This window comes from Streptomyces sp. NPDC051172, from assembly GCF_040682555.1.
Classification (GTDB): Bacteria; Actinomycetota; Actinomycetes; order Streptomycetales; family Streptomycetaceae; genus Streptomyces.
This window is the reverse complement of the sequence record NZ_JBFBBE010000009.1, coordinates 114,496-166,553: the sequence shown is the minus strand read 5'-3', so window position 1 is coordinate 166,553 and position 52,058 is coordinate 114,496. Positions and strand designations below refer to the sequence as shown.

At 71.1% G+C, this 52,058-nt stretch carries 42 protein-coding genes and 3 pseudogenes (1 of these 45 running past the window's edge); 22 read left to right on the top strand and 23 right to left on the bottom strand.

Annotated features, from left to right (window positions below; genetic code table 11):
* The first annotated feature begins 109 nt into the window (after window positions 1–109).
* The 3 genes from AB0N07_RS07930 to AB0N07_RS07920 all read left to right on the top strand — a co-directional run bounded on the left by AB0N07_RS07930 (window position 110) and on the right by AB0N07_RS07920 (window position 4,015).
* Window positions 110–856, top strand: a complete 747-nt coding sequence (locus AB0N07_RS07930) for a L,D-transpeptidase family protein (RefSeq protein ID WP_365833237.1) — start codon at window positions 110–112, stop codon at window positions 854–856.
* 48 nt (window positions 857–904) lie between these two features.
* A complete protein-coding gene (locus AB0N07_RS07925; protein WP_365833235.1) occupies window positions 905–2,500 on the top strand; it encodes a peptide-N4-asparagine amidase in 1,596 nt (531 codons plus the stop codon).
* A gap of 168 nt (window positions 2,501–2,668) precedes the next feature.
* Entirely contained in the window at window positions 2,669–4,015 is a 1,347-nt protein-coding gene (locus AB0N07_RS07920; protein ID WP_365833232.1) for a cation:dicarboxylase symporter family transporter, read from the top strand.
* Between the two features lie 90 nt (window positions 4,016–4,105).
* Here AB0N07_RS07920 and AB0N07_RS07915 read toward each other — a convergent pair whose 3' ends face one another.
* Window positions 4,106–4,558, bottom strand: a complete 453-nt coding sequence (locus tag AB0N07_RS07915) for a MarR family transcriptional regulator (protein WP_365833230.1) — start codon at window positions 4,556–4,558, stop codon at window positions 4,106–4,108.
* A gap of 93 nt (window positions 4,559–4,651) precedes the next feature.
* Between AB0N07_RS07915 and AB0N07_RS07910 the strand changes: the two genes are divergently transcribed.
* Complete coding sequence (locus tag AB0N07_RS07910; RefSeq protein ID WP_365833228.1) at window positions 4,652–6,463, top strand: ABC transporter ATP-binding protein; 1,812 nt, start codon at window positions 4,652–4,654, stop codon at window positions 6,461–6,463.
* A gap of 43 nt (window positions 6,464–6,506) precedes the next feature.
* Entirely contained in the window at window positions 6,507–7,442 is a 936-nt protein-coding gene (gene mltG, locus AB0N07_RS07905) for an endolytic transglycosylase MltG (protein ID WP_365833226.1), read from the top strand.
* A 15-nt stretch (window positions 7,443–7,457) separates the two neighbouring features.
* On the opposite strand, the gene AB0N07_RS07900 is transcribed toward mltG, so the two are convergent.
* The 5 genes from AB0N07_RS07900 to AB0N07_RS07880 all read right to left on the bottom strand — a co-directional run bounded on the left by AB0N07_RS07900 (window position 7,458) and on the right by AB0N07_RS07880 (window position 11,486).
* Window positions 7,458–8,543 (bottom strand): NAD(P)-binding domain-containing protein, encoded by a 1,086-nt coding sequence (locus tag AB0N07_RS07900; protein WP_365833224.1) that lies wholly within the window; start codon window positions 8,541–8,543, stop codon window positions 7,458–7,460.
* Window positions 8,544–8,608: 65 nt separating this feature from the next.
* Entirely contained in the window at window positions 8,609–9,631 is a 1,023-nt protein-coding gene (locus tag AB0N07_RS07895) for an ABC transporter substrate-binding protein (protein ID WP_365833222.1), read from the bottom strand.
* A 41-nt stretch (window positions 9,632–9,672) separates the two neighbouring features.
* Entirely contained in the window at window positions 9,673–10,413 is a 741-nt protein-coding gene (locus AB0N07_RS07890) for an ABC transporter ATP-binding protein (protein WP_365833220.1), read from the bottom strand.
* Window positions 10,386–11,288: an ABC transporter permease gene (locus AB0N07_RS07885; protein ID WP_365833218.1), complete on the bottom strand. Its 903-nt coding sequence runs from the start codon at window positions 11,286–11,288 to the stop codon at window positions 10,386–10,388. The genes AB0N07_RS07890 and AB0N07_RS07885 overlap by 28 nt, the downstream gene beginning before the upstream one ends.
* A gap of 129 nt (window positions 11,289–11,417) precedes the next feature.
* On the bottom strand, window positions 11,418–11,486 hold the full coding sequence (locus tag AB0N07_RS07880; protein ID WP_351286961.1) for a putative leader peptide: 69 nt from the start codon (window positions 11,484–11,486) through the stop codon (window positions 11,418–11,420).
* A gap of 136 nt (window positions 11,487–11,622) precedes the next feature.
* Here AB0N07_RS07880 and AB0N07_RS07875 point away from each other — a divergent pair, with 136 nt between their 5' ends.
* On the top strand, window positions 11,623–12,045 hold the full coding sequence (locus AB0N07_RS07875) for a secondary thiamine-phosphate synthase enzyme YjbQ (protein ID WP_365833216.1): 423 nt from the start codon (window positions 11,623–11,625) through the stop codon (window positions 12,043–12,045).
* Between the two features lie 184 nt (window positions 12,046–12,229).
* Here the strand turns inward: AB0N07_RS07875 and AB0N07_RS07870 are convergent.
* Both AB0N07_RS07870 and AB0N07_RS07865 read right to left on the bottom strand, forming a co-directional pair.
* Window positions 12,230–12,890 (bottom strand): annotated as a pseudogene (locus AB0N07_RS07870) (response regulator transcription factor).
* Window positions 12,887–13,597 carry a sensor histidine kinase gene (locus tag AB0N07_RS07865; protein ID WP_365833214.1) on the bottom strand — a complete coding sequence of 237 codons (711 nt, stop codon included), beginning with the start codon at window positions 13,595–13,597 and terminating at the stop codon, window positions 12,887–12,889. Before AB0N07_RS07865 ends, AB0N07_RS07870 begins: the two are co-directional and overlap by 4 nt.
* Window positions 13,598–13,895: 298 nt before the next feature.
* On the opposite strand from AB0N07_RS07865, the gene AB0N07_RS07860 reads away from it, so the two are divergent.
* The 5 genes from AB0N07_RS07860 (at window position 13,896) to AB0N07_RS07840 (ending at window position 21,881) form a co-directional block, all read left to right on the top strand.
* Complete coding sequence (locus AB0N07_RS07860) at window positions 13,896–14,864, top strand: cyclase family protein (RefSeq protein WP_365833212.1); 969 nt, start codon at window positions 13,896–13,898, stop codon at window positions 14,862–14,864.
* Window positions 14,865–14,994: 130 nt separating this feature from the next.
* Complete coding sequence (locus tag AB0N07_RS07855) at window positions 14,995–17,871, top strand: SpoIIE family protein phosphatase (RefSeq protein WP_365833209.1); 2,877 nt, start codon at window positions 14,995–14,997, stop codon at window positions 17,869–17,871.
* Between the two features lie 136 nt (window positions 17,872–18,007).
* Complete coding sequence (locus AB0N07_RS07850) at window positions 18,008–19,555, top strand: sugar ABC transporter ATP-binding protein (protein ID WP_365833207.1); 1,548 nt, start codon at window positions 18,008–18,010, stop codon at window positions 19,553–19,555.
* Window positions 19,552–20,658 carry an ABC transporter permease gene (locus tag AB0N07_RS07845; protein WP_365833205.1) on the top strand — a complete coding sequence of 369 codons (1,107 nt, stop codon included), beginning with the start codon at window positions 19,552–19,554 and terminating at the stop codon, window positions 20,656–20,658. Before AB0N07_RS07850 ends, AB0N07_RS07845 begins: the two co-directional genes overlap by 4 nt.
* A 122-nt stretch (window positions 20,659–20,780) precedes the next feature.
* Complete coding sequence (locus AB0N07_RS07840; protein ID WP_365833246.1) at window positions 20,781–21,881, top strand: substrate-binding domain-containing protein; 1,101 nt, start codon at window positions 20,781–20,783, stop codon at window positions 21,879–21,881.
* 42 nt (window positions 21,882–21,923) lie between these two features.
* Here the strand turns inward: AB0N07_RS07840 and AB0N07_RS07835 are convergent.
* From AB0N07_RS07835 to AB0N07_RS07815, 5 genes and pseudogenes are all read right to left on the bottom strand, one after another.
* Window positions 21,924–22,489, bottom strand: a pseudogene (locus AB0N07_RS07835) (PP2C family protein-serine/threonine phosphatase).
* Between the two features lie 6 nt (window positions 22,490–22,495).
* Window positions 22,496–23,581, bottom strand: a complete 1,086-nt coding sequence (locus AB0N07_RS07830; RefSeq protein ID WP_365833203.1) for a hybrid-cluster NAD(P)-dependent oxidoreductase — start codon at window positions 23,579–23,581, stop codon at window positions 22,496–22,498.
* A complete protein-coding gene (locus AB0N07_RS07825) occupies window positions 23,578–24,831 on the bottom strand; it encodes an aromatic ring-hydroxylating dioxygenase subunit alpha (RefSeq protein ID WP_365833201.1) in 1,254 nt (417 codons plus the stop codon). The genes AB0N07_RS07830 and AB0N07_RS07825 overlap by 4 nt, the downstream gene beginning before the upstream one ends.
* A 19-nt stretch (window positions 24,832–24,850) precedes the next feature.
* On the bottom strand, window positions 24,851–26,911 hold the full coding sequence (locus tag AB0N07_RS07820) for an NADH:flavin oxidoreductase (protein WP_365833199.1): 2,061 nt from the start codon (window positions 26,909–26,911) through the stop codon (window positions 24,851–24,853).
* Between the two features lie 165 nt (window positions 26,912–27,076).
* On the bottom strand, window positions 27,077–27,859 hold the full coding sequence (locus AB0N07_RS07815; protein ID WP_365833197.1) for an IclR family transcriptional regulator: 783 nt from the start codon (window positions 27,857–27,859) through the stop codon (window positions 27,077–27,079).
* Window positions 27,860–28,046: 187 nt separating this feature from the next.
* On the opposite strand from AB0N07_RS07815, the gene AB0N07_RS07810 reads away from it, so the two are divergent.
* From AB0N07_RS07810 to AB0N07_RS07785, 6 genes are read left to right on the top strand one after another with little or no spacing between them, the layout of a single operon-like run.
* The gene (locus AB0N07_RS07810) at window positions 28,047–29,621 is read left to right on the top strand and encodes an ABC transporter substrate-binding protein (protein ID WP_365833195.1); all 1,575 of its coding nucleotides are present in this window, start codon (window positions 28,047–28,049) and stop codon (window positions 29,619–29,621) included.
* A 2-nt stretch (window positions 29,622–29,623) separates the two neighbouring features.
* The gene (locus AB0N07_RS07805) at window positions 29,624–30,577 is read left to right on the top strand and encodes an ABC transporter permease (RefSeq protein WP_365833193.1); all 954 of its coding nucleotides are present in this window, start codon (window positions 29,624–29,626) and stop codon (window positions 30,575–30,577) included.
* Complete coding sequence (locus AB0N07_RS07800) at window positions 30,577–31,467, top strand: ABC transporter permease (RefSeq protein ID WP_365833191.1); 891 nt, start codon at window positions 30,577–30,579, stop codon at window positions 31,465–31,467. Before AB0N07_RS07805 ends, AB0N07_RS07800 begins: the two co-directional genes overlap by 1 nt.
* Window positions 31,467–33,200, top strand: a complete 1,734-nt coding sequence (locus AB0N07_RS07795; protein ID WP_365833189.1) for an ABC transporter ATP-binding protein — start codon at window positions 31,467–31,469, stop codon at window positions 33,198–33,200. The genes AB0N07_RS07800 and AB0N07_RS07795 overlap by 1 nt, the downstream gene beginning before the upstream one ends.
* Window positions 33,197–35,206 carry a CocE/NonD family hydrolase gene (locus AB0N07_RS07790; RefSeq protein ID WP_365833187.1) on the top strand — a complete coding sequence of 670 codons (2,010 nt, stop codon included), beginning with the start codon at window positions 33,197–33,199 and terminating at the stop codon, window positions 35,204–35,206. The genes AB0N07_RS07795 and AB0N07_RS07790 overlap by 4 nt, the downstream gene beginning before the upstream one ends.
* On the top strand, window positions 35,203–35,865 hold the full coding sequence (locus AB0N07_RS07785; RefSeq protein WP_365833185.1) for a TetR/AcrR family transcriptional regulator: 663 nt from the start codon (window positions 35,203–35,205) through the stop codon (window positions 35,863–35,865). Before AB0N07_RS07790 ends, AB0N07_RS07785 begins: the two co-directional genes overlap by 4 nt.
* Window positions 35,866–35,870: 5 nt before the next feature.
* On the opposite strand, the gene AB0N07_RS07780 is transcribed toward AB0N07_RS07785, so the two are convergent.
* The 3 genes from AB0N07_RS07780 to AB0N07_RS07770 form a co-directional block, all read right to left on the bottom strand.
* Window positions 35,871–36,176 (bottom strand): hypothetical protein, encoded by a 306-nt coding sequence (locus AB0N07_RS07780; RefSeq protein ID WP_365833183.1) that lies wholly within the window; start codon window positions 36,174–36,176, stop codon window positions 35,871–35,873.
* Window positions 36,177–36,536: 360 nt separating this feature from the next.
* On the bottom strand, window positions 36,537–38,234 hold the full coding sequence (locus AB0N07_RS07775; RefSeq protein ID WP_365833181.1) for a hypothetical protein: 1,698 nt from the start codon (window positions 38,232–38,234) through the stop codon (window positions 36,537–36,539).
* A 301-nt stretch (window positions 38,235–38,535) separates the two neighbouring features.
* On the bottom strand, window positions 38,536–39,618 hold the full coding sequence (locus AB0N07_RS07770; protein ID WP_365833179.1) for a substrate-binding domain-containing protein: 1,083 nt from the start codon (window positions 39,616–39,618) through the stop codon (window positions 38,536–38,538).
* A gap of 110 nt (window positions 39,619–39,728) precedes the next feature.
* Here AB0N07_RS07770 and AB0N07_RS07765 point away from each other — a divergent pair, with 110 nt between their 5' ends.
* Window positions 39,729–40,187, top strand: a complete 459-nt coding sequence (locus tag AB0N07_RS07765; RefSeq protein ID WP_365833177.1) for a MarR family winged helix-turn-helix transcriptional regulator — start codon at window positions 39,729–39,731, stop codon at window positions 40,185–40,187.
* A 550-nt stretch (window positions 40,188–40,737) separates the two neighbouring features.
* On the opposite strand, the pseudogene AB0N07_RS07760 reads toward AB0N07_RS07765, so the two are convergent.
* Window positions 40,738–41,097: pseudogene (locus AB0N07_RS07760) on the bottom strand (2Fe-2S iron-sulfur cluster-binding protein); the annotation flags it as partial.
* A gap of 107 nt (window positions 41,098–41,204) precedes the next feature.
* Between AB0N07_RS07760 and AB0N07_RS07755 the strand changes: the two are divergent.
* Window positions 41,205–42,230, top strand: coding sequence for a hypothetical protein (locus AB0N07_RS07755; RefSeq protein WP_365833175.1), 1,026 nt, complete (start codon window positions 41,205–41,207; stop codon window positions 42,228–42,230).
* Window positions 42,231–42,251: 21 nt separating this feature from the next.
* Here the strand turns inward: AB0N07_RS07755 and AB0N07_RS07750 are convergent, their stop codons facing one another.
* Entirely contained in the window at window positions 42,252–42,431 is a 180-nt protein-coding gene (locus AB0N07_RS07750) for a hypothetical protein (protein ID WP_365833173.1), read from the bottom strand.
* A gap of 94 nt (window positions 42,432–42,525) precedes the next feature.
* On the opposite strand from AB0N07_RS07750, the gene AB0N07_RS07745 reads away from it, so the two are divergent.
* On the top strand, window positions 42,526–44,400 hold the full coding sequence (locus tag AB0N07_RS07745) for an ABC transporter ATP-binding protein (RefSeq protein WP_365833171.1): 1,875 nt from the start codon (window positions 42,526–42,528) through the stop codon (window positions 44,398–44,400).
* 8 nt (window positions 44,401–44,408) lie between these two features.
* Here the strand turns inward: AB0N07_RS07745 and AB0N07_RS07740 are convergent, their stop codons facing one another.
* From AB0N07_RS07740 to AB0N07_RS07730, 3 genes are all read right to left on the bottom strand, one after another.
* The gene (locus AB0N07_RS07740; RefSeq protein WP_365833169.1) at window positions 44,409–45,425 is read right to left on the bottom strand and encodes an MASE1 domain-containing protein; all 1,017 of its coding nucleotides are present in this window, start codon (window positions 45,423–45,425) and stop codon (window positions 44,409–44,411) included.
* A 95-nt stretch (window positions 45,426–45,520) separates the two neighbouring features.
* On the bottom strand, window positions 45,521–46,855 hold the full coding sequence (locus AB0N07_RS07735) for a GAF domain-containing SpoIIE family protein phosphatase (RefSeq protein ID WP_365833167.1): 1,335 nt from the start codon (window positions 46,853–46,855) through the stop codon (window positions 45,521–45,523).
* A 60-nt stretch (window positions 46,856–46,915) separates the two neighbouring features.
* Window positions 46,916–47,806, bottom strand: a complete 891-nt coding sequence (locus AB0N07_RS07730; RefSeq protein WP_365833165.1) for a LysR family transcriptional regulator — start codon at window positions 47,804–47,806, stop codon at window positions 46,916–46,918.
* A 69-nt stretch (window positions 47,807–47,875) separates the two neighbouring features.
* On the opposite strand from AB0N07_RS07730, the gene AB0N07_RS07725 reads away from it, so the two are divergent.
* On the top strand, window positions 47,876–48,778 hold the full coding sequence (locus AB0N07_RS07725; protein WP_365833163.1) for an EamA family transporter: 903 nt from the start codon (window positions 47,876–47,878) through the stop codon (window positions 48,776–48,778).
* A gap of 8 nt (window positions 48,779–48,786) precedes the next feature.
* On the opposite strand, the gene AB0N07_RS07720 is transcribed toward AB0N07_RS07725, so the two are convergent.
* A complete protein-coding gene (locus tag AB0N07_RS07720; RefSeq protein WP_365833161.1) occupies window positions 48,787–50,016 on the bottom strand; it encodes an ROK family transcriptional regulator in 1,230 nt (409 codons plus the stop codon).
* Between the two features lie 288 nt (window positions 50,017–50,304).
* Here AB0N07_RS07720 and AB0N07_RS07715 point away from each other — a divergent pair, with 288 nt between their 5' ends.
* A complete protein-coding gene (locus AB0N07_RS07715) occupies window positions 50,305–51,276 on the top strand; it encodes a TauD/TfdA family dioxygenase (RefSeq protein WP_365833159.1) in 972 nt (323 codons plus the stop codon).
* Here the strand turns inward: AB0N07_RS07715 and AB0N07_RS07710 are convergent.
* A protein-coding gene (locus AB0N07_RS07710; protein WP_365833157.1) for a PucR family transcriptional regulator ligand-binding domain-containing protein crosses the window boundary here: on the bottom strand, window positions 51,260–52,058 show its 3' portion. The gene runs 809 nt beyond the window's last position; 799 of the gene's 1,608 nt are visible here — the last part of the coding sequence; its start codon lies off the right edge, out of view; it ends in the stop codon at window positions 51,260–51,262. The genes AB0N07_RS07715 and AB0N07_RS07710 overlap by 17 nt on opposite strands.

Below are 52,058 nucleotides of genomic sequence, written 5' to 3'. Positions count from 1 at the left end.
ATCTACCAGCGGTCCCGTTCGTCATTCACCGCAGGGCCAGCACGCCCACCCGCGCCTGGACAGCGCCCCAGCCAGCCTTAACTTCCCGGCCTTGGTACAAAATGGGGCGATGCGAAAGATCGGTGCACCGCGTGCGGCGGCCGCGACGGCGGCCCTGGGAGCCCTTTTGTCGGCCTTGACCGCGTGCGGCGGCGCGCAGGACAGCAGTACCGCACAGACAGACGCCGCGGGCAATACGGCCGCCACGCGCGCACGTGCCGCCCAGGGCGCCCGCATCCCCGGCATCGGCGACCGCCTGAGACAGCGGATTCCAGCGAACTCCCGTCAGGTCGTGGCGGTCTACGGGACGGGCAGGGACTCCGCGGACTCCACTGTCGTGCTGTACACGAAGCACGGCTCGAGCTGGGGGCGGACCCGCAGCTGGCCGGCGCACAACGGCAAGAAGGGCTGGACCGCCGACCACCACGAGGGGGACCGGCGCAGTCCTGTCGGCGTGTTCACCCTCACCGACGCGGGCGGTGTCCTGCCCGACCCCGGCGCCCGGCTCCCGTACACGCGCGACGCGTCCTTCGCGGCCCCGCGCCGGTGGGCCGCCTCGCACTGGCACGACTTCGACTACGTCATCGCCATCGACTACAACCGCGTCAAGGGCACCGCGCCCAACGACCCGACCCGCCCCGAGGGCGACGCGAAGGGCGGCAGCATCTGGCTGCACATGGACCACGGCAGCGGTACGTCGGCCTGCATCAGCCTGTCCAAGGCGGCGATGGAGTACCTGCTGCGCACGCTCGACCCGGACCGGCATCCCGTGGTGGTGATGGGGGACAGGGCGGACCTGGGGGCCCGGCACTTCTGACGGAGGCCTCATTGCCACGGGGTGCCGACTCCCCGTAGAACACGGGCCATGAAGAGACGGATCGTCATGTCCATGCTCGCCGGAGCAGCCCTCCTGGCGAGCGCCCTCCTCGGGGCGGGGCCGGCCGGCGCCGCCGACGTGCCCGCCGAGTTCGGCACCGACTGGCACGACCCGGTGACGGCGGCTCCGCCCGTCGACAGACCGGCCGGCAAGTCCTGCCAAGTCACGCTCGCCGAGGCCCAGTTCAAGGACTTCACCCCCTACAGGGGAACGTACACACCACCCGAGGGCTGTGGCGACCGCTGGAGCAAGGTGGTGCTGCGCCTCGACGGCAAGGTCAAGGGGCGGCAGTTCGACCGGATCGGCTATCTGCACGTCGGCGGGGTCGAGATCCTTCGCACCTCCACCCCCGAGCCCTCGCCCGACGGCATCGCCTGGTCCGTCGAAAAGGACGTCACGCGCTACAGCGACACCTTCCGCAGCAGCCAGGACGTCGAGATGCTCATCGGGAACGTCGTCGACGACACCTACACCGGCGTGCTCGACGTCAAGGTCACACTCACCTTCTATCCGGGCGAACCGGCCGCAGCGCCCGCCGACAAGGTCCTCACCCTCGGTGAGGGCAACACCCTCACCACCCCGCGCAACAGCGAACGCATCCTCGCCGAGGTGTACGCCACCGGATCGGGCGGCGGCTGCGAGGAGTTCTGGTATCTGGCGGTGCCCGGCAAGGCACCGTATTCCTGCCAGGCCGACGGCGGCCCGTACCGCGAGGTGCAGATCAAGGTCGACGGCCAGCCGGCCGGAATCGCCGCGCCGTTTCCGCACGTGTGGACCGGGGGCTGGTCCAACCCCTTCCTCTGGTACGTCGTTCCGGCACCGCGCGCCTTCGACGTCAAGCCGATCGAATACGACCTGACACCCTTCGCGGGGTTGCTCAACGACGGCCGCTCGCACAAGGTCGACGTCTCGGTGGTGGGCGTCCCCGAGGGGCAGAGCGGCTGGAGCGCGCCGGTCGACGTACTGGTGTGGCAGGACGCCGGGCGGACGCACGTGCCCGGAAGGCTCACGGTGGACCGGGCGGGCGAGCTCGCGAACTCCTCGACGTACACGGCCGGTTCACCGGAGCGGGTGGACACCGAGGCCGGTCACCGGCTGACCGTCTCCGGATACGTCGACACCTCGCACGGGCGGGTGACCACCACGGTCAGCCGCACGCTCGCCAACACCTCCATCCATCGGTGGACCGACGGCGAGAACGTGGACGGCCTCGACGCGAAATGGACCGACGACGAGTCAGTGACCGTCGACGGGCGCGGACCGGCCCGCACGACGTTCACCCACCGCACGTACACGATGAGCGGCTCGACCACGATCGGCGACGACGCCCGGCTGCGCACCGTGCTGACGCTCGGCGACCGTGCCGCCGTCGTCGAGTCGCGCGGAGGCCGGCCGACAGCCTGGTCGCGGCTGGACGACACGGTCAGCGGCGATGCCGCCTATGCGACGGGCGTCCCGCGCGATCAGCGGCATGCGGTCGGTACAACCAGCGAGCGCTACCGGCTGTACGGCTCGGCGGGCTGCTACGACCACTCGCTCACAACCGTTCAGGGGGTGCTCACGGAGGAACGGGACGGCTGCTGAGGCCAATTGTGTGCGATGCGTCACAGGGGGCGTGATTTACATGTCCGCAACACAGAGGTTGCGGGCTGGATCATCCCGAGCGCGAAAGTGATCGTCACGGAATCCGCTTTCCGTATCGCAGAAGTCTCCCCGGCTTCTGTGAGGTTGACGTCCCCACTAGGAGTGCCCGTGCCGCCGTCCGTCCCGTCCGCCCCGCGACGCGTCGCACGCATACTGCGTACCTCTCTGTTCGCTCAGGTCCTCTGCGCGCTCGTGCTCGGAATCGTCGTCGGGAAGCTGTGGCCCGGCTTCGCCGCGGATCTTCAGCCGCTCGGCGACGGTTTCACCCGGCTCATCAAGACGATCATCTCGCCGCTGGTGTTCTGCGTGGTCGTCGTCGGCATCGCCAAGGCCGGTGACCTCAAGGCCTTCGGCCGGATCGGGCTCAAGGCCCTGATCTGGTTCGAGGTCGCCAGCACCGCCGCGCTGATCATCGGCCTGGTCGCCGCCAACGTCGTCCAGCCCGGCTCGGGCATGCATGTCGACCCGTCCACGCTGAGCACCAAGGCGGTCGACGCGAAGACGGGTGGCGGGGCGCTGCCCTCGACGACCGAGTTCATCGTCAACGCGCTGCCCACCAGTTTCATCGGCGCCTTCGCCGAGAACTCCCTGCTCCAAGTGCTCATCCTGGCCTGCCTGGTGGGCGCGGCTCTGCTGCACCTCGGCCACACCAAGGTGCCCCAGGTGCTGCCCGCCATCGAGCAGGCCCAGGAGGTCATCTTCGCGATCGTCGGCTTCGTGATGCGGCTGGCCCCGATCGCGGTGTTCGGTGCCATGGCCGTCCTGATCGGCCAGTACGGGCTCGGAGTGATCGAGACCTACGCCAAGCTGATCATCCTGTGCTACGTCGCCGCGGCGCTGTTCATCGCGCTGCTCGCCGTCGCCCTGCGCATGGTCGCCGGGCTGAGCCTGTGGAAGTTCCTGCGCTACATCCGCGAGGAGATGCTCCTTGCGCTCGGCACCGCGTCCACCGAGTCCGTCATGCCGCGTGTGATGCAGAAGCTGCGCAGGGCCGGCGCCCGCGACGACGCCGTGGGCCTGGTGCTGCCCACCGGGTACTCCTTCAACCTCGACGGCGCCTCGCTCTACCTCTCCATCGGCACGCTGTTCATCGCCCAGGCCGTCGGCGTCGACCTCAGCCTGGGCCAGCAGATCACCGTCGTCCTGGTGCTGATGCTGACCAGCAAGGGCATGGCCGGCATCCCCGGTTCCGCCTTCCTCGCCCTGTCCGCGACCGCCTCCTCGCTGGGCGCCGTCCCGGCCGGAGCGGTGGCGCTGCTGCTGGGCGTGGACCGGATCATGGACTCGATGCGGGTGGTGACGAACCTGCTCGGCAACTGTGTCGCCGTGTTCGCCGTCTCTCGCTGGGAGGGGGCGCTGGACGTGGAGCAGGCGAAGAAGGTGCTGGACGGTTCAGTTGTCGCTGACGAGTCGGAGTCCTCTGCGCCGGAGCCGACGGTGCCTGTCGCCCAGTAGCTCGGGGTGCCCTGCTTCGCGGGCGGCTGCGGGTGGTTCGTGGCTTGTCGCGCCACGCACCCGCAGCCGCCCGCGAACCGTTGAGGCCCCCTACTTGCAGCGCCACTCCGGCGCGTCGTCAACAAGAGTGTTCAACAATCCGCCCAGCACCGCACGCTGCTCATCCGTCAGCGGAGCGAGAATCTCCGAGGCGGCGGACCGGCGCGCCCCGCGGAGCTCCCGGAGTGCCTTCCGTCCGTCATCCGTGAGCTCGATGCGGATCACCCGGCGGTTGCTCGGGTCGGGGACCCGGCGCACCTTGCCGCTCGCCTCCAGCCCGTCGACCAGGGTGGTCACCGCCCGGGGTACCACCTCGAGGCGCTCGGCCAGGTCGGCCATGCGCGGTGGTGAGCTCCAGTGCGCCAGTGTGCGCAGCAGCCGGGACTGGGCCGGGGTGACGCCCAGGCCGCACTGCTCGATGTGCCGCTTCTGGATGCGGTGCACACGGCGGGTGAACCGCAACAGCTGCTCGGCGAGCAGGCTGTCGGAATCGGGGGTGGCCATACGGGAACAATATCAGGACCTAATTCATTGTGAGCATAGGTAACAATGAGCTAGGCTCCGCCCGTCTTCGCCACCTCACTCCCTAGGAGTCCATTGCACCCCGATCGAGAACCCCGCTGGACACCGCCGGCCGATGCCAAGGAGCAGCCCCGGCAGGTGCGCCGCATCCTGAGACTCTTCCGCCCCTACCGCGCCCGGCTCGCCGTGGTCGGCCTGCTGGTCGGCGCCGCCTCGCTGGTCTCCGTGGCCACGCCCTTCCTGCTCAAGGCGACCCTCGACGTCGCGATCCCCCAGGGCCGCACCGGCCTGCTCAGCCTGCTCGCGCTCGGCATGATCCTCAGCGCCGTCCTCACCAGCGTCTTCGGCGTACTGCAGACGCTGATCTCCACGACGGTCGGCCAGCGCGTCATGCACGACCTGCGCACCGCCGTCTACGGCCGGCTGCAGCGCATGTCGCTCGCGTTCTTCACGCGCACACGCACCGGCGAGGTCCAGTCCCGCATAGCCAACGACATCGGCGGCATGCAGGCCACCGTCACCTCCACCGCCACCTCCCTGGTCTCCAACCTGACCAGCGTGGTCGCCACGATCGTCGCGATGATCGCCCTCGACTGGCGCCTGACCGTCGTCTCGCTCCTGCTGCTCCCGGTCTTCGTGTGGATCAGCCGCCGCGTCGGCAGGGAACGCAAGAAGATCACCACCGAGCGTCAGAAGCAGATGGCCGCCATGGCCGCCACGGTCACCGAGTCGCTCTCCGTCAGCGGCATCCTGCTGGGCCGCACCATGGGCCGCTCCGACTCGCTGACGAAGTCCTTCGCCGAGGAGTCCGAGGAGCTGGTCGACCTCGAGGTGAGGTCGAACATGTCCGGCCGCTGGCGGATGGCGGTCATCACGATCGTCATGGCCGCCATGCCGGCCGTCATCTACTGGACCGCGGGCATCGCCCTCCAGACGGGCGGTCCCGGCATCTCCATCGGCACCATCGTCGCCTTCGTCTCGCTCCAGCAGGGCCTGTTCCGCCCGGCGGTGAGCCTGCTGTCGACCGGCGTGCAGATCCAGAGCTCGCTCGCGCTCTTCCAGCGCATCTTCGAATACCTCGACCTGCCGATCGACATCACCGAGCGGGAGAACCCGGTACACCTCGACCGGATCAAGGGCGAAGTCCGCTTCGAGGACGTCTCGTTCCGCTACGACAGCAACGACAACCAGAGCGGCCCCACCCTCGACGGCATCGACGTCACCGTTCCCGCCGGCAGCAGCCTCGCCGTCGTCGGCCCCACCGGCGCCGGCAAGTCGACGCTCGGCTATCTGGTCCCGCGGCTGTACGACGTCACCGGCGGCCGCGTCACCCTCGACGGCGTCGACGTCCGCGACCTCGACTTCGACACCCTCGCGCGCGCGGTCGGCGTCGTCTCCCAGGAGACGTATCTCTTCCACGCCTCGGTCGCCGAGAACCTGCGCTTCGCCAAGCCGGACGCCACCGACGAGGAGCTGCACGCGGCGGCCAGGGCGGCCCAGATCCATGACCACATCGCGTCGCTGCCCGACGGGTACGACACCGTCGTCGGCGAGCGCGGCCATCGCTTCTCCGGCGGCGAGAAGCAGCGCCTGGCGATAGCCCGCACCATCCTGCGCGACCCGCCGGTCCTGATCCTCGACGAGGCGACGAGCGCCCTGGACAACCGCACCGAGGCGGCCGTCCAGGAGGCCATCGACGCCCTGTCGGCCAACCGCACCACGGTCACCATCGCGCACCGCCTCTCCACCGTCCGCGGCGCCGACCAGATCGTGGTCCTCGACTCCGGCCGCGTCGCCGAACGGGGCACACACGAGGAACTGCTGGATCGGGACGGGCGGTACGCGGCCCTCGTACGCCGGGATGCCCAACTGGAACCGACAGGCTGAAGATCTGTCGGGTTTATGGTGATATGCGGGTTACCGTGCCCGCATGCATCAGAACATTCCGCCACGGGGCACGATCCGACTGACGCGCCGGGGCCGACTCGTCCTCATCCTCCTCGCGACCGGAGCCGTGGTGGCCGCCGCCGCCGTGGTGGTGCCGCTGCTGACCGTGCGGCACGGCGTGCAGGAGGCCAAACCCGCCTCCCTGGTGATCCCGGAGGGCTGGCGCGCGAGCCAGGTCTACGGCGCCGTCGACAAGGCCCTCGCCCTGCCCGCCGGCAGCACCGAGAAGGCACTTCCGAAGGCCCGCCTGAAGCTGCCGACGGACGCCGCGGGCAACCCGGAGGGCTACCTCTTCCCCGCGACCTATCCCGTCACGAAGAAGGCGACGCCCGAGTCCCTGCTGTCGTTCATGGTCAACACCGCCAACAAGAGGTTCAACGGTGCCCCCGTCGCAGCCGGCGCGCAGCGCAACGCGATGAACGTCTACCAGGCGGTCACCGTCGCGAGCATCGTGCAGGCCGAGGCCGCCTCGAAGGCCGACATGGGCAAGGTGGCGCGGGTCGTCTTCAACCGGCTGGAGCGCGGGATGCCGCTGCAGATGGACTCCACCCTCAATTACGCCCTCAAGCGCGCCACGCTGAAGACCAGCGCCGACGACACGAAGCTCGTCAGTCCCTACAACTCCTACCAGCGCATGGGCCTGCCGCCCACCCCGATCGACAACCCGGGCGAGGAGGCGATGCGGGCCGCGATCAACCCGCCCGCGGGCGACTGGCTGTACTTCGTCACGGTCAAGCCGGGCGACACCCGCTTCACCGCGGACTTCGCCGAACACCAGCGCAATGTGGCGGAGTTCAACGCCCGGCAGAACGGCTCCGCTCCACTGGTCACGCAGAGCACCTCCGCTCCACTGGTCACGCAGAGCAGCTCCGCTCCGCTGACCGTGCAGAACAGCCCCGTTCCGCAGGTCGCGAAGTAGCCCGCGGAGCGGCCGTCAGACGGCGACGGGCTCGGTCGGCCGCCCGGCCGGCAGTCGCCGGATGTCCCGTACGGCGGCCCGGCCCGCCCGGTTGGCGCCGATGGTGCTGGCCGAGGGTCCGTAGCCGACGAGATGGACCCGCGGATCGGCGACCGCACGCGTGCCCTCGACGCGGATCCCGCCGCCCGGCTCGCGCAGCCGCAGCGGCCGCAGATGGTCGACGGCCGCCCGGAACCCGGTGGCCCACAGGATGACGTCGGCCTCCACCCGCTGACCGTCGTTCCACTCCACCCCGTCCGGGGTGATCCGGTCGAACATGGGCCGGCGGTCGAGAACCCCGTCCGCGATGCCCTGCCGGACCGCGTCGTTCAGCGGCAGTCCGGTGACCGAGACGACACTCTTCGGCGGCAGCCCCTGCCGCACCCGCTCCTCGACGAGCGCGACGGCCGCCCGCCCCACGTCCTCGGTGAAGGGGCCCTCACGGAAGACCGGCGGCCGCCTGGTCACCCATGTGGTGGCAGCCGCGTACGGCGCGATCTCCAGCAGATGCTGCGTACCCGAGGCGCCCCCGCCCACCACTACCACCCGCTGTCCGGCGAACGCCTCGGGATCGGGATACTGCGCCGTGTGCAACTGCCGCCCGCGGAAGCTCTCCTGACCGGGATAGCGCGGCCAGAACGGCCGGTCCCAGGTGCCGGTCGCGTTGATCAGCGCCCGCGTCGACCAGTCGCCGTCCGAGGTCTCGACAAGCAGCCGCCCGTCCACGCCCTCCCGCACGGCATGCACATCGACGGGCCGCCGGACCTGCAGATCGAAGGTGCGTTCGTACGAGGCGAAGTACTCGGTGATCACCTCGGACGAGGGCCGTGCCGGATCGGCGCCGGTCAGCTCCATGCCCGGCAGCGCATGCATGCCGTGCACCTTGCCGTAGGTCAGCGACGGCCACCGGAACTGCCAGGCGCCGCCCGGTCCGGGGGAGTGGTCGAGCACCACGAAGTCACGCCCCGGCTCGAAACCGGTGCGCCGCAGGTGATAGGCGCTGGACAGACCCGCCTGACCAGCGCCCACGACGACTACCTCGACCTCGCGCGTGTTGTTCACGTTTCCACCAACCGCGCGGACATCGTGGATCTTCCCACGGTGACGTGCCGAACAGTGTGACGTGCTCAGCCCTCGGACGCCCGGGCGGGAGTGGTCGAGGCCGGCAGGTTGCCGTTGTAGCGGGTGTCCACGAAGGCGCCGAAGTCGACCTTCTTCGGGATGAGCTTCAAGCCGGTGAAGGTATCGGCGATCTGCTGCTCGGAGGCGATGAGCGGTTTGTCGACGGCGACCGAGATCCGGGTGGCGTTGGTGCGCCGCACCGAGGCCAGCGCCACCTCGTACGGCAGACCGGTGTCCTTCGCCCAGACCTTCGCCCACTCCTCCTGGTGGCCGTAGACCCACGCCGTGGCCCGCCGCAGCCGCTCCAGATAGTCCTTGATGGCGGCGGCCTTCTTCTTGTCCTGCAGCGCACTCGGCGCCGCCACCTGGAAGGTCAGGCCGTTGGTGATGCCGTCGCCGGTGGTGAGCACGCGGCCCTGCTTGCCCTGCAGGATCTGCGAGGTGTACGGGTCCCACACCGCCCACGCGTCCACCTTGCCGGAGGTGAACGCGGCCAGCGCGTCGGCCGGCTGCAGATACTTGACCTTGACGTCGCTCAGGCTCAGCCCGGCCGCCTTGAGGGAGGCGACCAACTGGTAGTTGGCGGAGGACCCCTGTGCCACGGCGACCGACTTGCCCTTGAGGTCCTGGGGCTTCGACAGCTTCGAGTCGTTCGGTACGAGGATGGCGTCGCCCTTGGAGGTGCCGTGGAAGGCGGCCACGACCGTGATCTTCGAGCCCGCGCCGGCGGCGAAGACCGGCGGGGTGTTGCCGACGCCGCCGATGTCGACGGCCTTGGCATTGACGGCCTCCAGCAGCGGCGGCCCGGAGGTGAAGGTGGACCACTTGATCTTGTAGTCGAGGTTCTTGAGCTCCCCGGCGGCCCGCAGGATGGCCGCGGAACCGCCCTTCTGGTCACCGACATTGAGGGTGAGCGACCCCTGGCCGTCGGTGCCGGTCCCCGTGCTCGCGGACGAGTTCCCGCCGCAGGCGGTGAGCAGGAGAGCGAAGGGGAGGAGCAGCGCGGCAGGGGCGAGACGTCGTCGCATCGGGAGGATCCGTTCTGTGTAACTGAGGTGGGGAGGGGCGTTCAGGCGGCTTCGGCGGCGGTGTCGACGCCGAGCCGTTCCAGCAGTCCGGCGCGCAGCTCGGCGAACCGGGGATCGGTGATGTCGCGCGGCCGGTCGAGATCGACCTCCTGCTCGTGCGCGATGACGCCGTCGTCCATCACCAGGACGCGGTCGGCGAGCAGGACGGCCTCCTCGACGTCGTGTGTGACCAGCAGCACCGCGCAGCCCCGGCGCTGCCACAACTCGCCCACCAGGCGCTGCGCCTTGATACGGGTGAGCGCGTCGAGCGCGCCGAACGGCTCGTCGAGCAGCAGCAGATCGGGCTCGCGGACCAACGCCCGGGCGAGGGAGGCGCGTTGGGCCTCGCCGCCGGAGAGGGTCTTGGGCCAGGCGTCGGAGCGGTGGCCGAGGCCGACCTCGTCCAGGGCCTGTTCGGCGACGGCCCGTGCGGGCTTTCCCGGCAGGCCGAGCAGCACGTTGCGCCACACCTTCTTCCACGGCATCAGCCGTGGCGCCTGGAAGGCGACGGCCTTGCGGCGCGGCACCAGGACGGTGCCCTCGATGTCGCGGTCGAGGCCCGCCAGGATGCGCAGCAGGGTGGACTTGCCGCAGCCGCTGCGACCGAGCAGGGCGACGAACTCACCCGGCCGCACGTCGAGTTGGAGGTCTTCGATGACGGCGCGGCCGTCGAAGGAGCGGGTCAGCCCCTCGACCCGTACCGCAGTCTGCGGGGTCACCGGCCGGTGAACGTCGGTCGCCATTGCAGCAGCAGCCTTTCGAGGGAGCGGACGATGAAGTCGGCCAGCAGGCCGAGGAAGGCGTAGACGATCAGGCAGACCACGATCACGTCGGTGCGCAGGAAGTCCCGTGCCTGGACCATCAGGAAGCCGATGCCGGAGTCGGCGTTGACCTGCTCGGCGAAGACCAGTGCCAGCCAGGCGATGCCGAGGGAGTAGCGCAGCCCGGTCAGCGCGCCGGGCAGGGCCCCCGGCAGCACGACATGCCGCACGAGCCCCCAGCGGGAGAGGCCCAGCGACTCCCCTGCCTCGATCAACTGGGCGTCCACGCCGCGGATTCCGGCGTACACGTTGAGGTAGAGCGGGAAGGTCACACCGAGTGTGATGATGGCGACCTTCGGGGCCTCACCGATGCCGAACCAGATGATGAACAGCGGGATCAGACCCACGAACGGCACGGTCCGCAGCATCTGCACCGGCGCGTCCACCAGATCCTCGCCGATCCTGAACAGACCGGAGACCAGGGCGAGTCCGGTTCCGATGACGGTGCCAAGGAGCAGCCCGAACGCCACGCGCTGCAGCGAGGTGCCCATGGCGGAGGCCAGTGAACCGTCATCGATCAGATCCCCGGCGACCTGGGCGATCCGGCCGGGTGAGGCGAGCACGTCCGACGCCAACACGCCGGTGATGCTGAGCAGTTGCCACAGGGCGAGCAACAGGAGGGGGCCTGCGGTGCGGCGCAGCCAGCGCGGGATGCGGGTGCGGCGGGAGGAGACGGGGACGATGGGGGTGAGCTCGAGGGATGCCGAGTCGAGTTCGTCGACATCGGCTTCCTTCGATGCGGATATGGGGGAAATATCAGGTTCAGAGGAGCCGGGCGGGGCATGGCTGATGCTCATGGGTGCTCCATGGGGAGGAGAGCGTCCGGTGAGGGAGGGGGGTTGGCGCCTCAGCGCCGCCACGTCACGCGGAGCGTGCGGGTACGGCGGAGTACAGGCAAAGGGGGAGTGGAAAAAGGAGAGAAGACGTCAGCAGCCGCGGCGACACGCGGCGGAGGCCACCCGCAGCAGGTCGATGTGACCGCGCGTGGTGAGCATGGCTGAACGCAACATGCGGCGAAAGTAGCCAGGTCGTCCGTGCACGGTCAATGGCGTCTCGCGGACTGGACCACCCATATCAACCAGCGAACCGCCGATGATCTGCGAAACCCGGCGTATGGGTCAGGATGGGGGCATGTCAGATGCCTTCACCACCCGAGTCCTGAACATCACCACCGGCTCGACGGAACAGGTCGTCGACCTGACCCGCGACTGCGAGGCCTTCCTGCAGGAGGCGGCCGACGGCCGAGACGGCCTCCTCAACGTCTTCGTCCCCCACGCAACCGCCGGAATTGCCATCCTCGAAACGGGTTCCGGCAGCGACGACGACCTCCTCGCCACCCTCCACACCCTCCTCCCCGCCGACGACCGCTGGCAGCACCGCCACGGCAGCCCCGGACATGGCCGCGACCACGTCCTCCCGGCACTCGTACCCCCGCATGCGACGCTGCCTGTGGTGGGCGGGCGGCTGGAGTTGGGGACTTGGCAGTCGGTGTGTCTGGTGGACACCAACGTCTCCAATGTCAACCGTCAGGTTCGACTGAGCTTCCTGGGCTGAGCATGATCGAACGCCCCTGCGACGGATGCGGGAGGTGGCCCGGGCTGTCTCGGGGCGTCACGGCCGCACGGTGTTCGGAGGACGAAGTACGGTACTGAGCCGCGGATGTTCACAAGCAGGGAACGGGGTCACGGGGGACGTCCGGGGCAGCGGGCCCGCTGGAAGCAGGCCTACGCGCGGCGCGTCAGGCCAGCTCGATCAGCCCGAGCCGGACGGCCTCGCTGACCGCGGCCGCGCGGTTCTCGGCGCCGAGCTTTCGGTAGATGCGGACGAGGTGGGTCTTCACCGTCGCCTCGGCCAGGAAGAGCGCACCGGCGATCGCCCGGTTGCTGTGCCCTTGCGCGAGGAGCCGTACGACCTCGACCTCCCGCTCGCTGAGCGGCGGCCCGGCCGCGCGCCCCAGGACACTGGCGGCGGCCTCCGGGGCCAGCGCCACACCCCCGGCCGCCGCGGCCCGCACCGCGCGGAACGGTTCCTCGGGCGGGCCCGCCTTGAGGACGTACCCGCGCGCCCCCGCCTCCACGGCCCGCAGTACGTCGGCCTGGCTGCCCGTAGCTGGTGAGCACGACGACCCGTACGCGCGCGTCGACGTCGAGGATCCGACGGGTCGCCTCGATGCCCTCGATGCCGTCACCCGCCGCGCCCGGCTCCGTCAGGCGCAGGTCCATGAGCACGACGTCGGGACCGAGCCGCTTAACCAGCCGCACCGCTTCGAGCCCGTCCCCGCTCTCGCCGACCACGTCGAAACCGGGCTCGCCCTCCACCAGGGCGCGCAGACCGGCTCGTACGACGGTGTGGTCGTCGACGATCAGGATCCGCAGCGTGGGCTCGACGGCCTCGCTCATCGGGCGCTCACCGGGATCCGGAGCACCCCGTGCGCCGGGTCCCGCAGCGACGCACGCACACGGGTGCCCCGTCCCGGCGCGCTGTCCACGGCGAGCGAACCGCCCAACGCGACCAGCCGCTCCCGCGCCCCGCCGAGCCCGAAGCCCCGGCAGTCCCCGGCGGACCGGACGGCGCCCGGGTCGAAGCCGGTCCCGTCGTCGTGCACCTCGACGGCCGCCGCCCCCTCCTCGCCGTACACCAGGGTCACCTGCACGTGGTGGGCGCTCGCGTGCTCGCACGCGTTGGCGAGCAGCCCCTGGGTGACCCGCAGCAGGGCGACTGCGTGCTCGGTCGGGAGCGGGCAGGCGTCGTGCTCGGTACGGAAGGAGATGCGGGGCGTGCCGGCCGTGGTGTCCGTGCGGGCGCACAGGTCGCGCAGCGCCGACTCCAGACCGTCCTCGGCGAGCACCGGCGGGGTGAGGTCCTGGATGATGCCGCGGGTCTGCGCGAGATGGTTGCCGAGCGCTTCGGTGACCACCCGCACCTGCCTGCCTGCCTGCCTGCCTGCCTGCCTGCCGGCCGCCTCCGGACGGCGCTCCCAGTCGCGCTCGGCGGCTTGGAGCAGCATCCGGCTGCCGGCGATCTCCTGCGCGAGCGTGTCGTGCAGGTCCCGGGCGATACGCGCCCGCTCCGCCAGCCGCCCGGCCTCACGCTGCTGCCGCGCCACCGCCCCGCGGGTGCCGGCCAGCTCCTGGGTGAGTCCTTGGATTCAACCTTTCGGTTGAACGCTCAGCCCACCACTACCGGGCTGAGAACGGGCGCTGGACCACACCGCCGAGCCGAAACCGCCCTGGCGACGTACTCTCCCACCACCGTGAATGTGCGAAGCTGGTTTTCCGATCACGAGGACGGTGCTTCTCCGTGTCACGGCGTCAGTCGGGCGCACACCCCGTAAGCCCGATCCGTGTCGCGTCCGGTGACGTCCTGCCGTCGGAGCCGTTCCAGCCTGGGAGCGGTGAGTACAGATGAGTCCGAGTTCCGCCGATGCCGCGAACCCCGCGCCGACCGGCGTCGGCAACGGGCCCGCCGTCTCCCGTCGGGAGTTCGACGCACTCTTCGAGGCGGTTCGCACGTGGGGTCGCTGGTCCCCGGCCGACCGCGGCGCCTGGAACCGGGTCACCGCGGACCATGTGCGGCGGGCCGCAGCGTGCGTGCGGACCGGGACGGTCGTCCCGCTGGCGCTGCCGTGGGACACCCGCCCCGGCCCCGGCAACCGCAAGCCTGCCCTGCACCACATGACCGACCTCGGTGACGTGGAGGCGCCGGAACCCTCCACCCACAAGGACTTCATCGCCGCCGACTACCACGGCAAGGGCATCACCCATCTGGACGCGCTGTGCCACATCGCCTATCGGGGGCAGCTCTACGACGGCCGCACGGCACACGAGGTCGTCGATGCCGCAGGCGCCCGCTTCGGCGCGGTGTCGACGCTCGGGTCCCTCGTCACGAGGGGAGTGCTCCTCGACCTGCCCGCCGTCCTCGGGATCCACTGGCTGGAGCCGGGGCGAGCGGTGCACGCGAGGGACATCGTCGTTGTGGAGAGGGCGCTCGATGTGACGATCGGCGATGGCGACGCGGTACTGCTGCGCTCCGGACACGTTCGGCGCCGCGAGGAACTCGGCGCCTGGGACCCCGACACGGCCAGCGCGGGCTTTCATGTGGACGCCCTGCCGCTGCTGGCCGAGCGTGGCATCGCGCTGCTGGGCGGAGACGGCGACAGTGACGTACGGCCCTCCCCGGTGGACGGCGTGCACTCGCCGGTCCACGCCCTGGCTGTGGCCGCGATGGGGGTGCCGCTGCTGGACAACCTCGACCTGGAAGGCTTGTCCGCCGCGACCGCGACGGCGGGGCGCTACGACTTCATGCTCGTCGTGGCGCCGCTGAACGTCCCGGGCGGGACGGGCTCGCCCGTCAACCCGGCCGCGGTCCTGTGACGCCGATCCGGTCCGGTCACCGTGTGGGAGGGGCCTCGTGAACGGTGACTCGCGCCTCCAATGCTCGTATCCTCATCTATATCGGACATTTCAGAAGGGTTGACTGTCGAGGGCGTGAGTGAGGCGGAGCGTGGTTCGGGCTGGCGAAGATCCGATACCGGCGGGGCGTGCGCAAGGCGGCACGGGGCCCGCCCGTTTCCGTGAGCGGTTCCTGCAGGGCGAGCCGGTCGAGACGGGCGTGCGCACGCCGATCCTGAGTTCCTGGCGGCGCTGCCGGACCCTGGGGCTGTCGCCGGACCAGGCCGACCTCCCCTTCCGGGAGGACTTCGAACCGGACGGACGGATCGTCCGCGCGGCCGTTCCGGTGCTCGACCGGCTGCAGGCCATATTCGCCGGCAGCGCGATGAACATCTCCGTCGCCGATGCGAGCGGGACGGTTCTCCTGCGCCGTTTCGGAGAAGCGTCGCTGGTCAGAGTTCTCCCGGCCATCCAGAGTGTCCCCGGGTTCGTGTTCGCCGAGAAGGTCGCAGGTACCAACGGCATCGGTCTCGCCCTGGCCGAGCGCCGACCCATCCGGGTCTACGGCGCCGAGCACTTCGCCGAGCGCTCCCAGGGCAGTGCCTGCCGCGCGCTCCCCGTCCGCGACCCGCTCAGCGGCCGTATCGAGGGCATCCTGTGCTTCGGCTATCCGCGCAGCGCCGAGGACCCGGCGCTGGGCACCGTGATACGCAAGGCGGCCGAGGCCATCGAGCGGCGGCTGCTGGGGCAGAGTTCCTCGCGCGAGCGCGCTCTGCTGCGGGCGTACCTGGACAGCGGAGCCGAGGCCGCCGCAGGTCTTCGACACTGCATGGGGGTGCGGGAACTGGCCGTGGAGATGAGCCCCCGCGACCGGGCGATCCTCATGGAGAAGGCCGCCGAGCTGATCGCCTGCGCGCAGCGGGCCCGTGTCGACGTGCCCCTGTCCGACGGCCGTCGGGTCACGCTCGTGAGCCGGCCGATGACGAGTGCCTGCGGAGTGGAGGGCTTCGCCATCGAGGCCGTTGTCCCGGCTCCCTCACCGTGCGAGCCATTCGCCTTCCCGCATCAGGTCCACGAGCCGCTGGGCCTGTCTGCCGAGCCTGCCGTCGCCACCTTCCTCACGTTCTCCGGGGCTGTTGCCGACGTGGCGCCCGGGCAGCTCCACGTCACCCGGCCGGCGGAGTGTCTTCCCGGCACGGAGCACGGCCCTGTCGCCGTGGGCGTCGAGCGCGTCACGGTCGGCGACGGCACGACGGACGAGCACTCCGACTCCCCGACCCCGGCGAGAGGGCTCATGATGGTGGGGGAGCCGCACGTGGGGACCTACGCCCTGGCCGCGCGCCGCCGTCTGGAATTGTTGTCCGAGGCCGGCGTCCGCATCGGCACCACCCTGGATGTGCGCAGTACCGCGAGGGAGCTCGCCGAGTCGGCGGTGCCGCAACTGGCCGACTTCGTCACCATCGACCTGCCGGAAGCCGTGCTCCGCGGCGAGGAGTCCGCCGATCCCCGCAGTGACCTACGCCGCACGGTGGTCCACGGCATCCATGACGACTGTCCCTTCCACCCGGTCGGCAAGCAGGTCGACTACGGTCCGACGATGCCGCAGTCGCGGTGTCTGACGAGCGGCCAGGCAGTGCTGGAACCGGACCTGAAGGCTGCCGCGGGCTGGTTCGCGCAGGACCCTGAGCACTCCGCACAGCTGCTGAGCCACGTCCACTCCCTCATCGCGGTGCCCCTGGTCGCCCGCGGCACGGTCCTGGGCGTGGCCGGCTTCTACCGTGCGCAGGGCTCGCCACCGTTCGGGGACGACGACAGGTCGCTGGCCCAGGAACTGGCCGCCCGTGCCGCACTGTCCATCGACAACGCCCGGCGCTACACGCGCGAACGCGCCATGGTCCTGGCCCTGCAGCGCAGCCTGCTCCCGCACGGTGTGCCGGATCAGGACGCCGTCGAGGTCGCCCACCGCTACCTGCCCGCCGAATCCGACGTGGGAGGGGACTGGTACGACGTCATACCCCTGTCCGGCAGCCGCATCGGACTCTTCGTCGGCGACGTCGTCGGTCACGGCATGCTCTCCGCCGCCACCATGGGGCGGCTGCGCACGGCCGCCCGCAGTTTCGCGGAACTCGACTTCCCCCCGGACGAGGTCCTCAGCCACCTCGACAAACTCGTGGGACGCCTGGACCGGGAGGACCCCGGCGAGGTGGACGCAGGCATCATCGGCGCGACCTGTCTCTACGCCATCTACGACCCGACCACACAGCAGTGCACCATGGCCCGCGCCGGCCATCCCCCGCCCGCTCTGGTCCGCCCCGACGGCACCGCGTGGTTCCCCGACCTGCCCGCCGGACCGCCGCTCGGCCTCGGCGGTCTGCCGTTCGAAACCGCCGAGTTCGACCTCCCTGAGAACAGCCGGCTGGTCCTCTACACCGACGGGCTCATCGAGGACCGTCACCGCGACGTCGACGTGGTCCTCGACCAGCTGCGCGCCACGCTGGCCCAAGCGAACGGCACGCCCGACGAGACCTGCGAGGCGGTACTCGACACGGTGGCCCCCGCCCACCCCTGCGACGACATCGCCCTGCTCGTCGCCCGCACCCACGCCCTGGACCCCCAGCGGATCGCCACCTGGGACCTGCCCGCGGATCCGGCCCGGGTCAGCGAGGTGCGCGCCTGTGCCACCCGGCAACTGGCCGACTGGGGACTCGACGAGGCCGCGTTCGCCGTTGAACTGGTGCTCAGCGAGCTGGTCACGAACGCCATCCGCCACGGCTCAGGGCCCATCCGGGTACGGCTGCTCCACGACCGCACCCTGATCTGCGAGGTCTCCGACACCAGCAACACCGCCCCGCACCTGCGCCGAGCGGCCAGCACCGACGAGGGCGGCCGCGGCCTGTTCCTCGTCGCGCAGCTGACGCAGAGCTGGGGCACGCGCCACACCCAGCAGGGCAAGGTCATCTGGGCCGAATGCGGGCTTGAGGTGGCCTGAGGCGCCGACCCCGGCGATTCGCTGCTCCGGTGAGGTGACAGAGGGCGGCCATATGTCACAAGATGTGCGATATGTGCCGCTAATGTCGCTGATGCGCATCGGGAAGAACACGACAGGTCCAACCCCGGGGAGGTCCGTGCACGAGGCCCACGACACCTCTGCGCATGCGGTGCCGCCCTTCGGGGCGGAACCTCTGGTCCGTGTCCGCGGACTTGCCAAGCGATTCGGGGGAACCCTCGCGCTCGCGGGGGTCGACCTCGATGTCCACGCCGGCAGCGTCCTCGCCCTCCTCGGTCCCAACGGAGCCGGGAAGTCCACGCTCATCAAGGTGCTCGCCGGTGTCCACCACGCCGACTCGGGGCAGGTCACCGTGGCCGGGCACCCGCTCGGGAGTCACGCCGCTTCCCGGCACATGTCCTTCATCCATCAGGATCTCGGCCTGGTGGAGTGGATGACGGTGGCCGAGAACATCGCTCTGAGCACCGGGTATCCGCGCCGCGCCGGACTGATCTCCTGGCGGCTCACCCGAGAACACTGCACCGAGGCCCTGCGGGTCGTCGCCGGACATCTCGATCCCGACGCGCCGATCTCCTGCCTCGCCCCCGCCGAGCGTTCGCTTGTCGCCGTCGCACGAGCCCTGGCAGCACGGGCGAGAGTCATCGTCCTCGACGAGCCGACCGCCCGCCTGCCCGCCGCGGACTGCACCCGGCTGTTCCGGGTGCTGCACACCCTGCGCGACCGGGGGCACGGCATCCTCTACGTCAGCCATCGCCTGGACGAGGTGTACGAGGTCGCCGACACCTTCGCCGTGCTGCGCGACGGACGCCTGGTCAGCCACGGCTCGCCGGCGAGCCACACTCCTGCCCGCCTGGTGCGCGCCATCACCGGCGAGGAGCCGACCGATCACCGCCCCGCCGCCACCCCGGCCGGCGGCCCGGCCGTCCTGACCCTGGACGGGATGCGCACCCCCGACGCGGGACCGGTCAGTCTGGAGCTCCGGCGGGGGGAAGTCCTCGGCCTGGTCGGCCTGACGGGCGCCGGACACATGGACCTCGCCCGAGCCCTTGCGGGCGCCCGGCCCCTCCTCGGCGGACGGGCCCTTCTCGGCGGTCGCCCGTACCGTCCCCGTACGGTCGCGGACGCCGTCGGACGCGGTGTCGCCCTCGTACCCGGTGACAGACAGCGGGAGGGGTGCCTCGCCGAGCTGACCGTACGGGAGAACCTCCTGGCCAACCCCCGGGCGGGAGGCATGTCGGCGCTGAGCTGGATCAGCCCCCGCCGCGAACGCGCCGAGGCCGGCGCCTTGATCGAACGGTTCTCGGTGCGTCCCGACGACAGCGAGGCCGCCATCGCCACCCTGTCCGGGGGGAACCAGCAGAAGGTCATGATCGGCCGGTGGTTGCGGCCGGCCCTGCGCCTGCTGATCCTCGAGGAACCGACGGCGAGCGTGGACATCGGTGCCAAAGCCGCGATCCACCGCCTGCTCGACGAGGCGCTCGCCGCCGGCCTCGCGGTCCTCCTCATCTCCAGCGACTTCGAGGAGGTCGCGGGCGTGTGCCGGCGCGCCCTGGTCTTCGTCCGCGGATCCGTGACGACCGAGCTGACCGGCCCGGCACTCACGGTCACCGAGCTCACGCGGGCGGCTTCGGCCCTGCCCTCCTCCGGAACCGCGGCGAATCCGTGACCGGCTCCCCCTCTCCGGCTGCGCCCCCGCCACGGCCGCGTCGCCCGGGACCACCGAGGCGACTCGCCCGACTGCACGGCCGTGGCGGGCAACTCATCGGCGCCTACGGCCTCCTGACCCTCACCGCCCTGCTCTTCCTGGTCTTCTCCCTCACCCTGCCGCGTACCTTTCCCACCCGGGACACCGTCGACTCGATCCTGTCCAGCCAGTCGATCCCGGCCGTCCTCGCACTCGCCGCGATGGTCCCCATCGTGACCGGCGCGTTCGACCTCTCCATCGGTTACGGTCTCGGCCTGGCGCACGTCATGGTGATGCAGCTCGTCGTGGGCGACGGGTGGCCCTGGCCGCTCGCCTGCCTCACGGTGGTCGCCGGAGGTGGTGTCGTGGGCGTCCTCAACGGCGTCGTCGTCGAATTCGGGCGGATCGATTCGTTCATCGCCACGCTCGGAACCGGCAGCATGATGTACGCGGTGACCGGATGGGTCACCGGCGGCGGCCGGATCGTCCCCGGCCCGCAAGGCCTCCCGGCCGCCTTCACCGACATCTACGACTCGACGTTCGTCGGCCTGCCGGCTCCGGCCTTCTACGTGCTCGCCCTCACGGCCGCCCTCTGGGTGGTTCTGGAGCGGCTGCCGCTCGGCAGATACCTGCACGTCGTCGGGTCGAACCCGCGCGCCGCCGACCTGCTCGGCATCCCGACCCGCAAGTACACCGTCTACGCCTTCGCCGCGTCGGGACTGATCGTCGGCTTCGACGGAGTGCTGCTCGCGGCCCAGCAGCAGATCGGCAATCCCAGCGTCGGCCTCGACTACCTGCTGCCCGCGTTCGTCGGGGCCCTCCTCGGCTCCACCGCCATCAAGCCGGGGCGCCCCAACGCCCTGGGCACCCTCGTCGCCGTCGCCGTCCTCGCCGTCGGCCTCACCGGCATCGCCCAGATGGGCGGCGATTTCTGGACGGTCCCGTTGTTCTACGGCGGCACCCTGCTCCTCGCCGTCGGACTGGCCGGCTACTCCGCTCGTCGCCGACTGCGCACCGGTGCGGTCGTCGCCCGCGATTCGCCCGCCGTGGCACAGGACGACGGCACGCCGGCCAGCCCTCCATGACCCACGCCGCGGGCACCGCCGAAGTGCCCGGGCGGCATCCTCCGCAAGGAGCTTCCGTGCACCGCAACCGCAACCGCAACACTCCCACCGTCCGCAACGCGCGGTCCACTGTCACCGCCCTGGTGGTCGCGGTGTTCGTGCTGGCCGGCTGTGAACGCGGCTCGTCGAGCGGACCGGCGCACTCGACCTCGGGTCCGAGCGGCTGCCCCGCGGCCCAGACCAGGGCCCGGGCCGCCGTCAGCCGGGCGGAGCGGACCGACATCCCCTGGAACGGACCGACCAGCGGTCCCACCGCGGTGGCCGGCAAGACCATCGTCTACGTCGCCCAGACCATGACCAATCCCGGAGTCGCGGGCGCCGCGGACAGCGTGCGGAAAGCCGCGCGCGTCATCGGCTGGCACGTCCGGGTGATCGACGGTGGCGGCACCCCCGCCGGCATCCAGGCGGCGATGAGCGAGGCCGTGGACGTCGGACCCTCGGGCATCGTCATCGGGGGCTTCGACCCGGGCTCGACCTCGCAGCAGGTGGCGCGTGCGAACGCGGCAGGCATCCCGCTCATCGGCTGGCACGCGGTCGCTTCCCCCGGTCCCAGCCGGCGCCCCAGGCTCTTCACCAACGTCACCACCAGAGTCGAGGACGTGGCCAGAGCCAGTGCGCAATGGGTCATCTCGAGCTCCGACGGCACAGCCGGGGCCGTGGTCTTCACCGATGCCTCGATCCCCTTCGCCAAGTACAAGTCCGACCTGATCAGGAAGGAGCTGGCCACCTGTGCGGGGGTAAAGCTGCTGGCGTACGAGAACATCCCGATCCCGGATGCGGGCAGCCGCACGCCCCGGGAGATCTCCTCACTGCTTTCCCGCTTCCAGGAGAGATGGACCCACTCCGTCGCCGTCAACGACCTGTACTTCGCCGATGCCGCCCCGGCGTTCCGCGCGGCCGGCAAGAAAGGTTCCGGCCCGCCCTTCAACATCGGCGCCGGCGACGGCGACCCCTCCGCCTTCCAGCGCATCAACAGCAAGCAGTACCAGGCGGCCACCGTGCCGGAGCCGCTGTCCCTGCAGGGCTGGCAGATCGTCGACGAGTTCAATCGCGCCTTCTCGGGCCGGCCGGCCAGCGGGTACGTGGCCCCCGTCCACATCAGTACGGCCGACAACAGCCACGGCGTCACGACCTGGGATCCGGCGGGATACCGGGAGGCGTACCGGAAGATCTGGGGCACGTGACAGTGGCGGCAGGGACCGGTCAACGTGGTGGGGCGCACTCGGTCAGCAGGAGCGCGATGTCGTCCGCCCTGTCGGGGGAAGCGTGGCAGGCATCCAGCAGCAGCCCGTCGGCCGGATCGTCCAGGCGGCCCCCGCCCAGCCGGGCCGGCGACCCCGGAGTCGCTCGACGTCGGAGTCGATGTCCGAGTCGCGCCTCTCGATCAACCCGTCCGTGTAGAGGGCCAGGACCGACCCGGGAGCGAGACGCAGCTCCGACTCCGGAAAGCGTGCCGTCGCGTCGATGCCGAGCAGGGGGCCGCCGGGCACATCCAGGATCTTGGTGTGCCCGTCGGGCAGGCGCAGCAGGGCGGAAGATGGCCCGCGCGGACGATGCGCACGATCCCCGAGCGGGGATGGAACTGGGCGTGGCAGCAGCTGGCGAGGAGCACCGGGTCGAGGTCCATGAGGAGCCGGTTGGTGCCGGCGGCGACGAATGCCCGCATGGCGCTGCGCAGTTGGCCCATGGCGGCCGCGGCGAGGACGTCGTGCCCCTCGACGTCGCCGACGATCAGTGCGACTTCGTCGCCGGTGGGGATGACGTCGCGGCAGCAGCGCGTCCTGCACGACATCTCCCCTCAGGCGTCGACGACGAGGTTCTCCTGAGGCGTGGCGCAGCAGAGCAGGATCTTGTTCTGGGCGATCTCGCGCGGCCGGATGCCTCCGTTGTGCCGCATGTCGACGGACCCGGCCAGCAGTGTGGTCTTGCAGGTGCCGCACATTCCCCGGGCGCAGGAGGCGGGCAGGCTCAGGCCGGCCCGGGAGGCGGCTTGCAGGAGGGATGTGTCCGCATCGCAGGTGAGTGTGCGTCGGCTGCGGGTGAACTCGACGGTGAAGACGCGCCCTTCGGTGGCTTCCACGGTGTCGGTCATGGATGCGGGGGACGGTGGCGCTTCGAAGGTGAAGCTCTCCTCGTGGCAGTGATCCCTCCCCACCCCGGCCGTCGAGAGCATGTCGCGTACCGCGGCCATGTAACCGGCGGGGCCGCAGGTGAAGATCTCCCGCTGACGGAAGTCGGGAGCGATCTGCCGCAGCATCTCGAAGGTCAGCCGGCCGCGGTGGCCGCCCCAGGGCTCGGCCGGACCGTCCGCCGCGCAGACGTGCACCACCCGGATGCCGGGCGCGGTGGCGGCGATGAGGTCGAGTTCGCGGCGGAAGAGGATGTCGGCGGGGGTGCGGGCACTGTGCACGAACACCACGTCGGCCGGGTGCGCGAGGTCGTACAGCGTCCTCGTCATGGCCATCGCCGGGGTCGCGCCGCTGCCGCCGGACAGGAAGAGGTACTTCGGCGCGGGGTGCCGGATGAAGGAGAAGTCCCCGAGGGGGCCGCGCGCCCGCACCGTGCGGCCGGGGCGCAGCCGGTCGTGCAGCCAGTTGGAGACCAGCCCGCCCGGGACCCTCTTCACGGTGATCGCGACCGAGTGGGGACGGGTCGGTGGCGAGGAGATCGTGTAGCACCGCTCGACGGACCGGCCGTCGATGTCGACGCCGAGGGTGACGAACTGGCCGGGGTCGTGCCGGAAGAGGCGGGGCTCGGGAGCCTGGAAGACGAAGGTCCTGACGTCCGGGGTCAGGGAGTGGATCTGCCTGCAGACGAGGAGTCCGTCGGTGTCCTCGTCGTCCCAGGCGCGGGTTCCGGCCCAGGCCGGGAGCGTGTCGGTCATGGTGCCAGGTGCGCCTTCAGCCGGGTCGCGTACCAGTTGACGAATGCCTCGACCTGGTACTCGGTCGGGCCGTAGGGGCCGGGCAGATAGGCGGGACTGGCGATGCCCTGCTGGGCGCGCGCGACCAGGAGCGCGTCCTGGTCGTTGGTGGCCGTCCACACCCGGGTCAGGCCGTCGAGGTCGTAGTCGACCCCCTCGACCGCGTCCGGGTGCACCAGCCAGGTGGTGCGGACCAGGGTGCGGTCCGGTGCGAGCGGGATCACGGAGAAGGTGATCGCGTGGTCGGAGAGGAAGTGGAACCAGGCGTTGGGCTGCATGTGGAGGGAGAGGCGGCCCAGGCGGGGCGTGGGGAAGTCGTTCAGGAGCCGCTTGCAGGCGGCCGTGCCGTCCTCGGTGAAGGACTCGCCCGCGCCGTCCAGCGGTTCGCGCTGGATGCGGAAGCCGGTGGTGCGGGTGTCCAGTTCCTCGATCGCCTCGTACGGCAGGCCCAGCGACTCGTACGTCGTGCGGGACTCGGCGTCGGCCTGCAGATAGCGGTCGTACGCCGGGCGCAGCACCGGTGGCACGTCCTGTTCGGCGTAGCCGTAGACGGGGAAGAGGGAGCACTGGAGCTCCGGATGGCCGCCGCAGTGGTAGCACTCCCGGTTGTTCTCCATGGTGAGCTTCCAGTTGCCGTTCTCCACCAGGTCGATCTGCGTGGCCACCTTCGCCCGGCGCAGGTCGTGCGGCGCGATGTACGGCTCGATGCGGGCGGCCACCTCGTCGAAGTCGGCGGGTGGTCGCTCGGTGAGGCAGATGAACACCAGGCCGGCGAGGGTGCGGGCGTGGACGGTCCGCAGTCCGAAGCAGGAGGGGTCGAACTCGGCCGGCTGCGACTCCGCGTGCAGCAGGCGGCCGTCCACGCCGTAGGTCCAACGGTGGTAGCCGCAGACGATGTTGCCCACCGAGCCGCGCTCGTCGTTGAGTATGCGGGCGCCGCGGTGGCGGCAGACGTTGTGGAAGGCACGTACCTCTTCGTCGTCGTCGCGAAGCAGGATCACCGAGTACGGACCGAGGGTGACGGTCACGTAGTCGCCGGGTTCGGGGAGTTCGGCCTCGGCGGCGACGAACAGCCAACTCCGGGCGAAGACCGCCTCGATGTCGAGGTCGAAGACTTCCCGGCCGGTGTAGAAGGGGGCTTCGAGACTCCGGCCGGCGGCGCGGCGGGCCACGAGAGCCGACACGTCCGGGGCGGGGGCGAGTGTGCTCATGGGTGTCTCCAACAAGGGTTCAGGCCGGCAGGCACAGCCGCAGGGCGTCGTACACGGCGGCATGGATGTTGCGGCCGGCGACCGCGTCGCCGATGCGGAACAGCTGGTAGCGGCCGGTGTCGTTGCGGATCACCGTCTGCTCCTGGTGGGCGAGCAGGGCGCGGTGGTCCACCTCGCCGAAGTTGCTGGACCCGGGCAGCAGTTCGCGGTACAGCTCGTCGGTGGGCAGGGTTCCGTGCTCCACGATCACCTGGTCGAAGGTCAGTTCGGTGTCGGCGTCGGTGTATTCGCTGTGGAGGGTCGCGATCAGGCGGCGGCCGTCCGGGGCGCGGCACACGGCCCGCAGCCGCCGGGCGAGGGTGGTGGTCACGTCGTGTTCCGCGAAGACCCTGAGGTAGGCGGGGGAGTTCATGCTGCCGACGTCGGGGGCAAGGGTGCGTTCCGGCGTCACATAGTGCAGGCGGGCGCCGGACGGGGCGAGCACTTCCACGGCGTCCAACGCGGGGTAGCCGCCATGGTCGTCGTAGACCAGGACCTCGCCCCGTGGGCGCAGTGAGCCGGTCAGCACGTCCCAGGTGTCGGCCACCAGGTCCTCGCCCGCGTCCAGGAAGGTGCGGTTGGGCATGCCGCCGGTGGCGATGATCACCAGGTCGGGGTGTTCGGCGAGTACGTCGTCCGCCTCGGCGTAGCGGCCGAAGCGGAGGTCGACGCCGTGGTGCTTGCACTCGGCCACGCGCCAGTCGACGATGCCGAGCAGATCGCGGCGGCGCGGGTTGGAGGCGGCGAGTCGGATCTGGCCACCGGGGAGGTCGGCGGCCTCGAACAGCACCACGTCATGGCCGCGTTCGCCCAGAACACGGGCGGCTTCCAGACCGGCCGGACCGGCGCCGACGACAACTGCCCTCCTGCGACGGCCGGTTGTCACCTGGACCGTGTGGGAAAGCGTCAACTCCCGGCCGGTCGCCGGGTTGTGGACGCACTTGGTGTCACCCGAGTCATAGATCGCGTCCAGGCAGTAACTCGCCCCGACGCAGGGCCGGATGCGGTCCTCGCGGCCGGCGGCGACCTTGGCGACCAGATGGGGGTCGGCGATCTGGGCGCGGGTCATACCGACCAGGTCGAGCAGTCCCTCGCGCAGGGCGTACCGCGCGGTGGCCACATCGGCGATCCGGGCCGCGTGCATCACCGGCACCCGCAGCCGGCGCCGGACCTCGCCGGTGAACTCCAGGAAGGGGCCCAGCGGAGTGCCGATCGGCGGGATCGCGCGCACCAGGGAGGCGTCGCTCTCGATGGAGCCGCGGATGGTGCTGACGAAGTCGATGCCGTCGTCGGTGAAACGCTCCGCCGCCACCAGGGCGTCGTCGAAGTTCAGCCCACCGGGGCGGCCCTCGTCGAGCATCAGCCGGATCCCGACCACGAAGTCCGGGCCGACCGCCTCCCGCACCGCCCGGATCACCCGGCGCGGGAACGCCATACGGTGCTCCAGGTGGCCGCCGAGCTCGTCGTCGCGGCGGTTGGTCGTGGGGGAGAGGAAGCTGTCCAGGAAGTGGCCGTAGGCCTCGAGTTCGATGCCGTCGAGGCCGGCCTCGCGGCAGCGCAGCGCGGCGGACACGTAGTCGGCCGTTACGCGGTCGAGGTCCCACGGCTCGGCGGCTTTGGGGAAGGCCCGGTGCGCCGGTTCGCGCAGGGGCGAGGCGGACAGCACCGGCAGCCAGTCTCCGGCGTAGTTGCTGGTACGGCGGCCGAGATGGGTGACCTGACACATCACCGCCGCCCCGGCCTCGTGCACCTCGTCGGCGAGGCGGCGCAGCCACGGCACGATGTCGTCCCGGTACAGCAGCAGGTTGCCGAAGGCGGGCGGGCTGTCCGGCGAGACCACGGCGGAACCGCCGATCATGGTCAGGCCGACACCGCCGCGCGCCTTCTCGACGTGGTAGGCGCGGTAGCGGTCCTTGGGCAGGCCGTCCTCGCCGAAGGCCGGTTCGTGGGAGGTGCTGACCACCCTGTTGCGCAGGGTGAGGTGTTTGAGCCGGAAGGGCTGGAGCAGAGGGTCGAGGCTCTGGGAACTCCGGTAAGGCACGACCACTCCTCGGGAAGTGGGAGGCCGGCCGCTGCGTCGGGGCGTCGATGGCCGCACAGCGAGCGCGGTTGTCTCGCATTGCGAAACAGATACGCGATGCGAGACAAATGGTGGGGGCGCCTGCCCGTGGCCGTCAAGGGGCGGCCGGGATGCGTTCCGCCGGGGTCAGGGCCGCGGGCGGTGGCCCTGACGCAGGGAGATCCGCTCGCCCGCCTGCCTGACCTGCTCCGCGAGGGAGGGCACGGTGTCGTCGTCGACGCGGAACGTGGGGCCGGAGACGGTGACGGCGGCGACGACCCGGCCGTCCGGGGAGCGGATCGGTGCCGCGATGGCGGCCAGTCCGATCTCGTGCTCCTGCGAGGTGGTGGCGTATCCGCGTTCGTGCACCGTGCGCAGCTCGGCCTTGAGGTGCGCCGGTTCGGTGATCGTGTGCGGGGTGTACTGGGCGAGCCCGCGCCCCAGCACCTCGTCGGCCTGCTGCTCGGGCATGTGTGCGAGGAAGACCTTTCCGGCCGCGGTGGCGTGCAGCGGGCTGCGCTTGCCGACCCAGTCCACGCTGGAGATGGTCGCGCCGCCCATCTCCTGGTCGATGGTGATCACTTCGAGCCCGTCGTGGATCGCGAGGTTCACCGTCTCGCCCACCCTGGCCGCCAGCTCGCGGCAGACGGCGCGGCCGAGCAGGGAGAGGTCGCTCTGCCGTCCGGCGCCGGCGGCCAGTTCGACCATGCCGAAACCGAGGCGGTAGCGCCCCCGCTCGGTGTCCTGCTCGACCAGTCCGCGCGACTCCAGTGTGGCGAGCAGCCGGAAGACCGTCGCCTTGTGCAGGCCCAGCGCCTCGGCGATCTCGGTGACGCCGGACGGGCCGCCCCGGGACAGCGACTGCAGGATCGACACCGCACGGTCCACGGACTGCACTGAGGTGTCGCGGGGCCTTCCGGTGCTGGTCATGGCGGAAAGGATAGTCAGCGCGCATGACCCGTCCCGGCCTCCGTCGTCGCCCCTGCCGCGGTTACGGGTCCGTTTCCGCGGTTAATTCTCCGCACCCGAGGGTTGGCGGGAAACCGTCGGCTGGCTATCGTTCACGCACTCCACTCAATCGTTCCGCTGAACGAATAGCGAGAAGGACGGTCGGCCCATGCCCGACACCCACCACGCGGGACGGCGGTCGTTCCTGGCCGCCGGCGCCGCCTGTCTCGGTGCGTCCTGGCTGCTGTCCGGGTGCTCCGGCGCGGCCGCCGGCACGGTGCTGCCCGCCGCGGCGCCGAAAGGCACCCCGGACCGCGGCGGCACCCTCCGGATCGCCCGGCCGCCCGCGTCCGACGCCGAGACCCTCGACCCGGCGAGCTCCCTGTCCGCGTACGAATACCTGGGCGCCCTCTACAACCGCCTCGTCCGCGTCGGTGCGGACGGCCGACTGGCCCCCGACCTGGCCGAGTCCTGGGAGAGCGACGCCAAGGCCCGCACCTGGACCTTCCGGCTCCGCAGGGGCGTCACCTTCCACGACGGCCGCGCGTTCACTTCGGCCGACGCCGCTTACACCCTGCGCCACATCATCGACAAGGCGACCGCCTCCCCGCAGGCCGCCGTCCTCGCCCCGCTCGTCGACCCCAAGACGCTGCGCACCCCCGACGCCCACACCCTCGTCGTCCCGCTGAAGTCCCCGAACGCCGAGTTCCCCAGTCTCCTCACGCACTACAACTGCTACGTCGTCCCCGACGGCAGCGCGAAGTCCATCGGCCGCACCGGCATCGGCACCGGCCCCTTCAAGCTGGAGTCGTTCGCGCCCGCGGGCCCCGGCCGCGTCATCGCCCACGCCGGCCACTGGGCCGGGCGGCCCGTCCTCGACGCGATCTCCTTCTACTCCGTGGCCGACATGTCCGCCCGCGCCAACGCCCTGCTCGCGGGCCAGGTCGACCTGCTGTCGCAGACCAACCTCGACTTCGCGACGGCCCGCGTGGTCGCCGCCTCCGACCGCGCGACCGTCGCCCGGGTGAAGAACGCCCAGTGGTACGTGCTGCCGATGCTCACCAGCGACAAGCCCTTCACCGACGTACGAGTACGGCAGGCGATGAAGCTCGCCTACGACCCCGAGCACGTGGTGAAGGTGGCCCTCCAGGGTGCCGGCAGCGCGGGCTGGGACAACCCGGTCCCGCCGGACGACCCACTGCACATCTCCGCGCACCCGACGCACGACCCGGACAAGGCGAAGCACCTGCTGAAGCAGGCGGGCCAGGCGGGGCTGGCCGTCGACCTCTACACCTCCGCCTACGACCCGCTGCTCACCCCCATGGCCCTCGCCTACCAGGAGTCCGCCAAGCGGGCCGGCATCCGCATCCGGGTCAAGACGGCCGCCGCGGACTCGTACTACACACAGATCTGGATGAAGAAGCCGCTGATGGCGACCTACTGGTACACGGGCAGGCCCGTCGACCAGCTCTTCACCCAGATCTTCCGCAGCGGCTCCTCCTACAACGAGACCGCCTGGTCCGACAAGGAATTCGATGCGGTCCTCGACCGCGCCCGCGCCGAGACCGACGACGCGTTGCGCCGTGAACTCTACGGCGAGGCACAGAAGTTGGTGATCGAGAAGGGCGGGGCGATGACGCCGATGTTCGCCGACCGGCTCGTCGGGATCTCCCGCAAGGTGCGCGGATACGCCGAGCACGGCTTCGAGTTCGACTACCTCGGCATCGGCCTGAAGGGGGCCTGAACATGCTCGTGTTCGTCGCCCGCCGACTGGCAGCCGCCCTCGGCACGCTGCTGCTCTCCTCCGTACTCGTCTTCCTCGCCCTGCAGGCCCTGCCCGGCGACGTCGCCACTCAGATCCTCGGCAAGGACGCCACGCCGGACGCGGTGGCCGCCCTCCGCAAGCAGTTGGGGCTCGACCGGCCCGCCTGGGAACGCTACTTCGACTGGATCAAGGGGGCCGTGCACGGCGACTTCGGCACCTCGCTGGTCTCCCAGAAGCCCGTGGGGAGCGAAGTCGCCCAGTACCTCGGCAACTCCGCGCTCATCGCCGTCGTCACCATCCTGTTCGCGGTGACCGGCTCCCTCGTGCTCGGCGTCCTGGCCGGCCTGTACCGCGACCGCTGGGCCGACCACCTCATCTCGACCGCCGGCCTGGTCGGCATGAGCGTCCCCGAGTTCGTGGTCGCCACCGTGCTGGTGCTGTGCTTCTCGGTCGCGCTGCCGTGGTTCCCCGCCGTCGTCCTGTACGGCCCCGACGCGAGCGTCGGCCAACTCCTGCCCGCCGTCTGGCTTCCCGCACTCGCCCTCGCCATCGTCATGGCGGCCTACATCGTCCGCATGGCCCGCACTTCGGTGATCGACGTGATGGCGAGTGAGTACGTCACCACGGCCCGGCTCAAGGGACTGTCCACCTGGCGGGTCGTCACCCGGCACGCTCTCCCGAGCGCCCTGCTGCCGACCCTGCACGTGATCGCCCTGAACGTGGCCTGGCTCGTGGGCGGTGTCGCCGTCGTCGAGAACGTCTTCAACTACCCGGGCGTCGGCAAGCTGATGCTCACCTCCGTGCAGAACCGCGACCTGCCCGTCGTCCAGGCCGTCGCGCTGATCAGCGCCGTCGTCTACGTCGTCTGCAACCTCGCCGCCGACCTCGGCGCCATGGCACTCAACCCCAAGCTCCGTACGCGCGGGAGGACTTGATGACCACCCTCGACACACAACCGGTGACCCTGGCGGCAGCGCCGGGAGGCGCATCCCGCGCCTGGCACACCCTGCGCTCCTCCCGCACGGCCCTCGCCGGTCTCGCCGTCGTCGGCGTCCACACCCTGATCGCCCTGATCGCTCCGCTGCTCACCTCGTACGACCCCATCGCCAACGACCCCTCCCACGCGCTCCTCGGACCGAGCTGGTCGCACTGGGCCGGCACCGACCAGTACGGCCGGGACGTCCTCACCCGGGTGCTGTACGGCGGGCGGTACGCGCTCGGCGTGTCCGTCGTCGCCACCCTCATCGCCCTCGCCCTGGGCGCGGTGATCGGCTGTGCGGCGGCGCTGCGCGGCGGCTGGTTCGACGACGTCCTGGGCCGCGTCCTCGACGCGGTGCTCTCGGTGCCGGCCGTCCTCGCGCTGCTCGTCGTCGTGACCGCGCTCGGCACCGGCCCCGCGGTCATCGTGATCGCCGTCGCCGTGGTGTTCGTGCCCCAGGTCGTACGGGTGGTGCGCGGCGCGGCGCTCGCCGTCGTACCCGACGACTACGTGACCGCGGCCCGCGCCCGCGGCGAGCGCACCTGGTCGATCCTGTGGCGGGAGGTCCTGCCCAACATCGTCGACGTGGTGTGCGTGGAGTTCGCCATGCGGGCCTCCTGGGTCGTGCTGCTGATCTCCTCGCTGTCCTTCCTCGGCTTCGGCGCCGACCCGCCGACCCCCGACTGGGGGCTCATGGTCGCGGAGAACCGCACCGCCATCACCGTCGTCCCGATGGCGAGCCTCGCACCGATCATCGCCCTGGCCACGCTCGTGGTCGGGCTCAACCTCGCGGCCGACGGCCTGTCCAAGGCCTGGGGCGTCGACCGGATCAGGGAGGGTTCCTGATGACCTCTGCCGCTGTGGTTTCCGTCAACTCCCTTTGCGTGTCCTACCGTTCGGTCGGGCGTGACGTGCCCGTCGTGCAGGACGTGTCCTTCGAGGTCGCCGAGGGCCGCACGCTCGCCCTCGTCGGCGAGTCCGGCAGCGGCAAGTCGACCGTCGCGGCCACCCTGCTCGGCCACCTGCGGCACGGCTCGTGCCTGGACGGCGGGGCCGTGCGGGTCGACGGCCTCGACGTATTCGCCCTGCCTCCCAGGGAGTTGCGGCGCCTGCGGGGCGGAACCGTGGCGATGGTCGCGCAGAACGCCGGGCACGCGCTCACCCCGTCCATGCGCGTCGGACGGCAGATCGCTGAGGCGGGCGGTGCCGTGTCCGTCCCCGACCTGCTGGAGCAGGTACGGCTGCCCCGCCCCGCCGACCTCGCCCGCCGCTACCCGCACGAACTCTCCGGCGGCCAGCAGCAGCGTGTCGCCATCGCCATGGCCCTCGCGGCCCGCCCCAAGGTCCTCGTCCTCGACGAGCCCACGACCGGTCTGGACGTCGTCACCCAGCGCGGCATCCTCGACCTCGTCACCGCTCTGCGCGACGAACTCGGCCTGGCCGCCGTGCTGGTGAGCCACGACCTCGGGGTCGTCGCCCGGATGGCCGATGAGGTGAGCGTGCTGCGCGCGGGCCGGGTCGTGGAGGCGGCGCCCACGCGAACCCTCTTCTCCGCGGCCCGACACCCCTACACCAAGCGGCTGTTGGCGAGCGTGCCGCGTCTGACCGACGACGGTCTCGCCCTCGTGGGGGACGACGGCGAGCGCGAGGTCCGCGCCAGAGCCGTGGTGGCGGCGGACGCCCCGGTGGCGGTCTCGGCCGCGGAAGTCACCGTCGACTACGGGGCGGCGCGTGCCGTCCACGGCGTCTCCTTCGACGTCCGGCGCGGCGAGATCGTCGCCCTGGTGGGGGAGTCGGGCAGCGGGAAGTCCACCCTCGCCTGGTCCCTCGCCGGTCTGCGCGCTCCCTCCGGCGGGACGATGACCCACGGCTTCGGTGATCTGGCCAAGCCAGCACGTCAACGACCGACAGCGCTACGGCGTCTGGTGCAGCTGGTGTTCCAGAACGCCGACACCTCCCTCAACCCGCGCCGCACGGTCGGCGACGCGATCCGCCGCCCCCTGCGCTTCTTCGGCACCGCCCCCGACCGGCAGGCGGCCGCCGCGCGCGCCCTCGACCTCGTGCGGGACGTACGCCTCGACCCGGCGCTCGCCGCCCGGCTGCCCGCCCAGCTCTCCGGCGGCCAGCGTCAACGGATCTGCATCGCACGGGCGTTGGCGGGCGAGCCGGACGTGCTCATCGCCGACGAGATCACCACCGCCCTGGACGTCTCCGTGCAGGCCGAGGTGCTGCGGCTGCTCGACGACCTGCGCCGGGAACGGCAGTTGGCCTGTCTGTTCATCAGCCACGACCTGGCCGTCGTACGGGGCATCGCCGACCGCGTGCTCGTGCTGCGCCAGGGTGTGGTGGTGGAGGAGGGTCCCACCGAGGCCGTCTTCGCCGACCCGGCCCACCCCTACACCCGCGAACTGATGGCGGCCGCGCTCGAACCCGATCCCGACGCCGAGCCGTTCGTGGCGAAGGCGCCCGACTGGCTCGACGCGGCCGAACCCGGCGACCTGTGGGCCGACCACGGCGACGGCCACCGGGCTCGCCGCTGGCACCCGGCCGACACTCCTCTCCCCGAAGGAGTTTCGTGAAGTACCGAGAGCGGTTCGAGCGCCAGGTCGTGCGCGAGGACGTCTGGATCCCCACCCGCGACGGCAGGGTCCGCCTGCACGCCCGTGTCTGGCGCCCCGCCGACGCCGAGGCCGACCCGGTGCCCGCGCTGCTCGAATACCTCCCGTACCGCAAGAGCGACTGGACCGCCCCGCGCGACGCCCAGCGCCACCCCTGGTACGCGGGCCACGGCTACGCCTCCGTCCGCGTCGACATCCGTGGCCACGGCGACAGTGAGGGCGTACCGGGCGACGAGTACGACGCCCAGGAGCTGGCGGACGGCGTCGACGTCGTCAACTGGCTGGCCGAGCAGCCCTGGTGCACCGGCAAGGTCGGCATGTTCGGCATCTCCTGGGGCGGCTTCAACTCCCTCCAGATCGCCGCCCTGGCCCCCGAACCCCTCAAGGCGATCGTCACCGTCTGCTCCACCGACGACCGCTACGACAACGACGTGCACTACACCGGTGGCGCAGTCCTCGGCATCGACATGCTCGCCTGGGCCGGCACCATGCTCGCCTTCGCCGCCCGCCCGCCCGACCCGGCGAACGTCGGCGCCGACCGCTGGCTGCCGATGTGGCGCGAACGCCTCGACGCCCTCGAACCGTTCCTGCACACCTGGCTGGCCCACCAGCAGCGCGACGACTACTGGCGGCACGGCAGCGTCTGCGAGGACTACGGCGCGATCGGCGCGGCCGTCCTCGCGGTGGGCGGCTGGAACGATCCGTATCGCGACACGGTGCTGCGGCTGGTGGAACACCTTCCCGCCGACCGGGTACGGGGGTTGATCGGCCCCTGGTCCCACCAGTACCCGGACCGCGGACTTCCGCCCGGCCCGGCGATCGGCTTCCTCCAGGAAACCCTGCGCTGGTGGGACCACTGGCTGAAGGGCGCGGGCACCGGGGTCATGCGGGAGCCGCTCCTGCGCGCCTGGGTCAACGATGCGGTCCCGCCCGCCACTTCGTACGACGTCATGCCGGGCCGTTGGGTCGGCGACACGAACTGGCCCTCGCCACAGGTGACATGGCAGGAGCGCCCGCTGGGTGCGGAGGGCGCACCGCCCCTCGTCGTCCGCTCTCCGCAGCACACCGGCGTCGACGCCGGCCGTTTCTTCCCCTTCGGCAACGCGAGCGACCTGCCGCCGGACCAGCGGGAGGAGGACGGCCGTTCGGTCTGCCTCGACTCGGCGCCCCTGACCGCACGCGTCGAGATCCTCGGCCGCCCTCGGGTCCGGCTCAGCCTGGACAGCGCCACTCCGCGCGCCCACGTGATCGCCCGCCTGTGCGACGTGGCCCCCGACGGCTCGTCCACCCTCGTCACCCGGGGCGTGCTCAACCTGCTCGCCCGGCACGGACGGGACAAGGCCGTCGCATGGACGCCGGGGAGCTTCGAGGACGTCGAGTTCGAGCTGAGCGCCGTCGGGTACGCCTTCCCGCCCGGCCACCGCATCCGGGTCGCCGTGTCCGACACGTACTGGCCCTGGGTATGGCCGCACGGCGAACGCGGGAAGCTGACCCTGCTGCCCGCAGACAGCGCCCTCCTGCTGCCGGTGCGGACGGCCGGCGAAGAGCCGCCGATCCGCTTCGAGGAACCCGAACAGGCGCCACCGCTTGCGGTGACCTACGACGTCCCGAGCGAGCCGCGTCCCGAACGACTGGTCAGCCACGACGTGGCGGCAGGGGAGTGGACCCTGCAGGTCGACCCGCGTTACGGCGGCTCCCGCACCTACCCCGACGGCCTGCGCTACGAGGAGAGCGCCCGGGAGACGTACCGTATCCGCGGCGACGACCCGCTGTCGGCCTCGGCCGTCTCGGCGTGGACGATCCGGCTCAGCCGCGGCGAGGAATGGGATGCCGAGGTCGTCGCACGGACGGAACTGCGCGCCACGGCGGCGGAGTTCGTCATGGACAGTCACCTTGAGGCACGGGCGAACGGAGAGACAGTGGCCAAGCGCGCATGGCACCGCACCACCCCGAGGACGTCGGGATGAGGGCCGAGGACGTCGGGACGAAGGCCGAGAAGAGCCCGCGCCGCGCCGTGGCCGCCGCCGACCGCACCCGGCAGCCCACCGAGGTGCGCCGCCGACTCATCGTCGAGGCGGCGGTTCCGCTGATCGCGGAGCGCGGGTACGCCTCGGTCGGAGTCCGGGACGTCGCCGCCGCGGCCGGTGTGTCGGTCGGCACGGTCACCTACCACTTCGGCAGCGTCCAGGAGATCCTCTCCGAGGCGATGGTGCTGCAGATCGAGCGGTACTACACCGCCCTCAGCGAGGCCGCGGACCGGGCGACCAGCGGCGCGGAGGGACTGCGGCTCCTCGTCGATGCGCTGTTCACCGAGGACACCGACCGCCACTGGCGGATGTGGTTCGAGTACTGGAACGTCGGCGAGCACCATCCCGATCCGGCGTTCTCCCGCGGCCAGGACCGACGCTACGAGAGGTGGTACCGGCAGATCCGCACACTGGCCGAACGAGGCCTCGCCGACGGTGAGTTCACCTGCGACGACCTGGACGGCTTCACGGCCCGCTTCGCCGCCCTCGCCGACGGCCTGGCCCTGCAACGGCTGCGCCAGGCCCCGCCGCTGACCACAGAGGACGCGCGCCGCCATCTGAACCACTTCATCGACACGGAACTGCGCCGACGGAACTGAGGTCGTCAAGCATCAGCAGGGTGCGGGCCCGGGTCCGCACCTTCATGTAGGGCTGCCGCCTCCACCAGACCGCTGTCGATCAGGAGCTGATCCAGCACCTCGAAGTGGATGGTGCCGCCGACATGCTTCGTGGAGTCGTCCACGATGCGCTCCACGAAGTCCCAGCACCGGGTGAGCAGCTTCGTGTCCGGGCTGTCGCTCCTCAGCTGCGGCATCAGCACCGGCGTGATGAAGCATCCGGCCAGCAGTTCGTACAGCATCACGGCCGCGTCCTCGGTCAGGACAGCCGCTTCCGCGGGTCGGTGGAACATCTCGGCGATGGAGTCGGCGGATTCGGGGTCCGCCTGCCCGGGATCAACCGGCGCCGGCGGACCGGACACATCCGCGCCCAAGACGCGTGCAGCGGCGAGTGTCCGTCCTGGGCGTCATCAGGAGCTTCCCGTGATCTGATGCGTCGACCGCCTCGGTGAATCTCGGCTGATCGGAATTCCGTAGGGGACGCGGCTGTTCCGGAGCCACGGCGGATGCCGCGGCCGGTTTCTGACCATGTCCGTTCGAGGCACCGTACGCTCGCGACGCCGGAGCAGACCTGACCGACTGGCGACGTCGGCTCCGGCCCACGTCGAAGAACGTGAGCCGGAGCCAAGGGGGACACCGGAAGGAGCTGTTGGTCAGTCTGCTGACCGCACGGTGGGCGTGGCGAGGGCGACCGGTCCCGTGCGGGAGCCGCTCTTGCACGAGTCGTGGCAGTCCTTCTCCAGGCTGCAGCACAGTGAGCAGATCGCCCCGGAGTGGAAGGGGCAGTTCGCCACGTCCGGCCGCTCGAAGTCGGTCGTGCACACGGTGCAGGTCAGCATGGCCGCGGAGGGCAGGCCGTCCGCCCCGAGCAGCGGCTCCTCCAGGTCGTCGACGCGGGCGATGTAGTACTTGCCCCTGGTGAGCACCGCGAACAGCGGTGAGAGGACCATCGCGAGGAACAGGGCGATGAAGGGGGAGTAGGCCTTGCCGTAGTCACCGAAGGCGTCGAAGTAGGCCGCGATGGAGACGGCCGAGGCGATGAGCATCGAGCCGAAGCCGACCGGGTTGAAGTTGTACAGGTGGGCCCGCTTGAACTCGATGTACGAGGGGCTCAGCTTCAGTGGCTTGTTGATGACGAGGTCGGCGACGACGGCGCCGATCCACGCGATGGCCACGTTGGAGTAGAAGCCGAGGACGGTGTTGAGGAAGCCGAAGACGCCGCCCTCCATCAGGGCCAGCGCGATGCCGACGTTGAGGAAGATGTAGACGACGCGGCCGGGGTGACGGTGGGTCAGCCGGGAGAAGAAGTTCGACCAGGACAGCGAACCCGAGTACGCGTTCGTCGAGTTTATCTTTATCTGGGAGAGGATCACGAAGAACGTTGCCAGGCCCAGGGCAACGGGCGCGGCGAAGGTCTTGAAACCGTGGACGTACTGCTGGATGGGCTCGTTGGCCTTGGACAGGCCCACGCTGCCGGCGATGTAGAAGGCGAGGAAGGCCCCGCCGATCTGCTTGGCCGCGCCGAGCACCACCCAGCCGGGGCCGGCGGAGAGCACGGCGCCCCACCACTTCCTGCTGTTCTCGGGCGTCTTGTCGGGCATGAAGCGCAGGTAGTCGACCTGCTCGCCGATCTGCGCGATCAGTGAGAGGGCCACGCCGGCGCCCGCGCCGATGCCGAGCATGCTGATGCCGGAGCCGGTGGGGGAGTTGCCGGCGAAGTGTGTGAACTGCGAGAACTTGTCCGGCTCCTGGATGGCGATGGACACGAACGGCGCGACCATCAGCACCAGCCAGACCGGCTGCGTCCACACCTGCATCTTCGACAGCGCCGTCATGCCGTAGACGACGAGCGGCAGGATGATGAGGGAGCAGATCAGATAGCCGATGGCGAGCGGGATGTGCAGGCCGAGTTCCAGGGCCTGCGCCATGATCGAGCCTTCGAGGGCGAAGAAGATGAAGGTGAAGCTGGCGTAGATGACCGAGGTGAGCGTGGATCCGAGGTAGCCGAAGCCCGCGCCCCGGGTCAGCAGGTCCATGTCGATGGAGTACTTCGCCGAGTAGTACGAGATCGGTATGCCGGTCAGGAAGATGACCACAGCCGCGGCCAGGATCGCCACCATGGCGCTGGAGAAGCCGTTGGAGATGGCGATCGATCCGCCGATGGCGAAGTCGGCGAGGTAGGCGATGCCGCCGAGCGCCGTCGTGGCCACCACATAGGGGGTCCAGCGGCGGAACGACTTCGGCGCGTAGCGTAGTGAGTAGTCCTCCAACGTGTCGTTCTGCGCCCAGTTGTTGTACGTCCGTCCGCCCGTACTCGCCGGCGGTGCTTCCTTGTCGACGATCTCCGTCACGACATTCCCTCTTCCCAGCACTGGGGACGACCCGGGCGACCCCGGGTGATGCACGGAAGAGTCACGCCGCACTGTTTCTTGAGCGTTTCGCGTCCTTTAAGGGAAGAGTCCTTTGACGGGCCTTTATTCGACGCGCGTAGATGGTGTGCGGCCGGGAGCGTAACTGCGTGAGCTGGGCTGTTGTCGATCGGAGGGCGTGGCGAGCGGGGGGCTCGATTGAATACAGAAACCTCGCCTCGGCCAGATGCTTCCCGTAGAAAGTATTTCTGTGGCAGGCTAATGTCAACGGCAGGGAGCGGAGTCAGAGTTGGGTGACGATGTGGAAGTCGAAGGCATCCGCCCGTGCCAGGTACAGCCGTTGGGTGAGATGGTTGCCGCGCAGCCGCAGTGCGCCGCGCGGGCCCTCGTAGGAGACCGTTTCGGCCACCGTGCACATCGTCTTCACGTCCAGCGACCGCGCCCGCTCGGCCAATGCCGCCAGCAGGCGCACTCCTTCGAAGCACGACTCGCCCAGACTGCCCACCACGGGCGCCTCCACACCGAACCGCGCTGCGTAACGCGCGCCGAAGTCCAGGCTCTCGGCGGTCGCGAGCGTCTCGAAGAAACCGGCCGTCGCCCACAGTCCGTCGGTGGCGTCCGCACCGGTGGCCAGCAGGATGTTCTCGTCCATGTGGGTGCTCAATCGCAGGCACCGCTGATGCAGACCGTACCCGGCGAACGCCCGGTTGAAGTGAGCTGCGTCGTCCCCGACCAGCAGCATCAGTACGGCGTCTGCTTCGCACCGCTCGATCCGGCGCAGCACGGGACCGAAGTCGCTTGTTCCCAGGGGCACGAAGACCTCGTCGCGCACCAGGCCGCCGCACGCCCGGGCGTATTCCCGGGCGGTGCGGGCGGTCACGCGCGGCCACACATAGTCGTTGCCCACCGTGCACCAGCGTCGCGCGCCGGTCGCCTCGGCCAGCAGCCGCATCGCGGGCAGCAGTTGGGCGGCGTCGGTCTCGCCGGTCAGGAAGACCCCGGGGGTGTGTTCGCCGCCTTCGTACTGGGCGGTGTAGACGTACGGCAAGCGGCCCGCGATCCGCGGCAGCAGCGCCTGTCGCACCGCCGAGGTGTGCCAGCCCACCACCCCGTCGACGGCGCCCAGCGACACCAGCGCCTCGACTTCGGCCGCCACCTGCTCCGGCGATGCCCCGCCGTCCACCGTGACCAGGTGGACCTCCCGGTCCAGTACGCCGCCCGCGGCGTTCAGTTCCTCCGCGGCCAGTTGCGCGGCCAGCTCGCACGAAGGACCGAAGACCCCTGCCGGCCCCTGCAACGGCACGACCAAGGCCACGACCAGGGTCGTGCTCGAATCGCCATTACCTGTCGGCGGCACCGGATGCACAGACCACCTCCGTAAGGGCACTGGGCGCGCGGATCCCGCTCCGGGCCCCGGCACCCTCGCGGAGGCTCTTAATCTGCCCGAACAGTAGACCTACCGGAAGGACACCGGCAATGCCGTCCGAACCCTCCTCCCCGGACCTTGCTCACCTCCTCAGTCACGCCGAGCGAGGCCTCGGCCGGCGCTTGGCCGCGCTGCTGGCCGAGGAGGGCTGCTCGGTGGAGGAGTGGCGCGTACTGTCGGCCGTCGCCGACGGGCAGGGCCACCCGATGTCCGAAATCGCCGACCGCGCCCTCATGCCTCCGCCGAGTCTGACCAAGCTCGTCGACCGCATGGTTGCCGGCAACCTGGTCTACCGTCGGCCCGACCCCGACGACCGCCGCCGCGTCCTGCTGTACCTCACCGCTCGCGGGCGCATCCTCCACCAGCGCGCCGGCCACCGCGTCCACTCCGACCAAACCCGGCTTCTCGACGCCATCGGTGACCAGGGAGAACTCACCCGGCTCCTGCTTCTGCTCGCGGCGACGGTCGACGGGTTGCCTGCGGTGGCGCCCAGCAGACCGCAGAGTTGATCTTTTCGATCAATGGCGGCGGCCTCGCCCGTGTGCGGCGAAGCCGAGCCTGCGCTCCAGCGTCCTGGCGGTCGCGTGAGCGAGTGGGGCCCGTGCCGATCCGGAGTTGACGGAACGGGTGCGTGAACAGTTGCAGGAGCACGGACCGCGGGCGTTGTGCGTCGGCTGCATGTCTGCTGACGATCACCGTTGACGCCTGGGTCTCGGGTCTCCAACTCGACGACGTGCGAGACGGTCCGCCACCCGCCGATCGTCCGGCGGCGAAGCGTGCCCCACGGCGGGCCTCTCCGCTCCGTCGAGCCACTCCGTACGTTGCAGCTCAGGGCTCAGCCGGGCCGATGGCGCGATGTCGGTCACCAGGTCCCATGCCGGCGACGGAGCAGCTTCCATGTCGCGCAGGTGTCCCTCTTCCGTGATCCGGGCCGGCCCGGATGCGGCTGACGGCCGGCGGGACCCACCGACCAACGACGTTCGTGCAAAGTCCCCTTGGCGTGTGCCCGATCACCGGGATGAGCGTCCCGCACCAGCTGTCCCGTCCCGGCGTCGCACCTCAACTGTCGTAGTCGACCGTGAGGGTGTCGGAGGCGGCGAAGGTCTGGCAGTTGAGGACGTAGCCCGCGGAGACCTCCGCCGGTTCCAGGGGGCAGTTGCGGCGCATGTCGGCCCGGCAGGTTCCGCAGTCGCCGTCCTTGCGCGCGAACGGAAGGCCGGGGCAGGCCTGTTGGGCGCCATCGAGGACCACGGTGACCTCGCTCGCCGCGTCGCCGTCGGTGGCGTCGTCGCGGTCGGCAGCGGGCGCCGCGGGCGGGTCCTCATCCGCGTGGAACAGTTCCTGGTGCACGCGGCCCGCCGTGATGCCGAGCCCGGCGAGGAGCGTGCCGGCGTCGCGGACCATGCTGTGCGGGCCACACGGTCCGCCGGACCCAGCACAGTGGCCAGACGCTCACGCGCTGACACGAACGCTGATCAGGCGAGTCCGTCCACTCCTCGGGCCAGGATTGACGGACACTGGATGTCATGACGCGCAAGCCCGGCTCACCGTCCCGCCGTACCCTGCTGCTGGGCGCGACCGGCACTCTCGTCGGCGTGGCGGCCTGCTCCGGCGGCTCCTCGCACACCGCGCCGTCGCAGTCCGGCACCGCCCGTTCCGGGCGTGCCTCCGCCGCTTCCGGATCCGTTGCGGCGTTCCCTCCCACCTCGCAGGCCGCCGCCCTGCCGCCCACCACGCCGTGGCGTCCGACCTCGGCCGAGGTCACGCCGGCCGCCAAACTCCGTGCCGTTCAGGTCGTCGAGGCGATCGGGGCGTGGCCGTCCGGCAAGGGTGGTGCGGCCGCGGCCAGGGCGCGGGTGGCCGCGCTCCGGCTGCCCACCGGCCTGGTCGACGAGGCCGGTCCGCTGCTGCCGGATGCGGACGCGGCCGTGCTGCAGGTGGTCAACGCCCAGTACGGCGGCATCCTCACCGACTCCGCGAGTGTGCTCGTCGTATGCCGCCAGTGGACCAGCCGCGGCGGCCGGGTGAGCGCCGGTGGTACGACGGTCGATGTACGGCTGACCCGGGCGGCCTCCGGCTGGACGGTGACCGCACTGTACCCGGCCCAACCGGGAGCCGCCGTGTCGGCGCTGCCCGCGCGCGCCCGCGCGGTTCTGGCCGACTCCCGTGTCGAACTGCCGCCCGCCGCGCAGGCCGACCTGCACAGCGGGCAGGTACACGACAGTGTTCTCGCGGCGATGCTGCGTCTGGCGGGCACCTACCGGATGTACGTCAGCGTGGTCCGCTCCGGCCACCCCCTCGACGTCTTCGGCACCAGCCGCCCCAGCGACCATCCGCTCGGGCGGGCCTTCGACGTGTGGCAGATCGACGGTCACGCGGTGGTCGACCCGGCCACTTCCCGCACGCTGATCGAGCGCTTCATGCGGGACGCGGCAGCGGCCGGCTCCTACAACGTCGGCGGACCCGTCCTGTTGTCCGGCGGCGGCGCTGCCAACCAGTTCTTCAGCGACAACACCCACCACGACCACGTACACATCGGCTTCGACCACTGACCTTGTCCGTACAGCTGCAGGTCAGCCGATGAGCCCCGGCGTCACAGCCCGTTGCGGACCATGACGGTTCCGCCGCTCGACAGGGAGTTCCAGTTGGCGCTGGTGGCCCACGCCGATGGTGTGGGCGTTGTTGTAGCGGGCCACCGCGGACACGTCCAACTGCTCAACCGGCTGCCGCCGTACGGATCCCGAGTGACACATGGGGCGAAGGCCCCATCAGCCCAAAAAACGCTTGGACGCCGTGGGTGTCGTCGCGGGACACTCCCATCCCGCCGCACAACCACACGGGATCGGGATGGGATCACCTCAAGCAAGCAAGGTTCCCCCGCGCAGGGGCTCCGTGCTCCTCGCACTTCGTTACTACGGACGGGAGTTGGGCCGGCTACGGGTGTGGGCCGTGCCCGGCATGCTGCTCCCGGCACTCGGCAACATCGGGATCAACTACGTCGCGCCGCTGGTCGTCGCGAAACTCGTCGGCCGCATCGCCGGGAACGCCGACATCGGAATCGGTTCGACACTGCCGTACGTCCTCGCCTTCGCCGGTGTCCTGCTGCTGGCGGAGGCGCTGTGGCGGATCGGTCTGCACTGCCTGAACCGCCTCGACGCCCTCGGGATCGAGCACCTGTACGTGCTCGGCATGGACGAGCTGTTCGCCAAGGACGCCGCCTTCTTCCACGACAACTTCGCCGGGGCGCTCACCAAGAGGGTGCTGAGTTTCGCCTCCCGCTTCGAGGAGTTCGCCGACACGCTGACCTTCAACATCATGGGCAGCCTCGTACCGCTGCTGTTCGGGTCGGTGGTGCTGTGGCGCTACGAACCGCTGCTCGTCGTAGGGCTGTTGGTGATGATCGGCGTGACGGCGCTGTGCGTGGCACCGCTCATCCGGCGCCGCCAGCGGCTCGTCGACCAGCGCGAGGAGGCGATCGCCCGGGTGTCGGGGCATGTCGCCGACAGCCTGATGAACATGGATACGGTCAGGGCGTTCGCCGCGGAGCGCCGCGAGGCCGCCGAGCACCGCACCCGTGTCGCCCACTCGCGACGGCTCACACTCAGGTCGTGGGACTACGGCAACCTGCGCATCGACACGCTGGTGGCGCCGATGTCCGTACTGACCAATGTGCTGGGCCTGCTGCTCGCGGTCGCGCTCGGCGGGGGCGAGCACGGGGTGGAGGCGGTCGTGGTCGCCTTCACCTACTACAGCAACGCCACAAAGATCATGTTCGAGTTCAACCAGATCTACCGCCGCCTGGAGAGCTCGATGACGGAGGCCGCACAGTTCACCGAGCTGTTGCTGGTTCCGCCGACCGTGCTCGACCCGGCTTCGCCGGAGCCGCTGCTGCCGGGGCCCGCGGATGTCCGTTTCGAGCGGGTGACCTTCGCCCACGGGGGAGGCGAGCCGCTCTTCCGTGGCCTCGATCTGGCCGTGTCCAGCGGCACGAAGATCGGTCTCGTCGGCCGCTCGGGCGGCGGGAAGACCACGCTGTCACGGCTGCTGCTGCGGATGATGGACATCGACGGCGGCCGGATCCTGGTCGGCGGTCAGGACATCAGCCGGATGCGCCAGTCCGACCTGCGCGGACTGATCGCCTACGTGCCGCAGGACCCGGCGATGTTCCACCGCACGCTGAAGGAGAACATCGCCTTCGCCCGGCCGGACGCCACCGACGCCGAGATCCGCCGCGCGGCCGAGGCGGCGCACGTCACGGAGTTCGCCGACGTGCTGCCGGACGGCTTCGACACCATGGTGGGCGAGCGCGGAATCAAGCTGTCCGGCGGACAGCGCCAGCGGGTCGCCCTGGCCCGGGCGATCCTGCGGGACGCGCCGATCCTGCTGCTCGACGAGGCGACCAGCGCCCTGGACTCCGAGAGCGAGGTCCTGGTGCAGGAGGCGCTCTGGCGGCTCATGGAGGGGCGGACGGCACTCGTGGTGGCGCACCGGCTGAGCACGGTCGCCGGAATGGACCGGCTCGTCGTCCTCGACCGCGGACGGATCGTCGAGCAGGGTACGCACCAGGAACTGCTCGCGGCCCAGGGTGCCTACGCGAAGCTGTGGCAGCACCAGTCGGGCGGATTCCTCGACGACAGTGCCGTGGACGACAGTGCCGTCCCAGGCAGTGCCATGGAAGACACTGCCCTGGAGGACAGTCCCGCACGGGCCGACCTGCACTGACCGGCGGATCACACCCGTCTGGGGGCCTCTCCGCCCTGCTCCTCCCTCTCGTTCTGCCGGTGGGGAAGCGTGGGGCGGAGATCTCCGGTGGCCATCCTGGCCACCATGTCGGCGAGCTGCCCGCAGGCCCGGGCGATCTCCTGCTGGGTCTGGTTCCGCTCACTGACGACGGCCGCGAGCAGCAGCGCGGTCAGCGCGGCGGAGCCGTTGAACGCCTGCAGCGTGATCATGTTGGTGAGCAGGTCGTGACCATGGAACGGCCCCGATCCCCGGGCGGCCGCGATGATCGCGAAGGTCGACACGGCCAGCGCGCAGGGCGCGGCCCCCGCCAGCTGGAAGCGGAAGGCCGCCCAGATCAGCAGCGGGATGCCGAGGAACAGCAGCGGAGCATGGCTGATCTCGAGGAAGCCGACGCCGATGGTGGCGGCCACCAGCAGCAGCCCCTCGACCCAGCGGAACGGCGGCGCGTCCTTCGGCCGGTGTGCCGAGCGCAGGACGAGCAGGACCGGCGTCACCACCAGGACGCCCATCGCGTCACCGGTCCACCACACCGACCACGTCGGCCAGAAGTCGCCCGGGCCGAGCACTCCGGCGAGGACCAGGGTCGCGCTGCCGGTCGTCGAGCTGACCAGCATGCCGGTGAACGCCCCGAGAAAGATCAGGGCCAGGGCGTCCCGCAAACGGTCCAGGGCGTTGCGGAAGCCCGTCCGGCGCAGCAGCTCGTAGGAGCAGACGGGCGCGAGGGTGTTGCCCGCCACGATGGCGAGTACGGCCGGCAGGGAGGGCCCCAGCGACACGTTGACCAGGAACGCGCCGAGGGCGATCCCGGGCCACACCCGCCGGCCGCGCAGGAGCAGACCGGCCACCGCGATACCGCTGGGCGGCCACAGCGGCGTGACCTGACCTCGCACCATCTGCTGGAGCAGCCCCACCTTGGCCGAGCCGAAGTACAGGGCGGCAACGACACAGATCTCCAGGGCGGCCGAGCCGCTGTGCCGGAGCCGTTCATGCCGGGCGACAGCCATCGGGCGACCTCCGTGTCGACATCGGCCCGAAGCCCATCATCCGCCGCATCCCCGGGATCCTCCACGGCGCAGGCCACGCGGCTCGGCGCCGCCGGTCAGGCGGGCGGGGTGCGCAGGGCGAGGATCGCCATGTCGTCGTGACCGTCGCTCGGGTGGTGGTCGGCCAGTGTCCGGACGAACTCCGGCAGGGGCAGGGCGACATGGGCGGAGGCGAGCTCGGCGAGCTCGTTCAGGCTCTCGTCGATGGGATGGCCGGGATGTTCGACCAGACCGTCGGTGAAAAAGACCACGGTGGCGGCCGGGGGCAGCGAACGGGAGTGGTCGGGCCGGGGCTGCGCGGTGTCGACGCCGAGCGGCACCCCGGGCTCGACGAGCAGGTACTCCACCCGGCCGTCAGGGGCGATCAGCAGGGGCGGGACGTGGCCCGCGCTGCTCCAGCGCAGCCGCCGGCCCGGGCCCTCCGGCTCGATGCGGGCCAGCGTCGTGGTCGTGACGGGGTTGTCCGTGAGGGCCTCCAGGGTCCGGTCCAGCTGGGCGAGGATCGCGCCGGGTGAACTGCGCTGGTCGAACAGGAGCGCGCGCAGCATGTTGCGGGTGGAGGCCATGGCGGCCGCGGCATGCAGATCGTGACCGACCACGTCGCCGATGACGACCGCCACCACGTCGTCGGGCAGCGGGATGGCGTCGTACCAGTCCCCGCCGAGCTGACTGGGCTCGGCGGCGGGCCGGTAGATGGCGGCGGCGGTGAACGGCCGCAGATCGGGCAGGGTGGGCAGCAGAAGCCGCTGGAACTGCTCGGCTCCGACCCGGATCCGTTCGAAGAGGCGGACGTTCTCGATCGCGATGCCTGCGGCGCCGGCCAGGGCGACGACGACGCTCTCGTCGTGCGCGTCGAAGGGCTGCCCGTCGCGCCGCTCGGACAGGTAGAGGTCGCCGTAGATCTCTCCCCGCACACTGATGGCGACGCCGAGCAGGGTGTGCAGGCACGGGTGGCCGGGCGGGAACCCGGCGGAGGACGGATGGGCAGGGATGTCGGTGACCCGCAGGGGCTCGGGGTAGCGGATCAGGTGGCCGAGGACGCCCAGGCCCCGGGGCAGGCCCGTCTCGGCCAGGGCGTTGCGTTCCTGCTCGGACAGGCCCGCCGAGATGAACTGCTCCAGGCCCTGCCCGGATTCGTTGAGAACGCCCAGCGCCCCGTAGCGGGCTCCGACCAGGTCCATGGCGGTGGTCACGATGCGGTGCAGCACCGCGGGCAGTTCCACCTCGCGGCTGATGGCCATCACCGCGTCCAGCAGGCCCTGCAGCCGGTCCATGGTGGACAGCAGGGCGCGCAGCTGGTCGTCGATCCGGCCCACTTCGGAACGCAGACGTAGCTGCAGGTCGCGAAGGTCCGGCTGCCTGGGCTGTCTCCCTTCCCTGTCTCCCGTCATGGCTGCCTCCTGAGCCGGTCCCCACACCAGCGTCGCACGGCCGACCAGGGCGAACGGCAATTACGCCACCGGCGGCGCGGTTCGCGAACGGGCCTTTCCGCTCGCCAGCACCGCGTGGATGAGCGCCAGCAGGTCCGGGACGGCCGGGTGCCCGGGGCCCTCGCGCCAGGCGAGGACGACGGGCACGGGCGGCGCGTCCACGAGTGGCCGGAAGACCAGCGACGGGTGGGTGTGGTTGCCGGGGGTGGCCGTCGTGGAGACGCCCACGGCGCGGCCCGCGGCGATGGCCATCAGCCACTCGTCCGTGTTGGTGACCTCCAGGGTGGCGGCGGGGCGGGCCGCGGCCGGCCACAGGTCCATCGTCGTGGTGCCGGAGACGGTGTTGAGGGCGATGCGATGCGCGGCCAGATCCGCCAGGGTGACCCGGGGCAGCGCTGCCAGCGGGCTGTCCGCCGACATCACCGCCACCCGCTCCTCCGACACCAGCAACTCGGTGCGCAGCCCGGCCGCAGGGACCGTGCCGCGCAGCAGGGCGGCGTCGACCCTGCCCTGGGTGAGGCCCGCCGTACGGTCGTCGATGCGCAGTAGCCGCAGAGGGACCTCCGGGTGCGTTTCGTCCCAGCGGCGCAGCAACGCGACGGTGTGGTCGCCGAGCGCCGCCCAGGGGTGGCCCAGGCGCAGCGGCCAGGTCCGCAGGTGGCGCGCGTCCAGAGCCGTGTCCACGGCGGCGAGGGCGGCGGCGGCCTTGTCGCGGAAGGTGCGGCCCTCGGCGGTGAGTTCGAGATGGTGGGTGGAGCGGTCGACGAGACGGCCGCCCAGGTGGTCTTCCAGCTGGCGCAGGGTGCGCGAGAGCGCGGGCTGGCTCAGCCGCAGACGGGCTGCGGCACGGGTGATGTTGCCCTCCTCGGCGATGGCGAGGAAGGCCCGCAGATGCCGCAGCTCGATGGTCATGCCTCAGGAGCATAACCGCAGTGGAATCGGCATTTCACAGGCCGCAGCCGGGTTCCTACCGTGAACGGCATGACCTCCACCGCTCGCACCTCCTCCACCTCGACGCCCGCGCCCGTCCTGGTCCGTCATGCGGCCGGCCGCGGCAGCCTCGGCGGTGTCGGCCTGATGCTGGCAGGAGCGGTGTCCGTGCAGTTCGGGTCGGCCTGCGCCGCACTGCTCTTCCCCCGCGCCGGAGCGTTCGGCGCGGTCGCCCTGCGGGTGACGTTCGCCGCGGTGCTGCTGCTGGTCGTCACCCGGCCGCGGCTGCGCGGGCACTCGCGCGGCGACTGGGCGGTGGTCTGCGGGTTCGGACTGGCCCTCGGCGGCATGAACCTCCTCTTCTACCAGGCCATCGACCGCATCCCACTGGGCGCGGCGGTCACCGTGGAGGTGCTCGGCCCGCTCCTGCTGTCCGTCCTCGTCTCCCGTCGCGTCGCCGGCCTGCTGTGGGCAGGCCTCGCACTGGCCGGGGTCGTCCTGCTGGGCGGGGGCGGCTTCGACCGGCTCAACCTCGCCGGGGTGGCCTTCGCGCTGAGCGCCGGCGCGCTGTGGGCGGCGTACATCGTGCTCAACTCCCGGGCGGGCGCCCGCTTCCCGCGGCTGGACGGGCTGGCGATCGCGATGGCGGTCGCCGCCCTGGTCAGCCTGCCGCTGGGCATCGGGGCGGCGGGCGGCACGCTGCTGGAGCCCACCGTGCTCGGCCTGGGCCTGGCCATCGCCCTACTGAGCTCGGCGGTGCCCTACACCCTCGAACTGCTCGCCCTGCGCCGCCTGCCCGCCGCGACCTTCGCGGTCCTGACGAGCCTGGCACCCGCCATCGCCGCTCTGGCGGGCTACCTGGTTCTGGACCAGGGCCTGTCACTGCCGCAGTGCGCCGCGATCGCGCTGGTCGTCACGGCGAGCGTGGGCGCGGTCCGCACGGGGAACCGCTGACGGGGTTGTCAGGCCGGCGACGGCAGGGCTGCCGTGTCGGCGAAGGCCTGCAGGGGGCTCTTGTACAGGGGGTCCAGGACGATCGTGGCGGCCGCCACGACCAGGATCGGGGGCCCGGCATGCGGTATCTGGATCCGGGCGGGGTCGTCGCAGACGTGTGCGTGACCGATGGCGGCCGTGCGGATCTCTTCGAGGTACTCGGGCTGGAGCGTGCTCGATGTCTCGGTGACCACCACGAGATCCGGGTTGAGCACGTCGAGCAGCAGCCCCGTCGCCCGGCCCACCGCTTGCGCGCGCTCCCGCAGCAGCGCGTCGGCCCGCCCGTCGCCGGCCGCCGCCGCGTCCACCAGCAGACCGATGTGCGCGTCGGGGATGATGCCCTGCTCCACCGCGCGCCGGGTGAGCCGGGTGTCGGAGACGGTCGCCTCCAGACAGCCGGTACGGCCGCACGGACAGGCCACCCGGCTCTCCGGCACCGGCAGATGCGACACGTCCCCGGCGCCCGAACGCGGCCCGCTGTGCACCACGCCGGCGATCGACAGGGCCGCGTCCACCACGTTGCCCACGAACAGGTGCAGCAGGGAGCGCCGTGCCTCGGTCCGGCCGAACAGCAGCTCCGACTGCGCGACGGCACGGGCATGGTTGTCCACCCGCACGGGCAGCCCGGTGTGCCGTCGCAGCTCGGCCGCCAGCGGGCGCTGGTGCCAGCCGAGCGCGTCATGCCGTACGACCGTGCCGGTCTCCGGGGCCACCCAGCCGCCGATCGCCGCACCCGCCCCGAGGACCCTCGCGCCGGCCGGGGTGTGTTCGGCGATGAAACGGGCCAGCGCGCGGCCCAGGTGGTCCGGGAGGTCGGCGGTCGGAATCCCGTCGTGCCGGAGCTGCCGGCGGGCCACGACCGTGCCGCGCAGATCCGTCAGGCCGAAGTCCGCGCCGGGCACCCCGATGTGCATGCCCGCGACCAGCGGCCCGCCCGCGCCGCCGGTCCGCAGGTCCACCGGGATCTGCGGCCTGCCCACCCCGCTCGCCGCGACCAGCTCCGGCACCTCGCACACCAGGCCGAGCCGGGCCAGGTCGGTGCACTGGCGGGAGACGGCCGCCGGACTCAGCCCGGACAGCCGGGCTATGCCGCTACGGGCCACCGGGCCGTGGTCGAGCACGGCCCGCAGCACCGACGCGGCATTCGCCTCCCGCCGGCCGTCGCCCGAGGTGCGCGCGGAGGGAACGGTCGTCGACATGGCAGGCCTTCTCGGTCTCGCGGTTTCCGGTCTGAGGAGGTGACAGGGTCCAACATGCCCTGTCCCCGGCCGTTTTGGCGACCGGAAGTGGCCGGGACCACGGCCGGCATGGCGGGCGTGTTGCAGGGTCGTGAAACGGGCCCAGGGAGTGTTGACCGGCGTGCGGCGGGCCACCCAAGCTCGTTGAGGAACACCCTCTCATCCTTCACCGGGCAGGTTTCCACCTGCCCGGATTTCCTTCCGCTCGGAAAGCAACTAACCGCCGTCACTTCGCGAAGGGCCCCTCCCATGACCTCCACCGCACCCGCGGCGACCCTCACCGTCGAGAAGGTCGGCGGCCGCATCGGCGCCGTCGTCTCCGGTGTCCGCCTCGGCGGCGACCTCACCGAGCCCGTCGTCGCGGCGATCCGTGCCGCGATCCTGGAGCACAAAGTCGTCTTCTTCCGCGACCAGCACCATCTCGACGCCGACAGCCACGAGGCGTTCGGCCGGCTCCTCGGTGAGCCCGTCGCCCACCCCACTGTCCCCTCCGTCGACGGCAAGTACGCCTTCGGCGTCGACAACGACCACGGCGGCCGCGCCAACCAGTGGCACTCCGACGTGACGTTCGTGCCCGCCTACCCCGCCTTCTCGATCCTGCGCGCCGAGGTCGTCCCGCCGTACGGCGGCAACACCCTGTGGGGCAACACGGCCGCCGCCTACGCCGAACTCCCCGACGCCCTCAAGCTGTTGGCGGACAACCTGCGGGCCGAGCACACCAACGACTACGACTACGCGGAGGCGCGCCCCGAGGCCGGCACCGTCGAACTGGAGCAGCACCGCAAGGTGTTCACCTCCACCAAGTTCCGCACCGACCACCCGGTGGTGCGCGTGCACCCGGAGACCGGTGAACGCACCCTGGTGCTGGGGAGCTTCGTCAAGCGCCTGGTCGGCCTGCGCGGCCCCGACTCGCGGGCGATCATCGGCGTCCTCCAGTCGCATGTCGAGCGCCCGGAGAACACCGTCCGCTGGCAGTGGCGCTCCGGTGACGTCGCCGTCTGGGACAACCGGGCCACCCAGCACTACGGCGTGGACGACTCCGGCGACCATGCGCGCACCCTGCGCCGCGTCACCATCGACGGGGACGTGCCGGTCGGCGTGGACGGCCGCCGCTCGGTGCTCCTGGAGCCGACGTCGGTGCCGGAGCCGACGTACGGGATCGCCTCCGGCGCCTCCACGGACGGCACGGTCGCCGAGGAGGGCGTCAACGCGCCCGCATGACGTCCAAGGCAGCCAGCGCCACATGCAGTTCGGTGCGCTGTTCGCCCGCTTCCAGGTCGCAGTCCAGCAGCCGCTCGATGGTGCGCAGGCGCTGGTAGACGGTCTCCCGGGACAGGTTGCCACGGCGGGCCGCGGTGGTCTTGCTGCCGGCCGCGTCGAGGTAGTGGCGCAGGGTCGCCAGCAGGTCCGTGCCGTGCCGGGTGTCGTGGTCGACGAGTGGGCCGAGCCGTCGTTCGGCGTAGTCCTGGACCCGGATGTCCTCGCGCAGTGCGTACAGCAGCCGGCGCAGGCCGATGTCGGACAGTTCGTGGAAGGAACGGCCTTCGGGCAGGGGCAGACCCGGCAGGGCTGCCTCGGCCGCGCGGCCGGCCTCGCGGAACGAGCGGGTGGCGTCGGCGAGTTGCGTGACCTCCGAGCCGACGCTCACCACCGCCTGCGGGTCGAGGGCGAGCGCGGTGCGGCTGAGCCGTTCGACGGTGGGCCGCCAGGGCCGGGCGGTGCGCAGGGCGAGAAGGACGCCGAGCCGTCCGGCGGCCAGGACACCGACGAGCGCGGGCACCCCCGCGGACCGCAGTTCGTCGGACAGCCGGCCCTCCGCTGCGTCGTCCGCGCGGGTGACCACCAGTACGGCGAGAAAGCCGCAGTCCTCGGCGGGCAGGCCCAGCGCGGCGAAGCGGGCGCGGGCGCCCTCGGGGGAGTGGTGGCGTTGTTCGGCCAGCTCGCGCAGGGCGCTGCGGTGTGCAGTGCGTTCCCAGGGGGTGGCGTGGATGAGCCGGGCGATG

Coding starts and splice junctions, on each gene's coding strand:
- AB0N07_RS07930 (WP_365833237.1), top strand. CDS start 110: ATGCGAAAGATCGGTGCACCGCGTGCGGCGGCCGCGACGGCGGCCCTG.
- AB0N07_RS07925 (WP_365833235.1), top strand. CDS start 905: ATGAAGAGACGGATCGTCATGTCCATGCTCGCCGGAGCAGCCCTCCTG.
- AB0N07_RS07915 (WP_365833230.1), bottom strand. CDS start 4,558: ATGGCCACCCCCGATTCCGACAGCCTGCTCGCCGAGCAGCTGTTGCGG.
- mltG (WP_365833226.1), top strand. CDS start 6,507: ATGCATCAGAACATTCCGCCACGGGGCACGATCCGACTGACGCGCCGG.
- AB0N07_RS07895 (WP_365833222.1), bottom strand. CDS start 9,631: ATGCGACGACGTCTCGCCCCTGCCGCGCTGCTCCTCCCCTTCGCTCTC.
- AB0N07_RS07890 (WP_365833220.1), bottom strand. CDS start 10,413: ATGGCGACCGACGTTCACCGGCCGGTGACCCCGCAGACTGCGGTACGG.
- AB0N07_RS07885 (WP_365833218.1), bottom strand. CDS start 11,288: ATGAGCATCAGCCATGCCCCGCCCGGCTCCTCTGAACCTGATATTTCC.
- AB0N07_RS07875 (WP_365833216.1), top strand. CDS start 11,623: ATGTCAGATGCCTTCACCACCCGAGTCCTGAACATCACCACCGGCTCG.
- AB0N07_RS07860 (WP_365833212.1), top strand. CDS start 13,896: ATGAGTCCGAGTTCCGCCGATGCCGCGAACCCCGCGCCGACCGGCGTC.
- AB0N07_RS07830 (WP_365833203.1), bottom strand. CDS start 23,581: ATGACCGACACGCTCCCGGCCTGGGCCGGAACCCGCGCCTGGGACGAC.
- AB0N07_RS07825 (WP_365833201.1), bottom strand. CDS start 24,831: ATGAGCACACTCGCCCCCGCCCCGGACGTGTCGGCTCTCGTGGCCCGC.
- AB0N07_RS07815 (WP_365833197.1), bottom strand. CDS start 27,859: ATGACCAGCACCGGAAGGCCCCGCGACACCTCAGTGCAGTCCGTGGAC.
- AB0N07_RS07810 (WP_365833195.1), top strand. CDS start 28,047: ATGCCCGACACCCACCACGCGGGACGGCGGTCGTTCCTGGCCGCCGGC.
- AB0N07_RS07805 (WP_365833193.1), top strand. CDS start 29,624: ATGCTCGTGTTCGTCGCCCGCCGACTGGCAGCCGCCCTCGGCACGCTG.
- AB0N07_RS07800 (WP_365833191.1), top strand. CDS start 30,577: ATGACCACCCTCGACACACAACCGGTGACCCTGGCGGCAGCGCCGGGA.
- AB0N07_RS07795 (WP_365833189.1), top strand. CDS start 31,467: ATGACCTCTGCCGCTGTGGTTTCCGTCAACTCCCTTTGCGTGTCCTAC.
- AB0N07_RS07785 (WP_365833185.1), top strand. CDS start 35,203: ATGAGGGCCGAGGACGTCGGGACGAAGGCCGAGAAGAGCCCGCGCCGC.
- AB0N07_RS07780 (WP_365833183.1), bottom strand. CDS start 36,176: ATGTTCCACCGACCCGCGGAAGCGGCTGTCCTGACCGAGGACGCGGCC.
- AB0N07_RS07765 (WP_365833177.1), top strand. CDS start 39,729: ATGCCGTCCGAACCCTCCTCCCCGGACCTTGCTCACCTCCTCAGTCAC.
- AB0N07_RS07755 (WP_365833175.1), top strand. CDS start 41,205: ATGACGCGCAAGCCCGGCTCACCGTCCCGCCGTACCCTGCTGCTGGGC.
- AB0N07_RS07750 (WP_365833173.1), bottom strand. CDS start 42,431: ATGTGTCACTCGGGATCCGTACGGCGGCAGCCGGTTGAGCAGTTGGAC.
- AB0N07_RS07745 (WP_365833171.1), top strand. CDS start 42,526: ATGGGATCACCTCAAGCAAGCAAGGTTCCCCCGCGCAGGGGCTCCGTG.
- AB0N07_RS07740 (WP_365833169.1), bottom strand. CDS start 45,425: ATGGCTGTCGCCCGGCATGAACGGCTCCGGCACAGCGGCTCGGCCGCC.
- AB0N07_RS07735 (WP_365833167.1), bottom strand. CDS start 46,855: ATGACGGGAGACAGGGAAGGGAGACAGCCCAGGCAGCCGGACCTTCGC.
- AB0N07_RS07730 (WP_365833165.1), bottom strand. CDS start 47,806: ATGACCATCGAGCTGCGGCATCTGCGGGCCTTCCTCGCCATCGCCGAG.
- AB0N07_RS07725 (WP_365833163.1), top strand. CDS start 47,876: ATGACCTCCACCGCTCGCACCTCCTCCACCTCGACGCCCGCGCCCGTC.
- AB0N07_RS07720 (WP_365833161.1), bottom strand. CDS start 50,016: ATGTCGACGACCGTTCCCTCCGCGCGCACCTCGGGCGACGGCCGGCGG.
- AB0N07_RS07715 (WP_365833159.1), top strand. CDS start 50,305: ATGACCTCCACCGCACCCGCGGCGACCCTCACCGTCGAGAAGGTCGGC.